Source organism: Microbulbifer harenosus (genome assembly GCF_005771435.1).
GTDB classification, from domain to species: domain Bacteria; phylum Pseudomonadota; class Gammaproteobacteria; order Pseudomonadales; family Cellvibrionaceae; genus Microbulbifer; species Microbulbifer harenosus.
This window is the reverse complement of record NZ_VANI01000009.1, coordinates 55,528-113,198: the sequence shown is the minus strand read 5'-3', so window position 1 is coordinate 113,198 and position 57,671 is coordinate 55,528. Positions and strand designations below refer to the sequence as shown.

Below are 57,671 nucleotides of genomic sequence, written 5' to 3'. Positions count from 1 at the left end.
AATCAGAGGCCGCAGTCGATGGCATCCAGCAACATATGGGTAATCAGGCCGATACCCAGCCAGCGCACAGGCTTCCACGGCAGGAATATCATGGCCCCGTAAAAAGAGATCGGAAACATGGTGTGTAATGGATGGAAATTGATACTGCAGCGATTGGGGTCATACATCGGGGAGGCCAGCAGATGATCCAGGTCCACCAGGTTTGCGGCCAACATAAACAGTGCGGCTTTTTTCCATTCATCGCGAAAGAAAAACCAGGCAATGGCCAGTGGTACAAGCAGATGTAAAACGATATGGAGATAACTGAACATCAGGTCGGCAACAACTCTTCGGCGGAAATGGAACCCAGGCCTTCTTCAATGTCCTGGCGAATGGCGGTGCGTACACGCAGCTCATCTTTCTGAGCGATAGCCCGGATCAGATCCTGATGGCGATCCGGCAATTCCTGCACACCGAAACGCTGGAACACCAGATGCTGCAGCGGTGCCGTCTGCAACCATAGGCTTTCGATCAGTGAGAGGATGATGTAGGGGCGACCGAGCCGGTACAGGGTGAAGTGAAATTCCAGATTGCCAGTGACGTATTCCTGAATGTCGTGTTTGGCCAGCGCTGCGGTGATCCGGTCATCCAGCGCGCGCAACGTCGCGATCTCGCTTTCCCCTACGAATGGCAGTGCCTGCGCCGCTGCCTGGCACTCCAGCGCAACGCGGGCTGCACAGATTTCATCCAGTTTTTCCCGGGTCAGGGTGGGCACGGTTACCCGGCGGGTGTCCGACAGTTCCAGCGCGCGCTCAGACGTCAGGCGACGCAGCGCCTCGCGCACCGGCATCGGGCTGCAGTTCAGCTGCTCCGCCAGACCGCGAATGGTAATCGCCCTGCCCGGCAGGAACTGGCCCCGCAGGATGGCATCGCGCACCTGGTAGTAAACACGCTCCTGGGTGGTGCGGAACTCTTCCTGCGGCTGGGTAAATTCGGCGTCTATCACTGGCGGGCCCGTCTTTCACAATTGAGTTAGTGGCGCCGCTCAAAATCGTAGTGAGCGCGCCGCCAGGCGTACGCGCATTAGACTTTGGGAGGCACTCAGGCAGATAGCGCCAACTTATGCAGCGCCTGATCACCACCGACTTCGATCAGTTCATCGGCAATGGCGCCAGTTTGCCACAATTCGTAAAAATCCTCTGCAACCTGTTTGCCCGCCTCGGTTACTGCGTTCCAGTAGCGCAGACGCTCCTCGGTAGAGAGCTTCACGAAGTCGTCCCTGTCCGGGATCTTGCCGTATGGCAACTTCGCGACCCAGCCCGGCGACGGCGCCACCAGGATCACATTCTGCATGGCGCCGCCGCGCACCCAGCGCCAGCGAAAACTCTTGTCGAACCAGCCGGGCACCAGATAGGGGAAAAAGTGCGGGTACAGCACCAGCCCGTCCGGGTGCTCGAAGCCGAGGTCAAAGTGATAGTCGGTGATACCCCCGTCCCGATAGTTGCCAACCGGTGCTCCAGCGGGGGTCGGCACTCCGGCCATAACCAGAGGAATGGAGCCGGATGCCAGCACCGCCGCACATACGTTTTCCGCATTGAGCGCGGTATTTACGGTATAGAGGTTGCGAAAATCCACACTGGGGCTGGCGCCGGAGTGGAACACCACCCGATCCCAGAAGGCGCGCAGGCTGCGACGACTGACGGCATTGGCCAGGGCGGACGCCAGCAACGCCGGCGCCAGCAACGCTTTCTTTTCACTGGCCAGCGGTCCGCGACCGCGCACGGTGACGAAATGGCTGCGCCACACCGGGTTGCCCGCCACCTCTTCAGCCCCGCGGCTGCCGAGGACATCCCGCAGTATCCGCTCGCCGGCGGCAGTGATCTCCGCCGGCGTCGGCCGAGCGCTGTCGTAGGTCTGGTTTACGTAGCCGTATTCCAGTGTTTCCAGCGCCGCCATGGGGCTGGAGGTGGCGTAACACATGTTGCGGAAACTGCCGATGGAGGAGCCGAGGGTCGCGATCGGCGCAGTTCGTTCACGAAAAAACTCACCGATCAACACCCGGTCGAGCTGGCTGATACACAGCCACTTGGGCCCCCCGGACGCGCCTACCAGGGTGGAAATACCATCCGGGCGCAACCCCTCATCTCTTACCCGGCGCGCCGCATTGGCACCCGCCAGGATCACACAGCTTCTCTGCTTCTTCACTATCGCCACTTCAGTCATTGCTTACTTGTGAAATCTGCTTACCAGCTTCCGGTGTTTTCCATGGAAGCCCAGGGTTCCTGCGGCTCCAGGGGGTCCCCTTTCTGCAACAACTCGATGGAAATATTGTCCGGCGAGCGCACAAACGCCATATAACCGTCCCGCGGCGGGCGATTGATGGTCACCCCCATATCCATCAGCCGCTGACAGGTTTCGTAGATATTGTCTACGCCATAGGCCAGGTGACCGAAGTTGCGGCCGCCTGTGTAGGTCTCCGGATCCCAGTTGTAGGTCAGTTCCAGGCAGGGGCGTTTTTCATCATTGGCGGAATCGGCATCCCCCGGGGCGGCAAGATAGATCAGTGAAAAGCGCCCTTTTTCGTGGTCCGTGCGGCTGACCTCGTACAGACCGAGCTTGTCACAATAAAACTCCAGAGATTCTTCGAGATCGGTGACTCGCACCATTGTGTGTAAATATTCCACTGCAACGTCTCCTTTGTGGGATTACAATCCCCGTACATCAACAAGATGGCTACTTTAGCCACCCGACAAAAAGTTACCAGCGCGAAATGTACCAAAAATACTATCGTCATTTTTTACAGGCTGCCCAAAAGGCGGCCCCGGCCACATGCGACCTGCCGGTTCTGCATATGGCGTGCCACTCTCACCACTATTGGCCCGACGTCACCCTGGAGGCCATCAACGCCTACTGGCAGGACGCGGCGCAGATGGCCGATAGCAAGTGGGAGAAGATTTTCGGTGAAAAGATCCCCGCCTTCCAGCGCGGTATCGCCGCGGCCCTGAACCTTCCGGCGCCGCAGCAGATTGCACTGGCACCCAACACCCACGAGCTGGTGTACCGGTTGATCAGCGCGCTCGATCTGAATAAGCCCCTGCGCATTCTCACCACCGATGGAGAATTTTACAGCTTCTCCCGCCAGCTGTTGCGCCTGGAAGAGCTCCCCAATGTGGATGTGGTGCGCATTGCCACCCGGCCATTCGCCACCCTGCCCCAGCGCTTCGAGCAGGAGCTGCAGAGTGGCAACTACCAATTGGCCTACGCCAGCCAGGTGTTTTTCGATTCCGGGGTCGCTTTCCCCAATTTGCTGGAACTAGCCGCACGCAAACCGGACGCCACCCAGATGGTGATCGACGGCTACCACGCGTTCTTTGCCCGCCCTACGGATCTCTCCGCCATTGCCGACAAGGTGTTCTACACCGCAGGCTCCTATAAATACTTCGGCGCGGGCGAAGGTATGTGTTTTATGACCATCCCCCGCGACTGCCAGCTGCGCCCGCTCAACACCGGCTGGTTTGCGGAAATGGCGGAACTGGAAAACCGCGCGGAGGGTGTGGGCTTTGGCAACAACTGGCTGCGCTTCGCCGGCGCCACCATGGACTACTCGCCGCTGTACAAGGCGCTGGCGGTGCTGGACCTGTACGAGCGCGAAGGCATCACCGTGGCGAGCATCCACAAATACGTACTGGGCAATCAGCGGCGCTTTCTCGCCGCCATGGACGCCGCCGATCATCCACTATTGAATCGCGGCAACCTCATCGCCCACGACCTGGAAAACGGCCACGGGCATTTTTTCACCTTCCGCTGCGGCAGTGCGGAAAACGCGGAAACACTGCAGGCGGAACTGCGGCAGAAAAATGTACTCTGCGATCGCCGCCAGCAATTACTGCGACTTGGATTTGCGCTCTACCACCCTGAAGAAGAAACTTTCGAACGTCTATTCACCTGATATTCATCTTTCCGGCGCAACAATACGCGTCGTCAACAAGTGTTACTGGCAATATTAAGGATTCGCCATGCAAAAGACTATGAAACTGTTTTCCGCTGGCCTGCTTGCAGGTCTCGCTATACTCGCCACCGGTTGTGGCAGCGATGCCGACAAGCGCCCTTCCGGCACGCTGATTTCCATCTCATCCCAGGCGGAAGCCAGCCGTGCACCGGACATCGCGAATATTTCTGCAGGCGTAATTACCGAAGCGAGCGAAAGCGACGCGGCGATGCAGGCTAACGCCGCGCAGATGGACAAACTGATGAAAGCCATCAAAAAGGCCGGTATCGACGACAAGGACATACAAACCAGCGGCATCAACCTCATGCCCCGCTACGACTATCAGCCCAATCGCGAGCGTCAGTTGCTGGGTTATCAAGCGCACAACAATGTAAATATTACGGTGCGCAAACTGGATGAGCTGAGCAAGGTAATCGACCTTCTCGCGGCGGAAGGTGCCAACCAGATTCACGGCCCCAGCTTCTCCATCGGTGAGCCGGAGCCCCTGCTGGCGGAAGCCCGCGAGAAAGCCCTGAAACAGGCCCAGGCGCGCGCAGAATCCTATGCGGATGCACTCGGCACCAAGGTACGCAGAATCGTGAGCATTTCTGAGGGCAGCCACGGTGGCATGCCGCGTCCGATGATGCGCGCGGAAATGGCTTCCGCCAAAGACAGCGCCGGCACACCGGTTGCGGTGGGTGAGACTTCGGTTTCGGTGAATCTGGAACTGGTGTTTGAGCTGACGAAATAAGATAGTGCCACGGCACCTGCTCACACTAAGCAGGTTCTGTGGCGGTACCGCTGCCGGTGCAGCGGTACCTTCGCGAGACGTCCAACTGTGTGATCAAGCATTTTTAATACTCTATTTTGGGCTCTGCTTACTGCAGATTAAATTTACTCCGGCTGTTTAAACACTTCCCCACCCTTCATCACAAACCGCACCCGCTCCAACGCGGTAATATCTTCCAGCGGATTGCCAACCACCCCGATCATATCCGCCCACTTACCCGGGGCGATGCTTCCGAGTTCGTCTTCCATTTTCAGCAACTGTGCCGCGTTCAGGGTGGCTGCGCGAATGGCATCAGCGGGGCTCATGCCACCACGCACCATTAGGGAAAATTCCTTCGCATTGTCCCCGTGGCGACTGACACCGGTATCGGTACCGAAGGCGATTTTCACTCCCTTTTTGTGCGCGCGCTGGAAGGTATCCTGGATCAGCGGACCAATGGTTGCCGCCTTGGTGCGCACCATATCCGGGAAGAATCCCTCCACCGTCGCCTTCTGGGTAACCCAATCGCCCGCCATCAGCGTCGGCACATACCAGGTGCCGTGCTCCAGCATCAGCGCCATGGTTTCCGCGTCCATGTAAGTGCCGTGCTCCACAGAATCCACACCTGCGCGGATCGCCCGCTCCATCCCCTCCTTGCCATGGGCGTGAACCGCCACGGTAAAACCGTAGTCTTTCGCCGTTGCAACAATAGCCTCCAGTTCATCCTGCATGAACTGTGGATTCTGGCCACTCTTGGCCACACTCAGCACGCCACCGGTGGCCGTGATCTTGATCAGGTCCGCACCATCCTTGTAGCGCTGCCGCACCGCTTCACGAGCGCTGGCCGTCCCATTGATCACACCCTCAGCCGGGCCTGGGCTGCCCATCAGATCCTGGCGGTAGCCGTTGGTGGGATCGGCGTGACCCCCGGTGGTAGCGATGGACTTCCCGGCGGTGTACACCCGCGGGCCAACAATCTCGCCGCGATTGATGGCGTTGCGCAAACTGATGGTGACGTTGGCCCTGTCTCCCAGGTCCCGCACGGTGGTAAAACCTGCCATCAACGTGCGTTCGGCGGTATTGACTGCGCGCAACGTATAATCCGCGGGGTTCCAGGTGAAAGTCTCAGTGTAGGTCCGCGGACCATACTCAAACGCGAGGTGGGTGTGCATATCCATCAATCCGGGCAACACGGTAAATGCGCGAAGGTCGATAACGCGCTCGCCACTGCGCCGGGTAAATCCGCGTTCCACGGATTCCACTCTGCCGTCCACAATATGTACCGTGCGTTGGTGTTGCAGTCGGCCGCGTTCGCTATCGAACAACCAGCCGGCCTGCACGGCAATGTTTTCCGCACAGGACAGGGAAGACCAGGCCAATAGAGTGATTGCCAGCAGATTGCTGAAACCGCGGGTTGCGGAGTGCGGTTTTGCGAAAGGAGTAAACATTGCGCCCCCGGGTCACTTCGACCCATTTTTATAGTGATTTTTGGTGTGTTACTCGTGACTTGCCGTTTAGCCACTACCACGGCGGGTCAATGTAGCGCACTTTCGCGTTATAAAAAAAGCCCGGCGTACTTGCCGCCGGGCTTCCATGGGACCTGATGTGTAAACGCAAATACCGCTATTCGCTGGATGGAATCACTTCCACTTGCCCGATACCCAGTGCCTCAACATCCTTCTGGATCTTGCTCAGGTCACCCACCACCATCCAGGTAAACTGATCCGGCGCAAGGTATTCCTTCGCCGCTGCCGCCACCTGTTCGACGGTCAGGGCGCTGACGCGCTGCGGATAGTCAGCGATATACTCCGGCGGCAATCCTTTTTCTACCTGCCAGGCAATAGTGGACAGCAGCTGCCCTTTGGTCTGGAACTGGGCACTCTGCTTGAGCACTTCGTCGTCCTGGTAATCCTTAAGTTCCTTTTCTTCAATAGGACGCGTACTCAGGTATGCCCTGAATTCCTTCAGCAACTCCTGTATGGCCTGTGCGGTCTTGTCGGTCTGAACAGGCGCAAACACGATATACGGACGCTGCCCCTCGGTATCCAGTGACACGGCGCGCGCGCCATAGGACCAGTGCTTGTCCTCCCGCAGGTTCATATTGATACGCGAGGTGAATTTTCCAGCAATGGCAGAGGCCATTGCATCGAAAGCTTCGGCGTCTTCAGGATTCCACTCGGGCATTACCAGTCCAGCCATGATGTAACTCTGCTGGGCGCCCGGGCGGTCAAGCAGGTAAATGCGCGGCTTGTCCGGCCTGGCGACTTGGGGAATAGCCAACTCCGGCAGCGGCTCCCTGGGTGCGCGCCAACTACCGAGTGTTTCGTTCAGAAGCTTCTTGAGCTCGTCTTTGGTGACATCGCCCACCACGGTAAGCTGGGCATTGTCCGGGCGCAGCCAGGTGTTATGGAAATTCACTAAATCTTCGCGGGCGATGGATTTTATCGCCTCCGGTGTTCCGGAACCGGTCAACGGCACACCGTAGGGATGCTCCTGGCCGAACAGTAGCGGCGGCAATTTGCGCATCGCCAGCCCCTGGGGCTGGGCCTCTTCCTGACGAATGGCATCCAACCAGTTGGATTTAACCCGAGCCAGATCTTCTTCAGGGAACAGCGGGCTGGAAATGACATCGCGGAACAGTTCCAGCGACGGCTGCAGCTGGGATTTCAACGCGCTGAGACTCAGCGTGTTGTAGTCGAGACCACTGCCGGCGCCGATACTCGCGCCCAGCTCTTCCTGGCGGGCGCTGAACGCGAGACTGTCGTAGTTGCCGGCGCCTTCGCTCAGCATACGGGCAGCCACAGAGGCAAGTCCCGGTCTATCGCCGTCTGTGGCCGCGCCACTGCGGAACTGGAGGCTCATGAGTACAACGGGTGTGTCGTGGCGCTCGGCCAGCACCACGTTCAGTCCGTTATCCAGAGTGAAGGTCTGCTGTTCCGGCAGTTCGAGCTCAACCGTCTTGTCCACCGCCGGCAGCTTACTGCGATCCACATCGGTCTCGACCGCAGCATATTTTTCTTTGGGGTTGATGATCAATGTGAAGTGCTGGGGTTTAAGCCACTGTTGCGCCACATTTTGCACATCGAGCGCGGATACACCTGCGTAATCATCGAGTCCATTCACAAATGCACCCGGGTCTCCATAATAAAACTCCGAACTGGCGAGAATATCCGACTTGCCACCGAAGCCGCCGATCTTTTCCAGCCCCTTGACCAGGCCTGCGAACTCACTTTGTTTGATTCGTCGCAGCTCATCGTCATTAACACCGCTGCGGGCGAATTCTCGCAGTTCCTTGTCGAGAAGCTTCTCCACCTTCTCCACCGACTGCCCGGGCTTCACATCAACCATGACAATAAGCTGGCCCGCCAGCTGGCGGCCGTAATAGAACGCGCTGACGCTGGTGGCCACTTTTTCCTCGCGCACAAGACGGCGATACAGCAGAGAGTTCTTGCGATTCGCCAACAGCGAAGTCAGCAGATCCAGCGCGTTTTCTTCATCGCTGCCAACCGCCGGAACATTCCACACTTTGTAAATGCGGGTCTGCGGCACCTGGTCAGTAATTTCAAGGCGCTTGTTGACTTGACTTGGCAGCTCCCAGTTTTTCAACTCCGGTGGCACGGAGGTGCTGGGGATACTGCCAAAGTACTGGCGGGCTTTTTTCATCGCCTCCTCGACCGTGATATCGCCAGTGATAACCAGGATCGCATTGGCAGGCTGGTAGTAATCCGAGAACCACTGTTTGACGTCTTCGAGGCTGGCATTATCCAGATCGTCCATGGAGCCGATGGTAGTCCATGAATAAGGGTGATCAGACGGAAAGGTATTGGCGGCAATCAGATCGAACGCCTGCCCATAGGGGGTGTTTTCCCCCTGGCGCTTTTCGTTCTTGACCACACCCCGCTGCTCATCGAGTTTTTCCTGACTGATGGCGCCCTTGAAATGCCCCATGCGGTCGGACTCCATCCACAGCGCCATATCCAGCGCGCCCTTGGGGACGGTTTCAAAATAATTGGTACGGTCGTTATTGGTGGTGCCGTTCATATCGGTGGCACCGGAGCGCTGGAAAGGCTCGAAGTATTCGCCAGGGAAATTTTCCGAACCGTTGAACATCAGGTGCTCAAACAGATGGGCAAACCCGGTTTTGCCGCGGGTCTCGTCCTTGGAACCTACCTTGTACCAGATATTGATCGCCACTACCGGCGCCTTGTGGTCCTCGTGCACGATAACGGTGAGCCCGTTGTCGAGCGTTTCCTTGTGGAATGGCAGTTCGATTTTCGGCGGCGCCACAAACGCCGCATTGCCACTGGCCGCAGCCTTGCTGCTCGCCGCCGCCTCCTTGTCGACGCTCAGCGCCTTGTGCACGCTTTCCTTCGCACCCGCTGTGTCCTGGTGCCGGTCGCAACCGACCACAGCGGTCAGAAGTACTATCGTAAGCAGGTGAGCGGGCCATGATGCGTGTCGCATGTTCATTGTCATTTATCCTGAATGCCTCGGTAAGTCCTGGAAAATGTGATCGACGTCGCGCAGAGACGGAAATATCTTCTCTGACTGAACAATTACCGAGGAGGTTCCCCGGGCGCGAATACCGGTGAATAGTGCAAGCGGATAAAAGTGTAGGCGAAAAAGCGGGCGCCGTAGCGCCCGAAGTTACTTCACAGAGGGACGATGACGTCGTCAGGGAGACGGGTGTAAATAGCAGTCAGAATGCGCGCTAACGCCACACTACGCGGCTGCGGAATCGGCTTTGTTGAGCGCGTCTTTATGGCCAAAACGCTCCTCGGCGATACGATCGGCCACATGCGCGGTGGTTTCACCGGATTCGTCGGCGCGCTGGAAAACTTCTCGCATGGTCGCGCCAATGGTCTCGATATGGGCTTTTACCTGCTCGGCGTTGTATTCGCCCTGCTCCTGACCAAGCTGCTGGTAGTAGACGTCAATGATGCCACCGGCGTTGATCACATAGTCCGGCGCATACAGAATGCCCTTCTCTTTCAGCACCTGCGCGTGGCGCTCTTCTGCCAGCTGGTTGTTGGCGGCGCCAGCGATGGCACCTACCCTCAAACGGCTGATGGTGTTGTCGTTGAGAATGGCACCCATTGCACAGGGAGCGAACAGGTCTACGTCCAGATCGAAGATTTCGTCGGCGCCCACAGCGGTCGCACCCAGCTCATCCACCGCACGGTCAATGTTGTCCTGGAAAATATCGGTGACGTAGATCTCAGCGCCAGCTTCTTTCAGTAGTTTGGCCAGGCGGAAACCTACATTGCCCACGCCCTGAATGGCGACCTTGAGGCCGGCCAGATCCGTGCGCCCCCAACGATGCGCAGCCGCGGCCTTGAGGCCCACAAAAACGCCATAAGCGGTGGACGGTGAGGGATCGCCGCCGTGTTCCTGACCGGCAATAACTCCGGAGACGAACTTGCTGCGCTCAGCAATGATCTGCATATCCGCCACGCTGGTGCCGGAATCTTCCGCCGTTATATAACGGCCGCCAAGCGTATTGAGGAAATCGCCCATGGCGCGCAGCAGTTCCGGCGTCTTCTGCTTGCGCGGATCACCGATAATCACGGACTTGCCGCCGCCCAGCTTCAGTCCGGCCATAGCGGACTTGTAGGTCATACCGCGCGAAAGGCGCAGCACGTCATTCAATGCTTCGGAATCATCGGCATAGGGCCACATGCGGCAGCCGCCGAGGGCCGGGCCCAGATTGGTGTTGTGGACCGCGATAATCGCTTTCAACCCGCTTTTGGCATCGTGGTAAAACGCCACTTCTTCGTGATTATCGTATGCGGGGTGGGAAAATATGCTCATTTCATTCCTCTCCGGAGGCCGGTTTTACAACGGCGCCAGACTCGACCGATTTTGTCGGCTCTGTCCGCAACCGCGCATTATTCTGGGTCCCTAAGAATATAGCCTCAGGCACCGTATGGGCATTGCGATCTTTGCGCATTTAGACCATTAGGTATCAACCTCATCCCCCACATCGACATTTTTTAGGATAAACCAACCTTGCGAAATAGCAGGCGTCCCGCAGTCACCTGGCCTGCAGGCATTGTGTCGCCTACTCAGCTGGCCTGTAATCGTCCGTCTGGTAGAATCCGCGCCCAACAAAACCTTGCTCTGCGCAGAGAACCCCCGAGAAACCACCAGAGAAGTCTCCATGCTGAACGCCGACGCCCTCAAGCAGCTGACACAGCTGAAAACCGAAATCCGCTCCTCCAAGGAATTTGCCGAGGGGCGAGTGCGAGGCAGCAGCGGCAAATTTGGGTTCATTGTTCTTGACGATGGCCGCGAGGCATTCCTGCCGCCGGCAGAGATGGACCGGGTTTTCCCCGGCGACCGGGTGCGCGTAAGCCTGACAGAAGAGGAGCAGGGAAAACTCACGGCCGAACTGGACCAACTGATCGAATCGAACCTCTCGTATTTGGTGGGCCAGTACATCCAGCGCGGGCAGGGCCATTTCATCCAGCCCAGCGAACAAGGCCTGTCACGCTGGATCTTTCTGCCACCCAAGGCCCGCGGCAAGGCACAGCCGGGTGAGTTCATCGCCTGCTCTATCGCCCGCCACCCTTTCAAGGACGGCAAGTCCCAGGCAAAGGTGGAGAGTGTGATCGGCAAGCCGGATATGGCCGGTATCGAGCATGCATTCATCGTCGCCCAGCACCGCCTGCCGAACCAGTTCAGTGAAGCCGCCCTCGCACAGGCCGCGTCCATTCCGGCAATACTGGAAACGCTGTGCGCAGAGCGCCAGGACCTTTCGGAACTGGGCTTTGTTACCATCGACGCCGAAACCACGCGGGATATGGACGACGCCCTCGCGGTCACTGCCGCCGAGAACGGCTGGAACCTACACATCGCTGTGGCTGACCCTTCGAGCCTGATTGAGCCCGGCTCGCCTCTCGACAAGGAAGCGCGCCAGCGCGCCAACAGCGTTTACCTGACCGGTGAAACCCTGCCGATGCTGCCAGCGAGCCTGTGCGAAAACAGCTTCTCACTGCTGGCGGGCGAGCTGCGTCCGGCACTGGTACTGCATATCGCGGTCGGTGCGGATGGTGCTCTGAATGGCTTTGAGTATGAATTTGCCGCCATCCGCTCCCGGCACAAACTGAGCTACAACCAGGTGGCGCGCTTCATTGAGGGCGACGACAACGCGGTACCCGCCGACCAATACCAGAGCCTGCGCCTGCTCGACAGCCTGAGCAAGGCCCGCGCCAGCTACCGCGCTGGCCACTCCCTGATGATGGAAGACCGTCCCGACTACGAGCTGGTATTGAACGAGCAGCGCAAGATTGAGCGCATCGAAAAGCAGGAGCGCACCGCCGCGCAACGGATGGTGGAAGAAGCCATGCTTGCGGCCAACATCTGCGCCGGTGAGAAGCTTGCGGAAATCGGTACCGGCTGTTTCTCCATTCACTTGGGCTTCCGCGACGAACGGATGGCCGAAATACGTGCGCTGTTAAAAGACGTGCTGCCGGCATATGCGGAGCAGGATCTGCACCAACTGGAGGTGTACCTGCAACTGGTTAAGGAGCTCGAAAGCAGCGAAGACGCGGAAATGAAAAATGTGCTCGCCGTGCTGAAGCGCATGCTGCGTCCCGGTGAGCTGTCCAACAAGGCAGCGCCGCACCTGGGGCTCGGCCTCGCGCATTACGCTACCGTCACCTCCCCTATCCGCAAGTTCAACGACCTGCACAACCACCGCGCTCTGCGTGCCGCCCAGGCCGGCGGCGAGCTTCCGTCACTCAACGACGAACAGGGCGAAGCTCTTCAACAGACTGTGGCCACTGGCCGACAGGCGGATCGCGCACTGCAACAATGGCTCTACTGCCAGTACCTGGAAAGCAAGGTGGGCGAAGAATTTACCGGTAAGATCACCCTGGTAAACGGGGCCGGTATCGGTGTACGCCTGGAAGAGAATGGCATCAACGGATTTGTTCGTTTCAATGGCAAAAAGAATCCGTTCGAGTTTGATGGCAAGCGCCTGCGGATTTCCCGCGGCGAAGAACGCTTCCAGCTGGACCAGGAAGTACCAGTCAAAGTGAGCGCGGTGGATACCGACAAGCGCCGGGTTGCCCTGGAGCTGGTGGTAAATACCCCGGAGGAACAGGCGGATTCCCTCCCGGCGCAGAGCAAAGACACAGCCAGCTGATCCCCGGTACCGTCTCCAATACTCAATTCCAGCCGCGGCGCCACAAGCGCCGCGGCCTTTTTCGGCCCACCCGGATTGCGGTCTATACCCCCGGGCCCAAATACAAGGAAATTCCATGGTAAGCATCGCCGCGCTCAACCCCACCCCTCTGTGGAAGCATTTCGCCAAACTGTGCGAAATCCCACGCCCATCCAAACACGAAGACAAGGTGGTGGCGTATATCGTCGAATTCGCCCAAAGCCGCGGCCTCGATGTGAAGCTGGATCAGATTGGCAACGTCATCATCAAGAAACCGGCTACCCCGGGAATGGAAGAGCGCAAAACGCTGGCCATGCAGAGCCATGTGGATATGGTGCCGCAGAAGAACGCCGACACCGAGCACGACTTCCTCACCGATTCCATTAAGCCTTATATCGATGGCGAATGGGTGACCGCAGAGGGCACCACCCTCGGCGCAGACAATGGCATTGGTGTAGCCGCGATCCTTGCCCTGCTGGAATCCACCGACATTCCGCACCCCGCGCTGGAAGCTCTTCTGACCATCGACGAGGAAGCGGGCATGACCGGTGCCAAGCATCTGCAGCCGGGCCACTTCGAAGCGGAACTGCTGCTGAACCTTGACACTGAAGATGAGGGAGAGCTCTACGTGGGCTGCGCCGGCGGTGTGGATGTAAATGTGTCCCTGCCCTACTCCGCGGAACCAACACCCGCTGGATACCAGGCATTCAAACTGAGCGTGCGCGGCCTGCGCGGCGGCCACTCCGGACTGGATATCGATAAGGGACGGGGCAATGCCAACAAGATCGCCAACCGTATGATCGACAGCGGCCTGACGCAAATTGCCGAGTTGCGTATCGCCAGCCTCGATGGCGGTAGCCTGCGCAATGCCATTCCGAGGGAATCGTTCAGTGTTATTGCCGTCCCGGCAGAAAAAGTCGCCCAACTGCAGGACGTCGTACAGGCGGTGGCGGCGGTCATCAAGGCGGAGCTGGACAACGAAGCCAAACTGGATATTACTCTGGAACAGTGTGATGTCCCGGCAACGGTCATGGACACGCAATCCCAACAAAAGCTGATCCGCGCCATCCGCTGCTGTCCCAATGGTGTGGAGCGCATGAGCACCGCACTTGAGGGCATCGCCGACACCTCCAACAACCTCGCCCGGATCGTTACCGAAACGGAAAATGGCAACAGCCGCGTGCGCATCCAGTGTCTGGTACGCAGCCTCTCCGACAGTGCACGCGATGAACACGGTCTCAACGTGGCCGCCGCCTTCCAGCTCGCCGGCGCCGAGGCCAGCCTCGACAACGCCTACCCGGGTTGGACACCAAATATGCAGTCCCCGCTACTGGCTCTGATGAAAGAGGTCTACCGCGGGATGGAAGGCCGGGAGCCGGACGTTAAAGTGATCCACGCCGGACTCGAATGCGGCCTGCTGGCCAAACCCTACCCCCATTGGGATATGGTCTCCTTCGGCCCCACCATCCGTCGTGCGCACTCACCGGAAGAACGGGTGCATATCCAGAGCGTGGCGAATTTCTGGGCCTATTTTATCAAGGTCGTTGCGGCCATTCCCCGCCGCTGATTCACCTTTGCTGTTTTTCCCCAAAAGGCCCGGCAGACTCACCGGGCCTTTTTGTAATTGGCGGGCAATCGGGTGAAAATGCGCGAAACCTGACAGGAACGTTGGAAATGACCCCTGCCGTCAATAGCGCCATCAAAGCAAAAATCACCTTCCAGCTCCACGAATATACCCACGATCCTGCAGCCGAATCCTACGGGCTGGAAGCCGCGGAGAAGCTCGGACTGCCTCCGGAGAGGGTTTTCAAAACACTGGTGGTCGCGCTGGATGGAAAGTCCCTCGCCGTGGCGATATTGCCAGTGGAATGCCAGCTCAATATGAAGCTGATAGCCCGGGCCGCCGGCGCAAAGAAAGCCGCCATGGCGGATAAAAACGAGGTAGTGCGTTCATCCGGCTATGTGCTCGGGGGCGTAAGCCCGCTGGGACAGAAAAAACTTCTACCGACCTTTCTGCACAACTCGGCGGAAACTGCGCCCACCATTTTCGTCAGCGCCGGTCGACGGGGGCTGGAAATTGAGTTGGCACCACAGGATCTGCTACGTCTCACCCGAGGCCAGTTTGCGCCGTTGGCAGTCTGAATTCGACGATACATAAATTTGCAAGGAGTGATCCATGGCCCACTACGAATGGCTGCTTTTTGACCTGGACGGCACACTGAGTGACCCGGCCGAGGGCTTCATCAACTCCATGAACCACGCGCTCGAATTCCACGATTTTACCCCACGCCCCGCCAGCGAGCTTACGCTCCACATTGGCCCGCCGCTGGAGCAGACCATGGCCCACCTGATAGGTAGCAGCGACGAGAAGCTTATCCGCGCTATGGTGGACAAGTACCGCGAGCGCTATGGTGAGAGCGGATATGCAGAGAACACACTCTACCCCGGCATCACCGAGATGCTGGAAAAACTGAGCCGCAACGACAGTATTCGCCTCGCGGTCTGCACCTCCAAGCGCGCGGATTTTGCCACGCGGATTCTTAAACAGTTCAACCTTCACCACTATTTCGAGTTTGTTAGCGGTGGCGATGTGGGAATTGCCAAATGGCAGCAACTGGAAAAGCTTTTAGCGGAGCGACGTATTACCTCCCGCACGCTTATGATCGGAGACCGCCACTTTGATTTGAGTGCGGCACATAAAAACAAGCTCCACGCCGCCGGAGTACTATGGGGGTATGGCTCGCGCTTAGAACTGCAGGAGCACAAGCCCACGTACCTATTCGAGCGGCCGGGCCAGATTGATGAAACTTTCACTTAAGAAGTGAATCACACAATCGTGTTGTACATCAGAAAATAAAAATCTGTATATGAAGGTATAACTATGAAATATGCTTCCTTTCTGTCCTGCGCTCTTGGCTCCTTGCTTCTCTCTGGTTGTGGCACTGTCACCACGCTTACAAGTACAGATCAGGAGATCGCGACGAATCTCAACAAGCAGAAATCCTCATGCATCAGTATGCCGCGGGTATACAGCGGCGTTGCTTACAATATGTGCAAACTGAACTCGAACGGCAGTTCCATTTACTTCACTCCACTGGTTGGGGTGTATCTGATCGACAGTGTCTTCTCCGCGGCCACCGATACCGTTGCTCTGCCCTACACCATTTACACACAAAGCCAGCAAGGCAATCTGGACATCTAGCAAACAGAGAACACGCGGCCGCCCCGGGCGAGATCGAATTGCCAGTCTCGATTTTGACTGGCTCCACTTCCGCATACATTGGATAATGCGCGGCCGCTTTGACGATCCCGATAAATCTGACAACAAACGGCCTGCTGTATGTGGTTTAAAAACCTGCGCGTCTACCGCCTCACCCGCGAATTCAACCTCTCCGCCGAACAGCTGAACGAGCTGCTCGAACCCACTACCTTCACGCCGTGTGGAAGCCAGGATATGGCCCGCTATGGCTGGGTGGCACCGCTTGGGCGCCACGGCAGCGAACTGGTACACGCCGCCAACGGCTATCTGATGGTATGTGCGAAGAAGCAGGAGAAAGTAATCCCCGCTGCCGTGGTGAATGAAAAAGTCGAGGAACTGGCACAGGCCATCGCCGACAAAGAGGCCCGCAGTGTGGGGCGCAAGGAGCGGCAGAATCTGAAAGACGAAGTGCTGTTGGAAATGCGCCCCAAGGCCTTCGCCCGCTCGCGCCTGCAATTTGCCTATATCGACCCCAAAGATGGCTGGATAGTTGTAAACGCCTCTTCCGCCAAGGCCGCAGAAGAGCTGCTGGAAAACCTGCGCGAAGCCATCAGCAGCCTGTCCGTGGTACCTCTTGCCGCAAAAAATATTCCCCAACAATCCATGACCCACTGGCTCTCCGCACCGGAAGCCCCAACCAATTTTGAATTCGGCAACGAGTGTGAGCTGCGCGACCCTCAGGAATCCGGCAGCGTAATCCGCTGCAAGAACCAGGACCTGTGCGCAGAGGAAATCCACAACCACCTGGTGGCCGGCATGCAGGTGCACAAACTCGGACTTGTCTGGCGCGATGGTGTAGAGCTGATGGTGGACGACCAGCTCGCGATCAAGCGCCTCAAATTCAGTGATGCGGTCACCGAGAAAGCCGACAACGTGGATGCCGACAGCGCCGCGCAACGGTTTGATATTGAATTTTCGGTGATGACCCTGGAAATTTCTGCGCTGCTGAAAGACCTGTTACAGGCCTTCGGTGGTGTGAATACCGACACCGCCAGCGTCGACGAGATTGTCGCCCGCGCAACCCAGAGTGAGCGCGACCGGCAACTGGCAGAGGAAGTCGAGGAAGTCTGACCGAGAAGTTTCCCCGCTATCAACGGACGTGGTTTCAGACCAATCCCAAACTAAGCTGGTGCGGGTCAGTAGCAGAGTAGTTTCGGGATTGGCCCATGAAACAGAATCGCCATAACACTGTCCGCACGATGACCGCGTCAACGCTGGTTGCCCTCGCCACGCTCGGTGGTATTTTTACCGGCACTGGCTGCGCCAGCCCGGATACACAGCACACCGCATCCGCAGCCTTAGGCCCTTATCAGACATTTGGTTTTGGCCCCATCACCGGCAGTAACGGCCGCGCCATATCCCTGGCACAGGATGAGGTTTCCCGGCAGCTGATGGCTCGCGGCCTGATGCCAAGCAGTAACCCCGACCTGTTGGTGAATGTGCAGGTGCGCGCAAATCCTGCGGTCCGCATGCCGGGAACCACATATCTCGGCCGGGCCCACGCCAACATCAACCACACCACTGACGGGCACCTCACCATCGACCTGAAGGATGTGCGCCAGAATCACCTGGTGTGGCGCGGGCATACTTCACACCCCATTACCAGGCAGGTGCTGGACAACCCGCAACGGTCCATGGACCGGGCGGTAGTGGAGGCATTCCGCAGTTTTCCTCCCCACACGCGTTGAGTGTTGTGTTGCCAATGAAAAATGGCCGCGTTTGCGGCCATTTCTACTAAGCGTTTTTCCCTTCAGACTTTCTTCACCGGCCGACCGGGCTCACCCCACAGTACGTGGTACTTTTCCTGCTCCGGCCGATCCACCCGCGAAAAGGTGTGTGCGCCAAAGAAATCCCGCTGCGCCTGCAGCAGGTTGGCGGGCAGGGATTCGCGGCGGAAAGCGTCGTAGTAGCTCAGCGCCGAAGACAGCGCCGGCACCGGAATACCGCCGAGAGAGGCATCGGCCACCGCACGGCGCCAGTTGCCCTGGTGATTGGCAATCTGCTCGATAAAAAATTCATCCAGCAGCAGGTTGGAGAGTTTCACATCCCGCTCATAGGCATCACTGATGGATTGCAGGAATACAGCGCGGATAATACAGCCGGCGCGCCAGATCCGTGCGATTTCAGCGAAATTCAGCTCCCAGCCCTGTTCGCGGGCCGCGAGTTTCATCAAATCGAAGCCCTGGGCATACACACAGATTTTTGCGCAATAGAGCGCATCGTGCAGCTGCGCGATGATTTCGTCGCGCTCGCCTTTCGCCACTGGCGCCACGTCCGGTCCCACCAGCTTTTTCGCCGCACGGGTGCGCAGCACCTTGCGAGTGGAGAGCGCGCGGGCGAAAACCGCTTCGGCAATACTCGGCGCCGGGCAACCCAGCTTCAGGGCGTCCACCGCGGTCCACAGACCGGTGCCTTTCTGGCCAGCGCGGTCGAGAATCATATCTACCAGAGGTTTGCCGGTGACGGAATCGGGGGTATCCAGCACTTCTGCACTGATATCGATCAGGTAGCTGTTGAGCACTCCCTTGTTCCACTCCCGGAAGACGGCAGCGATCTCCCCCGGGGTCATTTCCAGAGCACTGCGCATCACGTCGTACACCTCGCAGATCATCTGCATATCGGCGTACTCGATACCGTTGTGTACCATTTTTACGAAATGACCGGAACCGATAGGGCCGATGTAGGCCGCGCAGGGCTCGCCTTCGGTGACCGGATTGCCCGGTTCGAAGCGTTCAATGGGCTGGCCGCTGGCAGGGTCCACCTTGGCGGCAATGGCATGCCACACTGGCTCGATTCGCGCCCAGGCGTAGCGATCGCCACTTGGCATCAGCGATGGCCCAAAGCGGGCACCCACCTCACCACCGGAAACCGCAGTAGTGAAGAAAATCAGTTTGCCCTCATAGCGTTTGGCGCGCTTGACCGAGTCCGTCCACAGGCTATTGCCGGTATCGATCACGATATCGTCGGCTTGCAGCCCCGCGTCCAGCAGCTTATTGCACACGTCGTCTACCGGTGCCCCTGCGGGCACGGAAAGGACCACCAGATGCGGGGCTTTCACCCGTGCGAGCAGCTCTGTGTAGGAGTTGCAGACCTCCACCCGCGGCGGCTGGTCGCCGCGCTCCAGGGCGTCCTGCGCTTTCAGGGCTTCCAGGCGACTGTGATCCAGGTCAAACGCACACACACGGTATCCGTTGTCGACGAGATTGAGAATGAGGTTTTTCCCCATGACGCCCGCGCCAATAAAACCGATATCGCAGCGTGAATCCGACATGAATTTCTCCAGAATTTGGGTACAGCTTGAAGCGCGCGGAGTATAGCAATCGACAGCGCCGACCGGGAGCTGAAACTAGACAGTCACGGCAAATATGACCGGGGATTTCCCCTTGCGCCACGGTGCCATTACGCTCCCGGAACAACCCGTGTCCATCCACTTTCGGCCCAAGGCGACTGCCCGTGACCATACAAGTTGTACCGGCCAGTGAGTTTTCCGCCCCCAGGAACCGCGCGGTGATCATCCAGCTGCCAGCTCGGACCATTGTAGTCACTCTGGAGAAGCCCGAGTGGTTTGTGGAAACATTGAAGCCGCTCGCGGAGACTCAGATCAGTTGACCACTGCACATCCCTCATTCTCGGGAAATTTCCCGGCTTCCACTTCATGTTTGGCTGTGCGGGGCTGCTGCTCGGCACCCGCAACATGAGCGAGCCTAACCAGCTTGGGGCCGCGAATTTTGATGTCGGAATTATTGCAGGTACCAGAAGTATTAATCCGATTCTATCCACCCTGCTGCCGAGTAAAGATGACGGTAAGGTCTCGGTTTCGCGCACGCGCCTCGCGGGCATGAACGATCAACTGGAGATGCCGGTGACACACGTTTTCATGATGAAAAACCAGACCGTCATCGACCAAGTCATCCACTATCTCCGGCCCGGACAATTTCAGCGCGAAACCGGGCACACCACAGACGACTGATTCTCGCCCCCCGAAACTACACTGGTTGCCCGGTTCCAACAGTTTTTCAGGGCATCCAGTGCAGATATCACGATGGCTTCTACTTTTTCTATGGCTGCTGTTCCAGCCAAATGGGTCATTCGCCGCCGGAGCAGGCTCACCCGGCGCGGTCCAGCAGGAAAAAGTTGAGCTCCGCAACACCCCTCTCAAGCCCGGTGAGGCAACCTCATCACGCAGTCAGACCGCACATATCACCGCCAGAATCAATGGCCATCAGTCCATTGAATACCTGATCGATGCCAGAACCGGCCAATCGCTGGAGCTGGATATACAGAGTTCTAACAGCCAGGCCAGCTATCATGTCACTGCACCGGCAGCGCCGCGCGCATTGCACAAGGGACGCGGCCACCACTCGCACTTTATCGCCACTCTTCCCCGCGACGGTACCTACCGGGTATTGATTTACCTGATGCACAACGCCGCTCAGGATGGAGAGAGCGCGGACTTCGCGCTGAATATCCGGCTGCGCAACCCAGGTTAACTCCAATCCCATTATGCTGATCAAGATGCAGGAAAATGAACCGCGGAGTACTGAAACGGATAAGGAGCAAACCGTTTCCGCGGACTACAGCGCGGCAATTGACCAGGTCGACAGTTGGGTGGACGGCGCCATCCGGTTGCTGCCCAACTTCACCGTCGCATTGGTGGTATTGCTATTCGCCCTTTTAGTCGGAAGTGTTCTAAGTTTTCTGATCCGCCGGCAACTCAAACGCCGGTCCCGGGACAACCTTGGCGACGTACTCGGCAGCCTGGTCAAATGGTGCTTAGTACTGGTGGGATTCCTGCTCGCCGCGACCATTGTCATGCCAAGTCTCAAGCCTGGAGACCTCATTGCCGGGCTGGGTGTCGGTTCCGTCGCCATCGGTTTTGCCTTCAAAGACATCCTGCAAAACTGGCTGGCGGGCCTTTTGATTCTCGTGCGCCAGCCGTTTGCCATAGGTGACCAGATCAAAGTCGCCGAATTCGAGGGCACCGTGCACCGTATCGAAACCCGCGCGACGCTGATCGACACTTATGACGGCGAGCGAGTGGTCGTACCGAATAGCGACATTTATACCAATGCAATCGTCGTGAAAACGGCCCATACCAGACGTCGCAGTGAGTATGAAATCGGCATCGGCTACAGCGATGACATCGGTCAGGCCTGCGAAGTGATCCGCAATACCCTGGCAGACGTCGAAGGCGTCCTGCATGAACCGGCGCCGGAAGCCCTGCCCTGGGATTTGTCAGCCAGTTGGGTGTCCATCAGTATGCGCTGGTGGACAAACAGCGCAAAATCAGACGTGACCCACGTCCGTGCCCAGGTGATTCAGGCGGTGAAAGAAGCCTTGGATGAAGCAGGTATCGACATGCCATTCGAGACACAGGTCCACCTCTTCCACGATCAGACCGATGAATCCGATGGCGAGCGCGGAGTCCAGCGGGAGGGCTGGCCTGCGAACCGGGCGGAAAAACCGCCGCGTCCACGCTGGAAAGCCAGTGAGGAACAGAGGGCCGCTGGGCAGGGTACGTCTGGGCAGAGCAGGAATCGGGGATCCGGGAAATCCGCAGATGGAAATGAATGAACCCACCGGCCGGTGGGTTCTGTAACAGTCACACCCGAGCCGTCGCTCAGCCGATCTTGCGGATACCCACAGCTTCGCGGAGCTTCGCCAGGAACGGACGGGAATATTCGCGGGCCTTGTGCGCACCCTTTTCCAGTTCCACCTCGATCTGCGCCGGATTGGCCAACAGTTCGTTGTAGCGCTCGCGGGCCTCACCGATCTGGCCATTGATCAACTCGAACAACTGCTTCTTGGCCTCACCCCAGGCGATGCCCTCTTCGAAGGCCTTGCGCATTTCCGCGGTCTGCTCCGACGCGGCAAAGGCCTGCCAGATCTGGAACACGGTAGAGGTATCCGGGTCTTTCGGCTCCCCGGGCTCCAGCAGGTTGGTTTTGATCTTGTTAATGTGCTTTTTCAGCTGTTTTTCCGGCAGGAACAACGGGATGGTGTTGCCGTAACTTTTGCTCATCTTACGGCCATCAAGACCCTGTAATACCGAGACATTCTCATCCACCACCGCTTCCGGCAGCACAAAATGCTCGCCGTAGTGATGGTTGAAACGGGCTCCGATATCCCGTGCCATTTCAATATGCTGGATCTGGTCCTTGCCTACCGGCACCTTGTTGGCATTGAACATCAGGATGTCGGCGGCCATCAGGATCGGGTAGCTGTACAGGCCCATAGTGATGCCAAAATCGGAGTCCTGGCCATCGTCGCGGTTGCTGTCTACTGCCGCTTTGTAGGCATGGGCGCGATTCATCAACCCTTTGGCGGTCTGGCAAGTGAGCAGCCAGGTCAGTTCGGGGATCTCGGTAATATCCGACTGGCGGTAGAAGACTACGTTATCGGTATTCAGCCCCAACGCCAGCCAGGTGGCGGCGATCTCAAGGGTGGACTGATGCACCTGTTCCGGGTCCTGACATTTGATCAGCGCGTGGTAATCCGCCAGGAAATAGAAAGACTGATTGCTCTCCTCCTGACTGGCGGCAATGGCCGGGCGAATGGCGCCCACATAGTTGCCCAGGTGAGGGGTTCCGGTGGTGGTAATGCCGGTGAGTACGCGCTGCTTGCTCATAAATCCTTGCTGTTCCGTTCTTCTGAGTTGCTGTCGGAGAATGCACGGCGGAATGATACCTGTTTCCCGCACGAGGGGGTACGCTCAGTCCACGCGCGCGCCAGCCCCGGCACACTGCTCCAGCAGCTGGCGATATTCCCCTTGCAGGGCATTCCAGCTCAATCCGGAAACATCCGGCACACGTAGAGCAACACCGCGTTGAACAGCCAGAGCACATCGCTCCATCACATTGGCGAGATTTGCCGCGCTCAATGCGACATCTCCGCTATAGCGCCAGCCGCCCGATCCAAACCACTCGGGATAGGCGAGATTATCCGGCACCAGCGGTACACACCCTGCCGCCACGGCCTCCAGCACAGCAAGCCCCTGAAAGTCATGTCGGGCAGTGGAAATAACCGCATGGCTTTGCCTCAGAATATTGCGGTAGTCAGAGAGGCTCTCCCGATAACCCCATACCCCCTGCGCACCAAGGTCTTTCAGCAGCTGGTGTAGATGGGTGAATTCCACTGGCTGCCGCCGAAACTGTTGCCCCACCACATGCAAGGTAAAGGGAATCTGCAAGCCTCCGAAAAGCTGCACCGCAGCCAGCAATATGTCCGGCCCCTTGTCGTACTCCCAGCGATGATTCCACACAAAAGTTGGTCGAGACGGCTTCGTCTGTGGTATCTGATACGCCGCGACCTCCAGCGGCACCGGCAATACGCGGGATTTCCCGGCGATTTCCTCACAGATACCTTTCGGCACCTGGTCCGGCAACCTCAACAGCAGCGTTTCGGCGCCGTCAAGCAGGGTCCTGCGGTTGTATTCGGAATTGAACAGCAACAGGTCGCCGCAAAGGGCCGTGTATATATTCAGAAGCTGCGGCTCGACACTCGCCACCGCATCTTTGCTGCGCGGATAGTCAAACTGGTTTTCGTGAAAATAGACCGCCGTGGGCACACTGGCAAGGGATGGCACCAGCCCTCGCAGGGAGGCGAGATCGGTCATTGAGGTAGTGACGATCAGATCCCAGGGCTGCTGCAGCAATGCGCGGGCTTCACCCCGCCCCCAACTGAGGCTGTTGCCGCGCACCCGCCAGCTGAAATAACGCGGTGGCAGGGTGAGCACCGTCCATTGCCATTCGGGAATCGCGGCCACGAGGCCGCGCCGCCAGCGCTTGTGACTGTCGGCATCGTAGGCGGAAAGCAGGAGCACTTTCACGGTTGCCGGCCTGAGGCGCGTATCGCAGGTCAGCTGAAATCGCGGATATTCGTCAGGCGCGCAAACAGGCTCGAAGTATCCCAGCGGCTGCCGCCGAGCGCTTGCACTTCACTGTAAAATTGATCCACCAACGCAGTCACCGGCAGCAAAGCGCCGTTGCGCTTGGCCTCATCGAGCACAATACCGAGGTCTTTGCGCATCCAGTCCACCGCAAAGCCGTGTTCGTACTCTCCAGCGAGCATGGTCTTATAGCGGTTTTCCATCTGCCAGCTCTGGGCCGCCCCCTTGGAGATCACTTCCACCACTTGCGCGGCGTCAAGCCCCGCGGCGCGGGCAAAATGCAGCCCTTCGGAGAGCCCCTGCACCACCCCGGCGATACAGATCTGATTAACCATCTTGCACAGTTGCCCACTACCCACCGGACCCAGCAAGTTGACGGCGCGAGCATAGCACTTGAGCAACGGTTTGACCCGCTGATAGACGCTCTCGTCGCCGCCGACCATGATAGTGAGCGCGCCGTTTTCCGCACCTGCCTGCCCACCGGAAACCGGTGCATCCAGAAATCCAATACCCTGCGCTGCCGCCGCAGCGGCGAGTTCACGTGCGACATTGGCCGACGCCGTGGTGTGATCCACGAACACACTGTCCTGGTCCATTCCGAGAAAAGCCCCATCCGGTCCGGTGGTGACCTGGCGCAAGTCGTCGTCGTTACCTACGCAGGCAAACACAAACTCGGCGCCACGCGCCGCTTCCGCCGGCGTCGCGAAAGCTTCACCGCGATAGGCTTCCAGCCATTTGTCGGCGCGGCTTGTGGTGCGGTTATAGACCCGCACCCGATACCCGGCATTGGAAAGATAACCCGCCATGGGATATCCCATTACGCCAAGCCCAATAAATGCCACTGTGGTTGTCATAAATACACCTCATGTCAGGCAGGCCCGCTTGCACCGGCACGCGCCTGCGTCCGATTGTTATGGAACCAGCTATTGCGCCAGTATCAGCCAGATCAGGGCGCCACCCAGCAGCAGGCGATAAATGGCAAAAGGCGCCATACCGATACGATTGATGAATTGCAGGAAAAAGTGAATACAGAGGTAGGCACTGATACCGGAAAGAATCACGCCAAGAACAATACTGTCCCAAGGCACCGACTCACTTTCCAGCAACTCCAGGGTAAGCAACAGTGCGCTGAGTGCAATAACGGGAATCGACATCAAAAAAGAAAAACGCGAGGCCGCCTCGCGATTCATCCCCAGCATCAGTCCGGCCGTCATGGTAATTCCAGAACGCGACGTGCCGGGAATCAATGCCAATGCCTGCGCAGCGCCAATCATCAGCGCCTTTTTCCAGTTCAGTTTACGAAGATCGTCCCTGCGCTTGCCGTGCACATCCGACCACCACAACAGCAGGCCGAACAGGATGGTGGTGGCCGCAATGACGGCGGAGGAACGCAAATGGGTTTCGATGAAATCTTTAAAGGCAAGGCCGGCAACCCCGGCGGGAATGGTTGCCAGCACAATCAGCCATGCCAATCGCCCCTCATCCGTAAACTGCCCCGTTCTAAAGCCACCCAGCCCATCGCAGATCAGTTGCCAGACTTCCTTGCGAAAATACAGTAACACGGCCATCAGTGAGCCGAAATGCACTGCCACATCGAATGCCAGCCCCTGGTCCGGCCACCCGAGAACCTGATTGGGAAGTATCAGGTGCGCTGAACTCGAGATTGGCAGGAACTCGGTAATGCCCTGGATTAACGCCAGAATGACAATGTGAAAAATATCCATAAATTCCGCTACTACTTGTCGGTCGCCTGTTCCGAGACGCGCTGTGAACGATTCGTGATTTGCTGAAGCTGTTTAATAGACAACGTCAGCGCTGACGGATGCGCGCGCGCTTTTTCCACGTCACCTCATTGCGCAGGTATGCGGGCTCAAGCTCTTCCGCACTGACCTGAATTCCCCGCTGCCAGAGTTCTGCCGCCAGCACCGCGATATCCTGTGCATGGATGGCCGATTCAGTGGACACAGCCAGCGGCTTCAGTGCTGCCAGCGCCGGATATTCCCAACCTGGCCCCACGGCATACAACGAGCAATTCGTGGAAGCGGTGTCGGCCGTTAGGAATCCAGCCGACTTCAATGACGAGACCACCTGTTCGGGGGTGGAAACAGCGTCGGCGAGCAGCGCATTTGCACCCTCTCCCGGCGGGTACAGCCCCCAGTACACTTCTTGCATTCGCGCATCCAGCGCCGCCAGCACCGGAGCGTCACCCCAATCCGGGTGTGACCGCCGCGCCCCCCGCGAAAGTGCTGCCAGGCTGGATACCGGCACCACCGGCTTGTCTGCGGCAAAAGCGAGCCCCTGTACACAGCTGATGGCAATCCGAAGGCCGGTGAAGGAGCCGGGCCCCTGACTCACCGCCAGCGCATCCACCTGCGTCAGGCTACTCTGCCCCTCTGCCAATACCGCCTCCACCATGGGCAGCAGACGGCGGGTATGATCCCGCTCCGCCCGGAAAAACTGCTCACAAATACGCCCATCGGCGTACAGAGCGGCGGAACAGGCACCGGAAGTGGTATCAATGGCCAGGATTTTCAAGGAAAGCGCCCCGCACTGGTATCACACAGACGAACCCGGCCCCCGGGAAAGGGGGCCAGAAGATGGGGGCGAATTGTGGCACGACCAGCGGCAAACGCAAACCGCGTAACGTTGCGCCTGAAGGCCTAATTTACAGGCAGAGCGGAGAACTGCTGGCGAATATAGCAAAACCCCGGCACTTGGCCGGGGTTCTCGGATCGGAAAAAGCTCAGGCAGACTTTGGCGGGCGGCCGCGACGGCCGGGTGCCTTTTTGGCTGGGCGCCCGCGAGCCGCGGACTTTTTCGGAGTGGTTTTAACCGCTTTGGTGGCTGCCTTCTTGGCAGCGGCCTTCTTCCTGGCGGGAGTCTTTTTCACGGCCGTTTTCTTAGCCGGGGATTTTTTGGCCGGAGTTTTCTTGGCCGCCGCTTTCCGAACGGCCTTTTTCTTACTCGCAACCTTTTTTGCCTTCCTGGCTTCGGCCTTGACCTTGGCAGTAGCCTTTTTCTCCAGCGCTTTGGCTTTCGCCGCCGCTTTCTTCGCCGCAGACTTCACTTTGGCGGTGGCTTTCTTTTCCGCCGCTTTTACTTTTTTGGCATCGGCCTTGGCGCGGGCCTTCTTCCAGCGGCTGGTGAACGCTTTTACCGCCTTATCGAGTTCTTTGTCTGCCTTGGCCGAAAGCTTTTCGGCCATATCCGAGACGGCTTTCTTCGCGGATTCCTCAGCGTGACGCACGGCATCCATGGCACTGGCCTTGGCCAGGCCAAGCTTGGCCTCAGCAAGCTTGACGCGCTGCTCCCTCAGCTTGGCATTGGCTGATGTCAGCGACTGCTTTGCGGCAGCGGAATTGCTTTTTTGCGCGCGCGCACGGGCTTTACCCACCCTGTCCAGTTGCGCATCCAGCGCCTTGGCTGCGGCATCCACCGCTTTCTGAGCTTTGGTTACGACCGGTGAAGCATTTACCGGTGATGTGGTTGCTTTGGCCCTGGCAGCCGGCTTTGCTTTCGCAACGCGTTTTGCTTTGGCAGCTTTCTTTGCGACTCGTGCCATCCCTTGTCTCCTCTTTCTCTGTAAAAGAAGTCACTCTGAACACAGATATGTGCCGGCCAGCCATAGAAAATGACACGGCTGTATCAAAGTTAATAAAAAAAAAGGCGTTTGCAAGAAATTAAGCAAAAAAACAACCAAAATTATTAAAAAATTTCCATTTTTTATGGTTCAACGGTGTTCAGAGGGTAAATTTCACCGTTGGGAAGTTGGAAACCCAATAAATATTACTGGGAAAATCCTGCAGGCATTCTCTCCCGCACGATCGCTTCAATGGCTGCCAGGTGATCCTCTCGCGCATTCAACGCCGGAATATATCGGTATTCACTACCACCGGCATCAATAAAGTTAGCGCGATTCTCTACCGCGATTTCTTCCAGGGTTTCCAGGCAGTCTGCAGAAAACGCCGGACAGATCACATCCACACTCGCCACACCCGCCTGCCCCCACTCTACAAGGGTTCGATCGGTGTACGGCTGCAACCATTCCGCCTTGCCAAATCGGGACTGAAACGTAATCTCCCATTGATCCCGGGGCAGCGCCAGTGCCGCAGCCAGCCGCTCAGCGGTGCCGCAGCATTGCTGATAGTAGGGATCCCCCTTGCGGATATTGGCTTTGGGAATACCGTGAAACGACATCAACAGTTTTTCTGCCGCACCGTATTTCTCCCTATGTTCACGTACCGAGTTAGCCAGCGCCTCAATATAGAGGGGATGGCTCCAGTAATCATGTACGACGGAGATATCCGGGACATTGCGTGAGGCGCGGATGATTTTCGCCACTTGATCGTAAATAGCGCCAGTGGTTGTGGCGGAATATTGCGGATACAAGGGTAAAACGACGAACCTGCTGGCACCCTGCTTTTGCAACCTGGCAACCGTATCGGCAAGGCTCGGGGCACCGTACGTCATAGCGTAAGCCACCAAACTGTTCTGCCCACCACTTTCCTGCGCACCCTCTCCCGGGAACCGGGGCTCTGCCGTGGCATCAAGACGCTGCTGCAGAAGCTCGACCTGACGCTGGGTATAAAAGGTAATGGGAGACCCCGTCACTGCTTCGCCATCGAGACCGCGATTCCAGATTTCCCTGTAGGCGGGAGCAATCCGCGCGGGTCTCAGTGGCAGCACAAACAGATTAAGGATCAACTGCCAGACTGGCCGGGGGATTTCCACTACCCGGGGATCAGAAAGGAAGTCCCGCAGAAACTGCCGTACCGCACGGGGTGTGGGTTCGGCGGGGGTACCAAGGTTCATCAGAATGATCGCGTGAGCCATGATCGTAAACACTCCAATGGGGTCAGCAGGCGGTCCCGGTTCTGCTCTAGAGAGGATAGGTCGTCTCTGCAGCGGGATTCCGCGCCTAATACGGGCCGCAGTATTCCAGAGTCCGGCGCAAAAGTATTTAGCCGTGCTGCAAACGGTCATATAGACAGGGGCAATGACAGGTCGCATCAATAAATGAAAAAGGCTCCAACAGGAGCCCTTTTCTATTTCTATCACTGCCGGCCGTTAGCGGCGACGGCTTCAGCTCAGTGCAGTGATTACTTTTTCGCGAATCTGATCCATGGAGCCAACCCCTTCTACTTTGCTGTACTTCGGGGCGGTCTCTGGCGCGCGCTGGCCCAGCTCACGATAGAAGCCTACCAACGGTTCGGTCTGCTCGTGGTAAACCGCAAGGCGCTTGCGCACGGTGTCTTCGCTGTCGTCACCACGCTGAACCAGTGCTTCGCCGGTCACATCGTCCACACCTTCGTTTTTGGGTGGGTTGTACACCAGGTGGTAGACGCGACCGGAACCTTCATGCACCCGGCGGCCGGAAAGACGCTTGACGATCTCCTCGTCATCTACAGCGATCTCCAGAACATGGTCGATAGCGACATCCGCATCCAGCAGTGCCTGAGCCTGGGGAATGGTGCGCGGGAAGCCATCGAACAGGAAGCCATTGGCGCAGTCCGCCTGGGCAATACGCTCTTTGACCAGCGCGATGATCAATTCATCACTTACCAGTTTGCCCGCAGCCATCACATCCTTGGCTTGCAGCCCCAAAGGAGTACCCGCCTTGACCGCAGCACGCAGCATGTCTCCGGTAGAAATCTGAGGAATTCCAAACTTCTCGGTGATGAACTGGGCCTGGGTGCCCTTTCCGGCGCCCGGTGCGCCCAGAAGTATGATTCGCATAATCAGATAATCTCCAGATCATACCGGGGGGCATTTTTACCCCCAGTGATAAAAAGAGCGCTACCTTACACTTTGCCCCAAGGCAGAACAAGTCCGTAAGTGGTCAGGCCGAATTCGGTAATTTTTTTACAGAAATCCAGTTTTTTTGGGGTCAATCCTTGCGGATTACACCCTGTTCGGTGCATGCGTACCACCGCCGGATTCAGGGGGTCATTGCATTTTTCGCCCTTTCCCAGAGCTGGTCCAACTCCTCGAGGGAGACATCCGAAGGCCGCTGATTGCGCTCCGCGAGCACCGTTTCCACGGCGCCGAAGCGCTGTTCGAATTTGCGATTGCACTGGCGCAATGCGGTTTCCGGATCGACACTCAGGTGCCGCGCGACATTGACACAGGAAAACAGAAGATCGCCCAGTTCTTCGCGGGCGTGTGCAGTGTCTCCGGAGGCGATGGCTTCGCGCAGCTCCCGCAACTCTTCCTCTACTTTTTCCAATACACCGTCGATTGCGGGCCAATCGAATCCCACCTGAGCCGCACGCTTTTGCAATTTCAGCGCGCGGGTCAGCGCCGGCAGGCCAGCAGCCACCCCGCCGAGTGTACCGGATTCACCCTTGGATTCGCGCTCCGCCGCTTTTATCGTTTCCCAGTTGGCCTTGACCTGCTGCTCGTCGATTGCCACGTTTTGATTGTCGCCGTAGAGGTCTCCCGAGGGAAACACATGGGGATGCCGGCGTACCAGTTTCCGCACCAGTGTGTCGACGATTCCGGGAAAATCAAAGTGCTGCCGCTCGCATCCCAGTTGAGCATAAAAGATCACCTGAAACAGCAGATCACCAAGCTCTTCCCGCAAATGCGCAAAATCTTCCCGTTCAATGGCTTCCGCCACCTCATAAGCCTCCTCAATTGTGGAAGGCACAATGGAGGCAAAGGTCTGCTTCAGGTCCCACGGACAACCGCTTTCCGGGTCGCGCAGCCGCGACATCAAGTATTGCAGGTCTTCTACGCTATAGCGCTGTTTCATCGGTTTCACCCGTTCGCTGTCCCCTGGCATGCCGCGTTCACCGGATTCAATGCAAAATCCGCCGCTTGGCGGATGCCACGTTGGGAAGTTGGTTGATGCGGTGCAACACGTGGCTCAGTTCTTCGAAATTGTGAATTTCCGCGGTAATCACCATATCCACCGTGTGCTTGTGCTTGTTCGAGCGGGTCTGCATGGCGGTGATATTGACCCGCTGACTGTCGAGCATGGTAGTGATATCCCGCAGCAGGCCGTGTCGATCGTAAGCCTCCACCATGATTTCCACAGAATAGACCTCGGTGGGTTTTTCGGCCCAACTGACCTGCAGGATACGCTCGGGTTCATCGGACTGCATGCGCAACATGTTCGCGCAGTCCTTGCGATGAATGGACACCCCGCGCCCGAGAGTGATGTAACCCATAATGTCGTCCCCCGGTACCGGATTACAGCAGCGGGCGATATGCGTCAGCAGATTGCCGACGCCGTCGATATAGACATCGGTCTGCCCTTCCCGGGCCACTGGCGCGGTAAGCGAGAGCACCGGTTCGCCCTGATCAACTTTCACCATGCGCTGGGCGGTATTCAGAACCTGACCCACGCCGATATCGCCGGCACCGACCGCGGCATACAGGTCGTCCAGGGAGTGCATGTTGAGTTTTTTCGCAAGCTTTTCGAAGTCGAAATCCGCAAGCGCCAGCTGTTTGAACTCGCTGTCGAGAATGGTGCGGCCCTCGGCCACATTCTGGTCCCGCGCCTGCATCTTGAACCAGTGGATGACTTTTGCCCGCGCGCGCGAGGTATTGATGTACCCCATGCTGCGGGAAATCCAGTCGCGGCTCGGCGCCTCCCGTTTGCCGGTGAGGATTTCCACCTGATTGGCCGTCTGCAGTTCATGGTTCAACGGTACAATACGGCCATCCACCTTTGCGCCACGACAACGGTGGCCGATTTCAGTGTGGATCTTGTAGGCGAAGTCCAGGGGCGTCGCCCCTTTGGGCAGATCCACCACGTGGCCATCGGGCGTGAACACATAGATACGGGTGTCCACATCGCTCGCCTGCAGATCCTCCTGCAGGGGGTTGCCGCCCACCTCTTCGTGCCAGTCGAGCACCTGGCGCAGCCACGCGATTTTCTGTTCATAGCCGTCCTGCCCGTCGAGCTGGCCGGATTTCTTATCGGTGCCCTTGTAGCGCCAGTGCGCGCATACCCCATACTCCGCCTCTTCGTGCATGGCGAAGGTGCGGATCTGTACTTCGAGCACCTTGCGGTCGGGACCGATCACTGCGGTGTGCAGCGAGCGATAGCCGTTGTCTTTGGGCGAGGCGATGTAATCGTCGAATTCATTGGGGATGTTGCGCCACAGGTTGTGCACGATACCCAGCACGGCATAGCAGTCCCGCACCGTGGGCACCAGGATGCGCACCGCACGGATGTCATAGACCTGCGAAAAGCCGATATTCTTGCGCCGCATCTTCCGCCAGATACTGTAGATGTGCTTGGCCCGGCCAAACACCTCCCCTTCGATATCCGCTTTCGCCAGTTCGCTGCGCAACAGTTGCAGCACATTGTCGATATAGTCCTGCCGCGCCAGACGCTTTTCATCCAGCAAGCGGGCGATCTGCATATAGTCGTCGGGTTCGAGGTAGCGGAAGGACAGATCCTCCAGCTCCCACTTGATGTGACCAATACCCAGGCGATGTGCCAGCGGTGCGTAGACGTCCGCCACTTCTCTCGCCACGCGGCGACGCTTGGCTTCGGGCGCGTTCTTGGCAGCGCGAATGGCACAGGTGCGCTCCGCCAGCTTGATCAGTGCCACGCGCACATCGTCCACCAGTGCCACCAACATGCGGCGGATATTTTCCGAATGCTCCTCTACCGCACCACTCTGGTTTTCGACCCCGGTATCGGCACTGCGGCTGCGAATAACCGCCATCTGCAGCACACCGCGGATCAGTTTGGCGATGGTCTCCCCCATCTCCTCTTCTACGACCTTGAGAGGCAGGCGCTTTTCCCGCACCGCGCGATAGAGCATGGCGGCACACAGGGCTTCGCCGTCAATCTGCAGGTCTGCGAGGATTTCGACCATTTCCAGGCCGGTGAGAAAACTGCTGGCACCCTCGGCCCAGATGTTTTCCGCATCGATGGCTTTCTGCTCCGCCTGCTCGCTCATTTCAATAGCATTGCGAAGTGTGACCAAGCTGCCACCGTCCAGTTTCGCAAGCGCCTGAATGTGACGCAGCCAAGTCTCCCGATCCAGGGTGCCGTCGGCCAGTCGCGGATATTTTTTTCTGACTTGTACCAATGTATTAACTCGCGGTCAGAACAATAGGATGGGTACGATCGCCACTATGCCCTGTATCAGGGCTGCTCTGCGTTGAACAGCCCGGACGACAGGTAGCGGTCTCCACGGTCACAGATGATCGCGACGATGGTGGCATTCTCCACTTCGGCGGAGATTCTCAGCGCACCCGCGACAGCACCTCCGGAGGAGACGCCGCAGAAAATCCCCTCTTCCCGCGCCAGCCTCCGGGTCATCGCCTCGGCTTCCCGTTGACTGATGTCCATCACCCGGTCGACCTCCTCTGGGACAAAAATTTTCGGCAGATATGCCAGAGGCCAGCGACGGATGCCGGGAATGGCCGAGCCCTCGGTGGGCTGCAGGCCGATAATCTGGATGCCCGGATTCTGCTGTTTCAGGTAGCGGCCGCATCCCATGATGGTGCCAGTGGTACCCATTGAAGAGACAAAATGGGTAATTTCGCCCCCGGTTTGACGCCAGATTTCGGGGCCGGTTGTTTCGATATGCGCCGTTGGGTTGTCGCTATTGGAGAACTGATCCAGTACCAATCCTTTGCCCTCTGCTTGCATTTGCAGTGCCAGATCCCGCGCGCCCTCCATGCCCTGCTCGGCGGTGACCAGTATCAGCTCGGCGCCGTAGGCGGTCATGGAGGCCTTGCGCTCTTCAGTGGCGCTGGCCGGCATGATCAGGATCAGACGATAGCCCTTGATGGCCGCGGCCATGGCCAAAGCGATGCCGGTATTGCCGCTGGTGGCCTCGATCAGGGTGTCGCCGGGGCGGATCTGGCCGCGGGCTTCCGCGCGGCTGATCATCGACAGGGCCGGACGGTCCTTCACCGAGCCCGCGGGGTTGTTGCCCTCGAGTTTGAGCAGGATGGTATTGGAGGTATCCCCCTGCAGTCGCTGCAAACGCACCAGGGGCGTGTTGCCTATGCAGTCGGCAATCGTCGGGTATTCCATAGTCAACTTCTGATCCATCGGCATATGCGGGCGCACATTCTACCCCCGCACCGCCGCTGCTGCGAATGCGCCTTGCCGGCTGCCAGCACAATTGCCGCCCGATGTCGCGAAATTGGGGTGGCATCTGCGGGCAGCAGGGGTAGAATCGGACAAAAATAACACAGTATTTTCACTGCCGTGGCCCCCGCTTCAAAGTCCCAAGCTACGCCTGAGGCGGTCGCCCATATCGGATCAATAATGGAACAAAACCCGCAACCCGGTCGCAGACACACGCGTGCCAGCCCGCGACGCACTCATGGCCGGCGCTTTTCCCTGCGCGCCATTCTGTTCCGTTACACCATGGCACCGGCACTGATCCTGTCGCTGCTGCTGGCACTGCTGTTTACCCTGCAGCAGATGCAGGACCGCCGCGACCTACTGCTCAGTCACGGTCGCGCCAGTGCCGAACAGCTGGTAGAGCTGATTCACCTGAGCGAGGGCCACCCGTTCGAGGAGCGCATTCAGTGGCTCGACAAAGGCCTGATGGCGTTGATGCTCGAGCGGGACATGATTCGCTCCGTACAGCTCTACCGCGCCGACCGCAACGAAGCGGGAGAGGAAAAATTCACCCTGCTCTCCAGCGTGGGGCCGCGCCCCCGCACCAGTTTCAGCGCCGACCAGCTGCGCGGCAAGCAAGCGCACGTGTACGAAGACCTGAACAGCCTGCAGGTGTTGCACCCGCTGCGCGGAGAAGACACCAACTGCTGGCTGACCATTGAGCTGCACCGCCCCTACTTTCTCGTCGGCACGTATCAGGTGGCGCTGGTCGGCCTCATCGGGCTGATCATCTGCACCCTGATCGCGCTGGTATGGGCAGTGGCACTCGCCGAGCGCGCCTCCAGAAGTCTCGAGCGCATCAAGGAAACCCTCCGCGCGGTGGGCCAGGGCAAGTTTGCCACCCGCGCGGCCGGCTCCCGCAACCTGGAACTTTCGCAACTGTCAGAAGAGATCAACCTGATGGCGGAAAATCTGGCGGAGTACCAGCGGGATTATCAGGACGGGCTACATCAGTCCATGGAGGACCTGCGCCAGTCGCTGGACGCCATGGAGGAACAGAACATTGAGCTGGAACTCGCGCGCAAGAAAGCATTGGAAAGCAGCCGGATCAAATCCACCTTTCTCGCCAATACCAGTCATGAAATCCGCACCCCACTGAACGGTATCATCGGTTTTACCAACCTCCTGCTGAAGACAGAGGTGGACCAGTTGCAGCAGGACTATCTGCAGACCATCCTGCGCTCTTCCGAGAGCCTGCTCACTACTATCAACGACATTCTGGATTTCTCCCGCATCGAATCCGGCAATCTGGTGCTGGACCACAGCCCTATGAACCTCGGGCAGGTGCTGGAAGAAACCTTGCAGATCCTCGCGCCCTTCGGTTACGAGCACAATCTGGAGCTGGTGCCATTCGTCGACCCGCAGCTCCCACCGTCGCAGATCGGCGACCCGCTGCGCATCAAACAGATTCTCACCAATCTGGTCAGCACCGCCATCCGCTGCTCGGAGAACGGCAGCATACCCGTGCGGATAGCCGTACAGAGTGGCAAGGAATCCGAACTGATGGTGCAAATCAGCATCGTTGACAACGGTGCCCGCTGCGATGAACAGGGGCGTCGCGAGCTGCGACAACTACTCAATTCCAGTCCGCTACAACAGCAGGTGACGAACAACGGCATGGGGCTCAGTACCGCCCGCAGCCTGGTGCAATCCATGGGCGGCGAACTCGGAATGGAGAGTAACGAGCAGGGTGGCAGCAGTTACTGGGTACAGCTGCCGCTGACCATAGACCGCAATCGCGCGGCAATCACCCGCGAGCAGTTCCCCGGTTGCCGGGTTCTGTTGGTCGACCCCAACCCCATGACGCGCCAGCAGATATACCAGCAACTCAGCCACTGGCAGGCCGAGGCGCAGGAACACTGCGACGGCCAGAACCTGGTGCCAGCGATTGAGCAAATGTGGCGACACGATGCCCTGCCGGATGCGCTGATTATCGACACGGCCATCGCCGCGGGCAATTTCGACGATTTCATTGCCACCGCTCAGCAGCTGGTGGACACCTATCAGTGTCGGGTGGTGGTCCAGGGTTCGCCGGTGGATCTGCGTCGCTGCTATGACGCGCTGCGCACCCGGGTATTGGCATTTCTCGGCAAACCGGTCAGTCGTGAGGGGCTGCTGAGAGCGCTCAAACGGGTAGTGCCACACCAGGCCCAGTCGCGACCACAAACCGGCGCATTTCCGGCGCTCCCGTGGCCATCGGCACCGCGGGTACTGGCGGTGGATGATCACGAGGCCAATCGCCTGCTGATGAGTGAGTTGTTGCGCGCACAGAATATCGAAGCGGTAGTCGCGGCGAGTGGGGCAGAAGCCCTGGCGCTGTGGCGGGAGCAGCACTTCGACATGATTTTCATGGATATTCAGATGCCCGGCATGGACGGCATCGCCACCACACGTAAGATCCGCGAGGAGGAGTCGGGCCGCCGCACACCCGTGATTGCCCTCACCGCCCATGTCGGCACCGAGGAAAAATCGCGGTTGCTAAGCGCCGGGCTCGACGACTACCTCAGCAAACCGGTGAGTGAAGTCCAGCTCACCCACACCGTAAAGCGCTGGATGGAAGTAAACGGGTCCGGCGAGGATATCGCCATCCCCCCTCTGGTCGCACCGCGCTTGGTAGATATCGGCGAGAGCCTGAATCTGGCCAATCAAGACCCAGGCCTCGCCCGCGACCTGCTGCGCATGCTGCTGAAAGGGCTGCATGAAGACGAACCGGAACTGACCCGGTTATTTGCCGAAAAAGACCACAAAGGCCTCTTTGAGCGGGTACACCGCCTCCACGGCGGGTGTTGTTACTGCGGCGTGTTGCGCTTGAGATCGGCCACCGGACAGCTGCAGGAAATGCTGCGCCCGGTCCAGGATCAGGCTCTGGTAGACACCGGTGAATTCGAAGGCGCCTATGAGCAGGTGCGACGGGAAATTCGCAGCCTGCGCGAATGGGCCACAGAACAGGATTTGGACGCGCTGTTCGGACTGGAAAGCGTCGGTGCGAAGGGCAGTAACGGTCGAGTGATTCGTGAGGGAGAGAACTCCCACTGAACGCCGGATCGCCCGACTATGACGCGCCGTACACCTGTCGGAATAATTCACGGCTCTTTAACGGTCGGCTCCCGAGTAGTGGGTCCAGGATCAGCCGACACAGACGCTTGGCTGCAACCAGCACTTCGGCCCGGTGCTCCAGCGTGCCAGCACCCTCCTCTACTCCATTTTCGTCGCCGGCAAACAGCCACGCACTGAGAATCAACAAGTGCGCACCGGAAAAGTCGTTGCCGCGCGGCACTGCGCCCGCAGGAAGATGGACTGGAGCAAACCCCTCTTCCATCGTCAAACGGTAGATCGACTCCGCGCGTATCGGCCCGTTGTCCAGAGGGCTGAAATCCAGCTCGGGGCAGCTACCCAGCGCCTGCAGCAGATGCAATTCAAAACATCGCAGGGGCCACTCCAGCACAGCGCCCTGCTCCCCTCGCTCTTCTCCTGTCAGGCGCGCCAATTGCGTCAGCAGTCGCTGGTAGGCGGAAAACACCAAGGGATGTGACTCCCCCTCGGGCAGTAAGCGCACCAGCAGCTCGTTCGCGTAGAGGCCGGCGTAAACTGCGCGCCCCTTTAACCACAGCGGCTGGCCGGCGCTTTCAACAGGACCGAGGGTTTTCAGATCGTGGCGTCCCAAAAGGGTCACCAGTAGGGGGGCGAATGGCTGCAGGGCGCGCTGGCGCCGCTGTTTGTCGCGGCGCGCGCCCTTGGCAATACAGGCAATGCGTCCATAGTCCGGGGTCAGCAACTCCAGGATCAGGCTCGTATCCCGGAACGGCCGCGAATGCAGGATGTAGGCCGGTTGCGGGGGCAGCTGCTGCACGGAGAGCGGGAACGGTTACTGCTTATCGATATAACCGAGACTGCGCAACGCGCGCTCGTCATCGGACCAGCCGGACTTGACCTTGACCCACAGATTCAGCATCACCTTGCTGTCGAATAGCTTCTCCATATCCAGCCGCGCCGCCTGGCCGATCTGCTTGATGCGCTCACCCTTGGTGCCGATGAGGATACGCTTCTGGCCGTCGCGCTCTACCAGAATGGCCGCACTGATGTGCAGGACATTGCCCTGCTGCGCAAATTCTTCCACTTCCACGGTAACGGCATAGGGGATTTCCGCCCCCAACTGCCGCATGACCTTCTCGCGTACGATTTCCGCGGCGAGGAAGCGCGAACTGCGGTCGGTGATCTGATCTTCCTCGAAGAAGTGCTCGCCCTCCGGCAGTCGCTCGGCAATGACCTTTTCCAAAGACTCCAGATTGGTTGAGCGCAGTGCGGACAGCGGTACAATCTCCGCCTTGGGAAAACGCTCAGACAGTGCCTGCAACTGCGGCAGCAGATCGCTCTTGTCTTCCAGCTGATCCACCTTGTTAATCGCGATGATCAACGGGCACTTGAGGCCCTGCAACTTCTGCGCCACCAACTCGTCCCCCTCGGTCCAGCGCGCGCGCTCCACCACAAATACCACCACATCCACATCTCTGGTGGAACTGATGGCCGCCCGGTTCATGTAGCGATTGATCGCCTTTTCTTCCCCCGCGTGCAGCCCGGGAGTATCCACGAAGATAATCTGGTTCGGGCCTTCGGTCTTGATCCCGAGCATATTGTGACGAGTGGTCTGCGGTTTGCGCGAGGTGATGCAGATCTTCTGCCCCAGAATATGGTTCAGCAAGGTCGACTTGCCGACGTTAGGCCGGCCGATAATAGCCACATAGCCACAGCGGGTCGGCGAGGAATTCAGCGGGGCGGCGGGTGAAGGGGTTGGCGGGATGGTTGTGTCGCTCAAGAAAGGTCTCCGGACGGCCGACACCCGTATAGAGGGTCGGCCAGGCAAATAAATTGGGCATTGGCTGTTGACGCAGATTATAGAGTCAGTCCTGCCCGGTCAGTCGAGTATAGGCTTCGGTGGCGGCAGCTTTCTCCGCCGCGCGCCGGTTGCTGGCAGTGCCACGCACCGGCACTTTGAGGCCCGCCACCCGGCACTCCACCACAAATTCCTGGGAGTGTTCTTCACCCCCGACATCTACCACCGTGTATTCCGGCAGTGGTTTCTGGCGGGCCTGCAGCCACTCCTGGAGGCGGGTTTTCGGATCTTTGGCAGTTTCCAGCGACAGGTTCTCAAGCCGCGGTGTGAACCATGCCAGTACACGTGCCCGCGCAGCCTCAAGGCCGGCGTCCAGATAAATAGCGCCGATTATCGCTTCCACGGCATCCGCCAGTATCGAGGCCCGGCGGTGGCCGCCGCTTTTCATTTCGCCCTCGCCGAGACGCAGGCACTCGCCGAGTTCCAGCTCCCGTGCGACTTCAGCCAGCGTCTCCCCACTCACCAGCTGTGCGCGCAGGCGGCTCATCTGGCCCTCGCGGCCATCGGGGAATTTTTCAAACAGCGCTGCGCTGATGGTAAATCCGAGGATGGAGTCGCCAAGGAATTCCAGCCGCTCGTTGTTACGGCTGCCGTGGGAGCGATGGGTGAGAGCGAGGGAGAGCAATTCCGCCCGGGCAAATTGATAGCCCAGGCGGCTGCAGAGTCGCTGAAGCAAGAGGTCTGTCACGTATGTCTGTCGTCTTTCACTATGAGCGCCCACCGTGCGTTGAGCGCGCCCGGGGGGCACTCAGTCTTCGCGACGGCGGAACTGCTCGATGTCTACTAAAGGTTCACAGCACAATTCCGGCTTGGCAGTATTGAGCTGCTTGTCGAACTTCATCACCACATCCACATTGTGGAACAGTGGTTGGCGCAGTTCGTAGTTGATGCTGACGAGAGTACTGTCGGCACCGCGAATAATCTTCACCGCCTGGGTGGGCTCACCGCGCACGTTGTTGATGGTGAAATACCGGTCCAGCTCGCGCTTGATTTCGGTATTGCTCATCTCGCGGATACCGGAGTTTTGCGACAGAGAATGCAGCCCCTCCTCCACGAAATGCGCGTCGATATAGGCCGGCCCCAGTTTGGATACAACGGTCAGGCCAAAGCCAAACACCGCAATCACCAACAGCCAACCCCAGTAACTCATACCCCGTTGCGCCCGCAACAGACGCCCCCCCGAAAGGTGTTGTATCGCCATCTTCTGCTACCGTTTTATCATTCTAATAAACGACGGTCATCCCTGGTTTCAGCGCTTGGCTGGGTTCATCGAGTCCTATTCGATGCCAACTATTCGATGCCTCCTACCCGGTCAAAACTGGGCAGGCTGAGTAGTTTGTCCCAATGCATCCAGATTGCAAAGGCCTTGCCGACAATGTCTTTCTCCGGCACAAAGCCCCATCTGCGGCTATCGAGACTGTTGTCACGATTGTCACCCATCATGAAATAGTGGCCTTCGGGCACGGTAATGGTCGGGATATTGCCGAACTCACCCGGGACAACATTCTTGGCCATCAGGTGGCGCTCGCCGTCAATCTCCTCCCACAGAAATTCTCTCTGCGGGTTTCCGGGCGACGGCGCCTGGATAAGCTCCTGCGGAGCGGGCTTGCCGTTGATGTACAACTGATTGTTCACCACACGGATCTTGTCGCCGGGCAGGCCGATCACCCGCTTGATGTAGTAGGTTTCATTGGCGTGCGGGGGGAAAAATACCATGACGTCGCCGCGTTTTGGCTCACCGATATCCAGCACCTTGGTGCGGGAGACCGGCAGACGCAGGCCGTAGGCAAACTTGTTCACCAGAATGAAGTCGCCCACTTCCAGAGTGGGGTCCATGGACGCGGAAGGAATCTGGAAAGGCTCCACCAGGAAAGAGCGCAACACGAATACGATGGCCAGCACCGGGAAGAACGATTTGGCATACTCCACCAATACCGGCTCCGCTGGCGGCTGCCCCTTGCCCGCGAGCGCTTTGCGCCCACGCGCCAGAAACAGTGCATCGAACAGCCAGATTGCCCCTGTTGCCACAACCAGCAACAGCAAAATAAGGGGGAAATTGATATCCATTCAAGTGTCTCTTTTTCTGACTGGTTCTTGTTATTCAGCGGCGCAGGGAAGAGCCGCCTGGCCTATCAGCCGTCGACCTTCAGCACCGCGAGGAAGGCGTCCTGGGGCACCTCCACCCGGCCGAGCTGCTTCATGCGGCGCTTACCGGCCTTCTGCTTCTCAAGCAGCTTTTTCTTACGGGTGACGTCGCCACCGTAGCACTTGGCGGTTACGTTTTTGCGCAGTGCCTTCACCGTGGTGCGGGCGATGACCGAACCACCGATGGCGGCCTGGATCGCCACATCAAACATCTGCCGCGGAATCAGGTCTTTCATTTTTTCCGCGATGGCACGGCCGCGGCTCTGCGCGTTGTCGCGATGCAGGATCACCGCCAGCGCGTCGACCCGATCGCCGTTGATGAGGATATCAAGACGCACCAGTTTTGCCGGGTCAAAGCGCACAAAGCTGTAATCCAGCGAGGCAAAACCGCGGCTCACGGACTTGAGGCGATCGAAGAAGTCCATCACCACTTCACTCATGGGCAGCTCGTAGCGCAGGGACACCTGACCACCCACGTACTGCATGTCTTTCTGGATGCCGCGCTTTTCGATACATAGCGTAATCACGTTGCCCAGGTAGTCCTGGGGCACCAGGATATTTGCCTCGGCGATGGGCTCGCGCATTTCTTCAATGGAGCCAATTTCCGGCAGGCGCGATGGGTTGTCCACGTAGACGATAGAGCCGTCGTTCATCAGAACTTCGTAGACCACCGTAGGCGCGGTGGTGATCAGGTCGAGATCGTATTCCCGCTCCAGACGCTCCTGGATGATCTCCATATGCAGCATGCCGAGGAAGCCACAGCGGAAACCGAATCCAAGCGCATCGGAAGACTCGGGTTCGTAAAACAGGGAGGCGTCGTTCAGCGACAGCTTGTCCAGCGCATCGCGGAAAGCTTCGTAGTCATCGGAACTGACCGGGAACAGACCGGCATACACCTGCGGTTTGACCTTTTTGAAGCCGGGCAGCATCGCCACATCTTCAGCACCTTTGGCGTGGGTCAGAGTATCGCCCACCGGCGCACCGTGAATGTCCTTGATACCGGCCACTACAAAGCCCACCTCGCCGGCGCGGAGTACACCGGTTTCCTTGCGCTTGGGAGTGAAGACACCGACGCTGTCCACCACATGCGGGCGACCGATAGACTTGGTGACGATTTTTTCTTTGGCCTTGAGGGTACCCTGCTTCACCCGTACCAGCGACACTACGCCTAGATAGGAGTCGAACCAGGAATCGATGATCAGCGCCTGCAGCGGCGCATCCACATCGCCCTCTGGCGGCGGCACCAGACGCACCAGATCCTCCAGCACATCCTCAATGCCCAGGCCGGATTTGGCGCTGCAGCGGGTGGCGTTGGTAGCGTCGATACCGATAATGTCTTCAATTTCCTGCGCAACGCGCTCAGGTTCCGCCTGCGGCAGATCCATTTTGTTCAGCACCGGAATGACTTCCAGCCCCTGCTCAATCGCGGTATAGCAGTTGGCCACGGACTGGGCTTCTACACCCTGGGCGGCATCCACCACCAGCAGCGCACCTTCACAGGCTGCCAGTGAACGGGACACCTCGTAGGAAAAATCCACGTGTCCGGGGGTGTCGATAAAGTTCAGCTGATAGGTTTTGCCGTCGCGCGCGGTGTAGTCCAGCGTCACGCTCTGGGCCTTGATGGTAATACCCCGCTCCCGCTCGATATCCATGCTGTCGAGTACCTGGGCGGCCATCTCGCGGTCACTCAGACCGCCGCAAACCTGGATAAAACGGTCTGCGAGGGTGGATTTCCCGTGGTCGATGTGCGCGATGATGGAGAAATTGCGGATATGGGAGAGATCAGTGGCCACTGCGAGGACAAAACCTTTTAAAAATCAGTGAGTTAATAGGCGGACCGGGCCGCGCTGTGGGCGCAAGTCTAACAGGTTGCGGGAAAAGTGCATCCAGTCAGCGCTATACCCCCGGGTATTGGGGGCCAAGGACCGCCGGCGGGCTCCCGGGATGCGGCGTGGCAACCGCTGGAGCCCGTCGGTCACAGTTCAACTCACTCTCAGTCCTCGTCGATCTGGATGGTACGGAAGGTAGGCTGACCGCCGCGGAAGAAGCGGATCGGCAGCAGCTCGCCCTTAGGAAGCTTCTTGACGATTTTCTCGTAGTCATCGAGAGATTCCACCTGATCGAATCCCAGCTGGGCGATGATATCGCCACTGCGCAGACCGGCATTGGCACCCGCCTTACTGGGCACCACCTGTTTTACCTGCACACCGGATTCAACGCCCAGGCGCTGTTTGAGACTGTCGGGGATATCATCGACCACCAGACCCAGTCGACCGCCCACATCGCTGGCCGCGGGGGCACTGCTCGCCTGTTGCTGACCGTCGTCATCCCCGGGCAGAGCACCTACGCGCACATTGAGTTTGCGCTCCTTGCCCTCGCGCATCAGCAACACCGGCACTTCGGCACCCGGGCGGGTCTGGCCGACCACGTGCGGCAAGTCGCCGGGCATCAGAATCTGCTGGCCGTCAAAGCGCATGATGATATCACCCACCTCAATACCGGCCTGCGCCGCGGGAGACCCAGCTTCCAGCTGCCCCACCAGCGCACCCGCCGGCTTGCTCAGCCCCATGGCAATAGCCAGCTTGCGGTCGACATCCTGGATACCCACGCCGAGCCAGCCGCGGTCCACGCGCCCTTTTTCCCTCAACTGCGCCACCACGTCCTGGGCGAGGCTCGCCGGAATGGCAAACGACAGACCGATGGAACCGCCGCTCCGGGTGTAGATCTGGGAATTGATCCCCACCACTTCACCATTCAAATTGAACAGCGGGCCGCCCGAGTTGCCCGGATTGATGGCCACGTCAGTCTGGATGAACGGCACATAATTCTCGCGGCTTTCGTTGGGAATACTGCGCCCCATCGCGCTCACGATTCCCGCGCTGGCGGAGTAATCGAGGCCGAACGGTGAACCGATGGCGACTACCCATTCACCAACTTTCATTTTCTCCGAGTCGCCCCAGCGCACAGTGGGCAAATCCGAGGCTTCCACTTTCAACAGTGCCAGGTCGGACCGGGGGTCGGTACCGATCACCTTGGCTTCAAACTCGCGGCGGTCGGTAAGGGTGACCAGCACTTCATCCGCACCGTCCACCACATGATTGTTGGTCACCACGTAGCCATCAGAGGAAATAATGAAGCCAGACCCCATGCTTGCCACCGGCCGCTGCTGGCGCTCGCGGGGCTCCAACAGGTGGCGGAAGATATCCGGAATTTCCTGCTGGTATTGGGGCGGAACGGAGTTTCGCGCAACACGACTGCGCTCTACCGTGTTGATTTTCACCACTGCGGGAGAGTTCTGCTCGACTAGATCGGTCAGCTCAGGAAACCCGCGTGCGTAAACCGCCGTTGAAACAAAAAGACAAAGCACAAGCAAAAACTGCGTGCAGCGTGCAATCATATTTGCCACCTGTGATAAACCATTCTATTAATATGCCAAAAAGTGTGTTCCAAATTGCGCGCAGTGTAACTATCAATCAGCGTTACCATCGCGCGCGTCTCACCAAAATCCGGGCTGGCACGGAAAACCGCATGCGCCCACCAGCGAGAGACAATCAGTTAGTCGAAAAATTCGCGGAAAAGTTCTCACAATCCAGTGTAAAACAGTGTTAAGGACTTAAAGGCGCCACGGCAGATGACACAACTTCAGCAATCAGCCAGATCCGGGAACGGCAAATCGAACAGTGACCACGGTCCTGCGCTACGCCCCCGTACCGAGCGGGGGCTGTTTGCGCATCGGCGGCTGCAGTATGGCCTGTCCGCCCTTGGCGCACCGCTGCTCTACTTTCCCGCGGAAGTTCAAGACCAGCATACCGGTATGGTGATGGCCGGTACGCACGGCGACGAAGTGGCTGCGGTGGTCACCCTTTCCTGCGCGCTGCGCTCCCTGGGCACGGGGCAGTTGCGTCACCATGTGATCTTGGCGGTCAACCCTGACGGATGCCAACTGGGTACCCGCTCCAATGCCAACGGCGTTGATCTCAACCGGAACTTCGTCACCGCTAACTGGAAGTCAGACGGCACCATCTATCGCTGGAACAGCGCAGCCGATGAGCGCGATGTCTATCTGTCCACCGGCACCCAGGCCGGTTCCGAGCCGGAAACCGACGCCTTGTGCCGCCTGGTGCACGACCTCAAACCGGTATGGCTGGTATCCATTCACGAGCCACTCGCCTGCGTGGATGACCCCCAGCAGAGCCCGCTGGGCCACTGGCTGGCGGAGCGCATGGAGCTGCCGCTGGTCACGGATCTCGGCTACAAAACGCCGGGCTCGTTCGGCACCTGGTGCGAAGAACAGCAATACCCATGTATCACCCTGGAATATCCGCCGATCTCCGCTGATGCCGCGAGCGAGGAATATCTGGCCGCCATGATTGAACTGCTCTGCTACACCCCCTGACGTTGACATGCCCGGAGCACCCAAGGGTTTCTCGTGTCAGGTCCAGTAGACCCGACCACCCTCAAAGCGCAGCGGCTCCACGTCTTGCGCCAGCCAGGTCGGACCGTCCAGGTCCACAAACCGCGCAAACTGCCCCAGCGGCCAGGCCGCCCTGACTGCGCGGGACGTGCACAACATGCACCCCAGCATCACCTCAAAACCCTGCGCTGCTGCAGCCTCCGCCAATGCCTGCGCCTCGCAGAGGCCACCGGTTTTGTCCAGCTTGATATTCAGCATGTCATAGCGGCCGGCCAGGTGCGGCAGGTCGGCGCGGGTGTGGCAACTCTCATCGGCACAAATCGGCAGAGGGTGGGGGAAGTCAGCCAGCAACGCATCTTCACCAGCGGGCAGCGGCTGCTCCAGCATCGCCACTCCATGCTCGGCAAGGGCCTGGCAAAGCGCCGGCAGGCCCTCCCCGTCCCAAGCTTCGTTGGCATCGATCACCAATTGGCAATCCGGCGCAGCCGCCCGCACCGCAGCCACTCGCTCCAACACCAGCTGGCGGTCCAGCTTGAGCTTGAGCACGGTCACCCCGCGTCTGGCGGCAGCGCGCGCTGCCTCACTCATGGAGTCGGGATCGGCAATCACCAGCGTCTGCACCGTCGGCAGCCAGTCAGGGCCTGAGTGAGCCGCACCGGATTTTCGCCACTCCCAGTCCGCCAGCGCACAATCAAGCGCATTGCGGGCGGCGCCGGCGGGGAGGGCCTGCTGCAGCTGCTCGCGGGTAAGCCCCCGGCGCAAGGCCGGCAGTACGGAGGAAATTTCTGCGAGCACCGACTCCACGCTCTCCCCGTAGCGGGGATACGGCGTGCACTCACCAACACCGGTAACCCCATCGGCGGAGACCTCAACCACCACGACGCGAGCTTCGGTCCGCGCACCGCGGGAAATCACGAACGCCGTTTTCAGTGGCCAGCTTTCCGCATAACAATGTACGTCGAAATCGCTATGCACGTCGAAATTGGCACGCGTCTCTCTCATCTGAACGCTCCCGGATAAAATTCGCTTACCGCAAGGTGAGCCGCCACGAGTCCACCACTCAGTGTAGAGAGATATTCGGGGGCAATAGAAAAAAAGAGGAACCGGCAGACTCAGCGGACTTCGGCAACAGGAATGCTGGAACAGGAATATTCCCGCTCCAGTCGCAAGAATTGAGGTGTTAGCGCTGGGTTTGCGCGATTGATATGACTGTAGAGGCGAATAGCCAACGCGCCCAGCGCCAGCCCCGCCAGAGCACCCAGAATGGCCCAGATTTCGGCACCGAGGGACTGCCCGATCACGGCTCCCAACACCAGAGCAACCAGTGGTAGCAGGTAGACGATCAATGCGCTGCTGGCGAGGGTGTTCTCAGCAATTCCAATCACCACCGTGTCATGCAACCGGATGTCCATGAGCGCCTGTGGCAAGACCTCGACACGCACCTGGGATGCGCGACGCCAGAAATCTCCCAGTAAACCGGTGCCGCATCCGGATTTGGCGGCACAGCTGTGGCAACTGCTGCGCTGCACGGTTTCCACCCAGATACCGGTTTCGTCAAGGGCTAAGACCCTGCCGCGCTCTTCAATCATCGCCTTGAAACCACCCCTGCCCGACATCCCGTGTCACGGTTGATTTTTTACCGATTTCGCAACCAGCTGCGCGGTATTGTCGGGAATTTCCCCCACCACCGTCACCGTATAGTGTTCGTCGTTGACCTCGATATGATCCATGTAGGCCACAGTGGCTCCGCGCACTGCGCGCCCGCGATAATTCATGCCCGGCCCGAGCTGCTGCACGAATACCGTAAACGCATTCAGGCCGTCACTGAATACCTGCATCTCGCCATCAGGCAATTCTCGTGCCGCTACCGCCTTGAAACCATTTGGCACCCATCCCAGCTGCCAGCGGCTCACCAGGGTGCCGCAGTGACCGGTGCTATCTCTTTCCCGCGCGGAGTCAGAGTGTGGCTGCAACTCACTGTCGGCCACCGGCGCCAATTCAAGTTCGACAAACTGAAAACGCTCCAACACCCGACCGGCCGGTGCCACCAGCAGGGACTTCAGCGGCAGGCCGGTTTCGCGGTCCACGCTCACCACCATTCCGAAACGATGCATGTCGCGTGGACGCGCTTCCAGCACCACGGTTTCGCGGTCGGCGATACGCTCTTCTCCACGCAGCAGAAACTGATAGTTGTCCTGCACATTTTGCAGTCCCAAATTGCTCCAGAGACCGGCGCGGGACAGCGGGCTGCCGTCGCGGCGACACTGGGCATCGTGCCCGCGACTCACCATTTCCCGGGGTGCCCCCGTCAGGAAGCGGATTCGCTCCACCGGCTCGCCATTGCGAATACCGTGTACCACCTCCAGGGTTTCCATTACCCCCACGTGTTCAAAGGTCACGAGGCCGCGGTATTCCAGATTGGTTACCGCGTTGGAAAGCTTACCCAGCAACGCCTGGATCTCGGCGCCCCCAGCCTGCGGATCAGTGACGGCTTCAGGAGGTACTGCTTGCCCGGCGCCTTGCACAAGGGCCGTATCGCTGGCGGCAGGCGCGGACTTCTCGGCGCGTGAAACATCCAGACCCTGAGCATTTGCCAGTGGTAACGCCGGACCAGTGACCAGTAAAAAAGCCAACAGGGAACTGTTGGCTTTCAGGGCAGTGACAGGAATTTTTTTTGCCATGATCAATCTTTATTCAAAGTAGACGTGCGCTGGCAACCTAACGGGATAGCGGCGCGGCAAGCGGCAGCCGCCCGCGCACTGCTATCACCTCACCGTTACTCCGGCGGGCGTTCACCATAGGCGGCACGAGCGAAGGGCACCATGCCCTGGCTCCCCACGCGGGCAGCCTGTTCAGAATGCTCCATCATCACCCGGTTAAGGTGGCGCATCAATTCGGGGGACGGGACAGCCTGCATTTGGGCAGACGCGCCCATACCGACTCTTTGCTCAGGAACCAACTGAGGATTGGTGCTCACCGAGCGGGTATTCAGCGAAGGGACCAGAAAACCACTGGGCTGCGGCACCGACTGCACCGGTTGCTGCGCCGGGCGCTCTACCTCGGCCACCAGCTCACCACCGGTCTGTGGGGCCTGCATCTGCTGCACCCCGAGTACCGCGGCGAATGCCACCGTTGCCGCCACCGCCCCGCGAGACAGCGGGCGCCACCAACGGCTTTGGGCAGCTCCTGAATCGTTGGCCGCCTGCGGCTCCGCGATTGCCGCCAATGGCGGCTCGTCGGCGATAGCCGCAGAAATACTCGCCGCAAGGCCGAGATTTACCGGCGCAACCTTTTCGCCACGCAGAACACTGGCGGCGAGCTGATAACGGGACCAGCGCTGGCCCTGTTCGCCACCATAGGCATCCGCTTCTCGGAGCAGGCGCTGAATTTCCAGCTCGCTGGCCTCGCCATCCATCAACGCGGAAAGCGATTCATTCAAACGCTGCTGATGATTCCCGTGAGACATACGGGGCAACCCTCTTTCAGTGCAATCCAATGGGCGTTGTAACCGCCCTGTCTGTTGGTATCTGAGACCGGTGTCCACCAGAAAAGTTTTACTCGCAGGCAAATTTTGTGTGAATTCCACGAAAAAACTGCCTGTCGTACCGGTCATCGCTACTGGCTAGACCGGGAAACTCTCTAACACCCTCTGGATAAAACAATTCTGACTATGTGCCGATCAAATAATAGACGCAAACCCCGGCAGAATGACATGCGACCGGGGCCGCCTCATCCGCGCCCACCGACCGGTTCCGGCTCACCGGCCATGGCCGCCTGTACCGCGCGGTCAATGGACTCGCGCGCGCGGAAAATCCGCGAGCGTACCGTACCCACCGGGCAACCCATGACCTCTGCGATTTCCTCGTAACTCAACCCCTCCAGCTCCCGCAGGGTAACCGCGGAGCGCAGGTCTTCCGGGAGTTCGCGAATCGCGCGGTGCACAGTAGCCTCCAGCTGATCGCGGAACAGCTGGTTTTCCGGGGTATCGTTATCCCGCAACATCTCGGCGCCGGAGTAAAACTCGGCGTCTTCGAGATCCACATCGAAGGATGGCGGACGGCGGCTGCGGGAAACCAGGTAATTCTTGGCGGTATTGATGGCAATGCGGTACATCCAGGTATAGAAGGCGCTCTCCCCACGGAAATTCGCCAGCGCCCGGTAGGCCTTGATAAAGGCCTCCTGCACCACGTCGTTGACCTCGGCGTGATCATTGATATAACGGCTAACCACCGCCGCGATCTTGTGCTGATACTTGAGTACAAGCAGATCAAAGGCACGCTTGTCCCCTTTCTGAACCCGCTCGACCAGCTGTTGATCACTCGGCGACGCCTGATGACCTGTCATCCCCTACTCCCAACCACGGTCCCGACGCACAATGGCCCGGACCACAGGATTATTCTGTTGTGTCGAAGACAACCCGTTTTGGTCATAAGTTCCTGACAAATCGGCAATTTTTGAAGATAGCGTATACTACGCGCCCTCCGACTCGAATAAAACTCCAGGGCGCCTCTAACAATCCTAGCGAGCAGACGCCGTCAGGCGCACGCGCAGTAGATTTTAAAGGCGCCTTCTACCAGCAAAGAGGCGATGTCAACCTTGAACAACTACGACGTTCTCGTTATCGGCAGCGGCGCCGCGGGGCTCACCCTGGCCCTGCACCTTGCCGCCCGCCACCGCGTGGCGCTGCTTTCCAAACAGCGGCTGCAGGATGGTTCCACCTGGTTTGCCCAGGGCGGTATCGCCGGCGTGCTGGACGAGACCGACTCGGTGGATGCACACATTGCCGATACATTAGATGCCGGGGCCGGACTCTGCCACCCGGACGCCGTGCGATTCACCGTGGAAAACAGCAGCGATGCCATTCACTGGCTGATCAACCAGGGAGTGGACTTTACCCGCGAACAGGCGGGCGACTACCACCTCACCAAAGAAGGCGGTCACAGCCACCGCCGCATCATCCACAGCGCCGATGCCACCGGCCGCGCGGTGCACAGCACCCTCATTGAGCGCGCGCGCAACACCCCGAATATCGACTGCTTTGAGCACCACATCGCCCTCGACCTGATTCGCCAGCCCGACGCGGCCACCGGCCGCTTCCGCTGCGCCGGCTGCTATGTCTACAACAAGGACACCGAAGAGGTAGAGGTATTCCAGGGGCGTGCAGTGATTCTCGCCACCGGCGGTGCCGCCAAGGCCTATCTCTACACCAGCAACCCGGACGGCGCCAGCGGTGACGGCATCGCCATGGCCTGGCGCGCCGGTTGCCGGGTGGCCAACATGGAGTTCAACCAGTTCCACCCCACCTGCCTGTATCACCCGAAAGCCAAATCCATGCTGATTACCGAGGCGCTGCGAGGCGAAGGGGCACAGCTCAAGCTGCCGAACGGTGAGCGCTTCATGCAACGCTTCGACAAGCGCGGCGAGCTGGCACCGCGCGACATCGTCGCCCGCGCCATCGACCACGAGATGAAGCGACTTGGTGCCGACTGCGTGTATCTGGACATTTCCCACAAGGACGAAAAATTCGTCCGTGAGCATTTTCCCACGGTGTACAAGAACTGCCTCCAGTACGGGATCGACATCACCAAGGAAGCCATCCCCGTGGTACCGGCCGCCCACTACACCTGCGGCGGCGTAATGGTGGACCAGTACGGGCGCACCGACCTGGACCAGCTGTACGCCATCGGCGAAACCACCTTCACCGGCCTGCACGGCGCCAACCGCCTGGCCAGCAACTCACTGCTGGAATGCGTGGTCTATGCCCGTTCCGCCGCCATGCACATCGACAGCACCCTGGACAAGATTAACCCGCCGCGGCCGGCACTGGCGTGGGATGCCTCGCGGGTAACAGATTCCGATGAAGACGTGGTTATCTCCCACAACTGGGACGAGCTGCGCCGGTTTATGTGGGACTATGTGGGCATCGTGCGCACCCGCAAACGCCTGCTGCGGGCGGAGCACAGGGTGCGGCTGCTGCAGCAGGAAATCCTGGAGTTCTACGCCAACTACCGGATCACCAGTGACCTGATTGAACTGCGCAATCTGGCGGTGGTATCAGAACTGATCATCCGCTCCGCGCTGGATCGCCGCGAGAGCCGTGGTCTGCACTACTCACTCGACTACCCGGGGCTCAGGGAACTGGCGATGGATACTATCCTGGTGCCCGAAAATTACGCCAACCAGCGACAGTTTATCGATGTGGACTGAACTGGCGGGAATTCAGCGGCAAATTATCGAGAATAACGCAACGCTACCAGCAGCCGGCGCCAGTCGTCGGCACTGGCCGCGTCACTGCTGAGCACAAGCCGCAGCCTGCGCCCCTCAAGATCACGGCCGTTGATCACAATCAGCCAGCGCCACAGAGTCAGTTCTCCGCAGAATTGGAACTCCCGCTTGGCACCGCCCGTCGTCTGCCAGTACCAGCGTTTCTCCGCGGTCGACAGTCTCCCCACCGAGCGATCAAGGCGGCGCCACTCCCGCCAGACGAAAACGCCGATCAGGAGCAGCGCGCCCCCCACCGCCAACCACGGCAATCGGGACACGACGAGCAGAAACACGGTTTGCGCGGTTATCAGCCACAGCAGGCACTGCAACCGAAGGGAGGATGAGAAATCACAGGCGAGTCGTGCGCTGCGTTCACTGCGGGCGCCCGCGAAGGCACTGCGCAACGGCGCAGGCACCTCGCAGGCGGGAGATACCGTGGAGTCAGTCCTGTAGACCGGTGTTGTCACGGATAATCTGCACTATTTTCAACAGCTCAGGATCTTGAGGATCTTCCCGGCGCATGAACCACGCGAACAGATCCTGATCCTGCTCGTCCAGCAGGCGGATATAGCGCTGCTTGTCTTCCTCGGAAAGTGTTTCGTAGACGTTATCCAGAAACGGCAGCAGCACCAGATCCAGCTCCAACATGCCGCGACGGCTGGCCCAAAACAGGCGGTTGCGATCCATACTTCTTTTCTCAATAGCCGGTTGCAAAGTGCGCGCAGTATAGCGGTAGTTGAAATCCCGCCGCAAAACCCCAGATACTGCACCACTTCAACAAGCGGTCGACGAAGGCGAATTCAGCATGGATCAACAGCAATGGCAGGAATTTCTCAGCAGCCAGGGCGCACAATGGAATGACGGCGCGGCGGATTTTTCCCCGGCAGAAAACGGCAGCTCAGGTGCCGAACTGCGACTGATCGACCTTAGCCCCATGGGCGCCATTGCCATCAACGGGCCCGATAGCCAGAAATTCCTTCAGGGCCAGCTCACCTGTGACCTGGTGAAACTACCGGACGAACACCTTACCCTCGGCAGCCATTGCAACCCCAAGGGCCGCATGATCAGTGCATTTCACGCCCTGAAAATTTCCCAGACTGAGTTCGTCCTGCTGCTGCCGCGGGACCTGGTGACCACGGCACTCACTGCCCTGAAAAAATACGCCGTATTTTTCAAAACCCAGCTGGAAGATGTCAGCGACAGCCAGCACTGGCTCGCCCTCTGCGGACGCGATGCCGGCGCCGCCGCCAGCCAGCTCCTGAACCTGTCCCACGATAGCAGCTCCGACCTGATACCCGGCCAGCTGCGCAGTTTTGACCACAACGGCCACCGCGCACTAGCGGCGTGCCTCGGCGAGCGCAATGTGGTGATCCAGCTGCCACTGGAGCAGACTGCCGATCTGTGGCAGAAGCTCGCCGGCAGCGGCCCCGTGCCCTCCAGCTACTGTCGCTGGCAGTATCAACTGATCGAAGCCGGCGTGCCGCAGGTTTACCAGAGCAGTAGCGAAATGTTCATTCCGCAGATGGTGAACCTGCAGGTATTGGGCGGCGTGAGCTTCAAGAAAGGCTGTTACACCGGACAGGAAGTGGTTGCGCGCATGCAGTACCTGGGCGCCGCCAAACGTCGCATGTACCGCGCGCGCATCGACGGCGGTGAACTGCCACAGCCCGCAGCGGAAATCTTCACCCCCGCCGGCGGTTCCAGTGTCGGCAATATTGTGCAGGCCAGCCGCGCGGGCGATGACGTCGAACTGCTGGCAGTGCTGACCAAAAGCAAGGTGGCGGATGGCGAGAGCCTGCAACTGGCCGACGGCCGCGTGCTGGAACTGCTCGAACTCCCCTACGACGCCGACGCCGATCCCTTAGCCTGAACTGCGCTAATTCCTCCTGTAGGAGCCTGCTTGCAGGCGAACCTTGCTTGACACAGAGCGTTCGCCTGCAAGCAGGCTCCTACAAGACAGTTCAGATCTCCACCGCTACTCGGCGCAAGGCATCCGCGGAAGGCAGCGCCCAGTCGATGGGCGCTTCGCCGCGCTGTTGCAGATAGGTGTTCGCCTGCGAAAACGGCCGGGTGCCAAAGAATCCCCGGTGCGCCGACAGCGGCGATGGATGCGGCCCGCGCAGCACCAGATGCTTGCGGCGGTCGATAAAACTTCCCTTCTTCTGCGCGTAACTGCCCCACAGCACAAACACCAGCCCTTCCCGCTGCTCCGCCAACGCGTGCACCGCGGCGTCGGTAAACTGCTCCCAGCCGCGCCCCTGATGGGCCCCCGCCTTGCTCTCCTCTACTGTGAGGGTGGCATTCAACAACAGCACACCCTGCTCCGCCCAGGGCTGCAGGCAACCGTGATTCGGCGGCACGATGCCGAGGTCTGAATGCAATTCCTTGTAGATGTTCTGCAGCGACGGCGGAATGCGCACGCCGGGCATCACGGAAAAACACAGGCCGTGGGCCTGGCCGGCGCCGTGGTATGGGTCCTGCCCGAGAATAACCACCTTGACCTGATCAAACGGGGTGGAATTGAAGGCATTGAAGATCTGACCACCGGGTGGAAAGATTTTTTTGCCCGCCTGTTTCTCCTGCTGCAGGAATTGACGCAGCTCGGCCATGTAGTGCTTGCTGAACTCGGGCTTTAGCACCGAGAGCCAGCTGGGGTGGATTTTTATCTTGTCGGAAACCTGCATATTTTTTCCAAAAGTAACCTGGTTCGCTTGCAAACAAGCTCCTACAGAATCGAGTGAATCTGTTCGCGCAACGCCGGCACCACTTCCTTTTCGAACCAGGGGCGGCGCTTCAGCCACAGGGTATTTCTCGGGCTCGGATGCGGCAGCGGAAACAATCCGTGTGGCAGCGCATCGGCGAAGTGGTAAACGTTTTCGCTAATGCTCCCATACCAATGAGGCAGGTAGTAGCGCTGGGCATACTGGCCAATCAGCAATGTGAGCTGGATATTTGGCAACTCCGCCAACAGGCGCGCATGCCATGTTGGCGCGCATTCCGGGCGCGGCGGCAGATCACCGCCCTTACCACGCCCCGGATAGCAGAAACCCATGGGTATGATCGCAACGCGGGACGGGTCATAGAAGGTTTCCCGGTCAATCTGTAGCCACTCGCGCAGGCGGTCGCCGGAGGGATCGTTCCAGGGAATCCCGGTAGCATGCACTCGGGTACCGGGTGCCTGGCCGACAATCAGCAATCTCGCACTGCGGGCCGCACTCAGAACCGGGTGCGGACCGAGCGGCAGGTGGGCCTCGCACAGACGGCAAGCGCGCACCTCTTTCAATAGTCGATCCAGCTTGGTGACCGCCAAATTCTGTTACCGTTTTTCCATAGGCAGTTCGGGGAAAGCCAGGTGCAACAACAACCCACGGGAATCTTCCGGCGCCGCGACGCGACCGGCACCGTTGTTATCCAGCACCACAAAAATACCCTGCGCGCTCACCGCAAGCCCCTCCCCTTTTCCGAAACTGGTCTCCCGGTAGACATATGCCGGTCCTTCTTCGATGCCCCGATAGTGGATGCACCACTGGGCTTTCAGGTTGTCGAAATTGCGACGGCATACGGCAAACGCGTTGCGCTCAAGTGTAAACAGCGCGCCGTCGTACACCGCAAGCCCGGCGATATCCTCCGAGCGACCGCGAAAATCGAGCCCGTCGACAGCGGGTATGGCGCGAAAGTCCCACCCCACCTTATCGCCAGCACTCAGCTTTAGCAGCCCGCGGGCGTCCCGTTCCAGTGCGACCCAGAAGTCGTCGCCGGCCTTGACCAGACCTTCACTCTCGCCATTGAACTGCTGCAAAAAACCGCGCGCCTTGGCCGCTTCCGACCAGCGCACCGGTAGCCACTCACCCCGGCGCTCGTCCTGATTGAGCAGGCTGATGCGATTGTATCGCTCGCTCAACAGATAGATCCCAGCTTCATCGCAGGTGATCCCCTCAAAGTCCATGCTGAGCGGCACGCTTACATGATGCATGATGCGGGCTTTCAACAGCACCGGCTGATCATCCGGCAACGGCGGCCGGGCGAAATCTGCTTTGGTTTCGAGTGCTACCGCGTTGCGGCCGGATTCGGGAGCGAGGCGAAAAATACGCTCCGACACCTTGTCGGCCACCGCCAACAATTCGCCATCGCAGAAACTCAGACCGGAAATATCCAGCCCCTCACTGCCGTCGACCCACCAGGCATCCACCAGCCCCGCCGGCAACACCGGAACCGCAGAACGCGTCTCAATCTCCGCAACAGGTGAAGCTACCGCGGGCAGACTCAAAAGCCCGGCCACAGCAGCAACAAATAACGGTTTCGAAAGATACTTCAAAAAAGGAATCCCCCGTTATGAGGAGACCACCTCAATCGCGGAAGTTCTCAAACTGCAACGGCTGCTCCAGTTCTTTGCTCCGCAGCATGGCAATCACCTGCTGCAGGTCGTCGCGCTTCTTGCCGGTAACCCGTACGGCGTCGCCCTGGATAGCGGCCTGCACCTTGAGCTTTTCCTCCTTGATGATCTTGACGATCTTTTTTGACAGCTCTTTGTCGAGACCATTTTTCAGCTTGATCTCCTGTTTCACCTGCTTGCCGGACTGCACCGGGTCGCCCACATCCATCACCAGCGGGTCGATGCTGCACTTGATCAGCGCCTGGCGCACCAGGTCTTCCATCTGGCCGATTTGCATGTCGGAATCGGCGCGCAATGTCAGCACGAACTCATTGCGCTCGACCTCAGCATCCACACCCTTAAAGTCATAGCGGGTGGTGATGGTGCGGTTGACCTGGTCCACCGCATTGGTCAGCTGGTGCTTATCTACCTCGGAAACAATGTCGAATGACGGCATAGTAAGACTCCTTGATCTCGCCCGCGCCTCTGGCGGGCCGTAAAAATTTGCGGGCACCTGTAAAAATCGTAGCGAGCAGGTGGCTGGCGGCAGACGCCAGGCGCACGCGCGTAGATTTTTTGAGACGCCCTTATTTCCAGCGCTCTGGCAGGACTTCAATATTGCTATCGCTGCTCGCGAACCACAGGTGCCCGTCCTGGATAGTGACGGACAAATCCATGGTGCGCTCCGCCATCGCCGCCAGTTGCGCACAACTTTCCGCAGGCAGATAAAAAATGTCCAGATTGTCGAATCGCGCCGTGGCGGACGCCATCTTCTGCCACCACACCGACGCGGTGCGTTGACCGTAGGCGTAGATCACTACCCTGCGCGCGCGCCCGCACGCCTTGCGAATTCGGTCCTCCGCCGGTACGCCCACCTCAATCCACGTTTCTATTTCTCCACTCAGACTGTGCTGCCACAGGTCCGGCTCGTCATCACTGGAGAGGCCGCGGGTAAACTCGAGCTGCTCACTGGCATTGTGCGCAAAAGCCAGCAGCCGGATCATCATCCGCTCATCGGTCTCCGACGGGTGGCGCGCCAACGTCAGCAGGTGTTCCGCATAATAATCCCGGTCCATATCCGCTATCTGAATGCGGGCTTTGAATACAGTTGCTTTTAATGCCATTACTGCTCTCTACAATTCCAACCGGGAACAACTTGCGTGATAGCACCGGATTGAAGACTATTATTGTCAGGTTCGACACCGACATGGATGGAAAGGAATGAACACCACACTTACCGGTTCCGCCCCCCGGCCCGTCAGATCCAAGAGCTACGGCAACCGCATTTGGCAAGTGCTGCTGCTCGCTCTCACGGCCTACGGCCTGAGCGGCTGCGGTATCAACAACATTCCCAGCTACGACGAGAACGTAAAAGCCACCTGGGCCCAAGTGCAGAACCAATACCAGCGCCGCGCCGACCTGATCCCCAA

At 58.9% G+C, this 57,671-nt stretch carries 57 protein-coding genes (1 of these 57 running past the window's edge); 19 read left to right on the top strand and 38 right to left on the bottom strand.

Features of this window, described 5'->3' with window-relative positions; all coding sequences use genetic code 11:
* Positions 1–2: 2 nt before the first annotated feature.
* The 4 genes from FDY93_RS08530 to FDY93_RS08515 all read right to left on the bottom strand — a co-directional run bounded on the left by FDY93_RS08530 (position 3) and on the right by FDY93_RS08515 (position 2,663).
* Positions 3–311: a DUF6122 family protein gene (locus tag FDY93_RS08530; protein ID WP_138235320.1), complete on the bottom strand. Its 309-nt coding sequence runs from the start codon at positions 309–311 to the stop codon at positions 3–5.
* Positions 311–985, bottom strand: a complete 675-nt coding sequence (locus tag FDY93_RS08525) for a GntR family transcriptional regulator (protein ID WP_138235319.1) — start codon at positions 983–985, stop codon at positions 311–313. Before FDY93_RS08525 ends, FDY93_RS08530 begins: the two co-directional genes overlap by 1 nt.
* A 95-nt stretch (positions 986–1,080) precedes the next feature.
* Positions 1,081–2,184: a hypothetical protein gene (locus FDY93_RS08520; RefSeq protein WP_246068516.1), complete on the bottom strand. Its 1,104-nt coding sequence runs from the start codon at positions 2,182–2,184 to the stop codon at positions 1,081–1,083.
* A 38-nt stretch (positions 2,185–2,222) separates the two neighbouring features.
* A complete protein-coding gene (locus FDY93_RS08515) occupies positions 2,223–2,663 on the bottom strand; it encodes a VOC family protein (RefSeq protein ID WP_138235317.1) in 441 nt (146 codons plus the stop codon).
* A gap of 167 nt (positions 2,664–2,830) precedes the next feature.
* On the opposite strand from FDY93_RS08515, the gene FDY93_RS08510 reads away from it, so the two are divergent.
* The gene (locus FDY93_RS08510) at positions 2,831–3,928 is read left to right on the top strand and encodes a hypothetical protein (RefSeq protein WP_246068515.1); all 1,098 of its coding nucleotides are present in this window, start codon (positions 2,831–2,833) and stop codon (positions 3,926–3,928) included.
* 67 nt (positions 3,929–3,995) lie between these two features.
* Entirely contained in the window at positions 3,996–4,718 is a 723-nt protein-coding gene (locus FDY93_RS08505) for an SIMPL domain-containing protein (protein ID WP_138235315.1), read from the top strand.
* A gap of 143 nt (positions 4,719–4,861) precedes the next feature.
* Here the strand turns inward: FDY93_RS08505 and FDY93_RS08500 are convergent, their stop codons facing one another.
* From FDY93_RS08500 to FDY93_RS08490, 3 genes are all read right to left on the bottom strand, one after another.
* Positions 4,862–6,184, bottom strand: coding sequence for a metal-dependent hydrolase family protein (locus FDY93_RS08500; protein ID WP_138235314.1), 1,323 nt, complete (start codon positions 6,182–6,184; stop codon positions 4,862–4,864).
* Positions 6,185–6,359: 175 nt separating this feature from the next.
* On the bottom strand, positions 6,360–9,206 hold the full coding sequence (locus tag FDY93_RS08495; RefSeq protein ID WP_138235313.1) for a M16 family metallopeptidase: 2,847 nt from the start codon (positions 9,204–9,206) through the stop codon (positions 6,360–6,362).
* Between the two features lie 252 nt (positions 9,207–9,458).
* Positions 9,459–10,547, bottom strand: coding sequence for a Glu/Leu/Phe/Val dehydrogenase dimerization domain-containing protein (locus tag FDY93_RS08490; RefSeq protein ID WP_138235312.1), 1,089 nt, complete (start codon positions 10,545–10,547; stop codon positions 9,459–9,461).
* Positions 10,548–10,896: 349 nt separating this feature from the next.
* Between FDY93_RS08490 and FDY93_RS08485 the strand changes: the two genes are divergently transcribed.
* The 7 genes from FDY93_RS08485 to FDY93_RS08455 all read left to right on the top strand — a co-directional run bounded on the left by FDY93_RS08485 (position 10,897) and on the right by FDY93_RS08455 (position 17,850).
* A complete protein-coding gene (locus FDY93_RS08485; RefSeq protein ID WP_138235311.1) occupies positions 10,897–12,885 on the top strand; it encodes a VacB/RNase II family 3'-5' exoribonuclease in 1,989 nt (662 codons plus the stop codon).
* 115 nt (positions 12,886–13,000) lie between these two features.
* Positions 13,001–14,470: an aminoacyl-histidine dipeptidase gene (locus tag FDY93_RS08480; protein WP_138235310.1), complete on the top strand. Its 1,470-nt coding sequence runs from the start codon at positions 13,001–13,003 to the stop codon at positions 14,468–14,470.
* Positions 14,471–14,577: 107 nt separating this feature from the next.
* Positions 14,578–15,045, top strand: coding sequence for a Cys-tRNA(Pro) deacylase (gene ybaK / locus FDY93_RS08475; RefSeq protein ID WP_138235309.1), 468 nt, complete (start codon positions 14,578–14,580; stop codon positions 15,043–15,045).
* Between the two features lie 34 nt (positions 15,046–15,079).
* On the top strand, positions 15,080–15,721 hold the full coding sequence (locus tag FDY93_RS08470; protein WP_138235308.1) for an HAD hydrolase-like protein: 642 nt from the start codon (positions 15,080–15,082) through the stop codon (positions 15,719–15,721).
* Between the two features lie 63 nt (positions 15,722–15,784).
* Entirely contained in the window at positions 15,785–16,105 is a 321-nt protein-coding gene (locus FDY93_RS08465) for a YceK/YidQ family lipoprotein (protein ID WP_138235307.1), read from the top strand.
* 138 nt (positions 16,106–16,243) lie between these two features.
* Positions 16,244–17,233 (top strand): recombination-associated protein RdgC, encoded by a 990-nt coding sequence (gene rdgC, locus FDY93_RS08460; RefSeq protein ID WP_138235306.1) that lies wholly within the window; start codon positions 16,244–16,246, stop codon positions 17,231–17,233.
* A gap of 95 nt (positions 17,234–17,328) precedes the next feature.
* Entirely contained in the window at positions 17,329–17,850 is a 522-nt protein-coding gene (locus FDY93_RS08455) for a DUF4136 domain-containing protein (protein WP_138235305.1), read from the top strand.
* A 62-nt stretch (positions 17,851–17,912) separates the two neighbouring features.
* On the opposite strand, the gene gndA is transcribed toward FDY93_RS08455, so the two are convergent.
* Entirely contained in the window at positions 17,913–19,433 is a 1,521-nt protein-coding gene (gndA, locus tag FDY93_RS08450; RefSeq protein ID WP_138235304.1) for an NADP-dependent phosphogluconate dehydrogenase, read from the bottom strand.
* Between the two features lie 182 nt (positions 19,434–19,615).
* Here gndA and FDY93_RS19455 point away from each other — a divergent pair, with 182 nt between their 5' ends.
* Genes FDY93_RS19455 through FDY93_RS08435 form a run of 4 tightly spaced genes read left to right on the top strand, consistent with a single transcriptional unit; the run spans position 19,616 to position 21,736 of the window.
* A complete protein-coding gene (locus FDY93_RS19455) occupies positions 19,616–19,771 on the top strand; it encodes a hypothetical protein (RefSeq protein ID WP_171018939.1) in 156 nt (51 codons plus the stop codon).
* A gap of 46 nt (positions 19,772–19,817) precedes the next feature.
* On the top strand, positions 19,818–20,132 hold the full coding sequence (locus tag FDY93_RS08445) for a hypothetical protein (protein WP_181954060.1): 315 nt from the start codon (positions 19,818–19,820) through the stop codon (positions 20,130–20,132).
* Positions 20,133–20,190: 58 nt separating this feature from the next.
* On the top strand, positions 20,191–20,652 hold the full coding sequence (locus FDY93_RS08440) for a hypothetical protein (RefSeq protein ID WP_138235303.1): 462 nt from the start codon (positions 20,191–20,193) through the stop codon (positions 20,650–20,652).
* A gap of 13 nt (positions 20,653–20,665) precedes the next feature.
* On the top strand, positions 20,666–21,736 hold the full coding sequence (locus FDY93_RS08435) for a mechanosensitive ion channel family protein (protein ID WP_246068514.1): 1,071 nt from the start codon (positions 20,666–20,668) through the stop codon (positions 21,734–21,736).
* Between the two features lie 46 nt (positions 21,737–21,782).
* Here FDY93_RS08435 and FDY93_RS08430 read toward each other — a convergent pair whose 3' ends face one another.
* From FDY93_RS08430 to cysM, 11 genes are all read right to left on the bottom strand, one after another.
* Positions 21,783–22,790 (bottom strand): tryptophan--tRNA ligase, encoded by a 1,008-nt coding sequence (locus FDY93_RS08430; protein WP_138235302.1) that lies wholly within the window; start codon positions 22,788–22,790, stop codon positions 21,783–21,785.
* Positions 22,791–22,874: 84 nt separating this feature from the next.
* A complete protein-coding gene (locus FDY93_RS08425; protein WP_171018938.1) occupies positions 22,875–23,990 on the bottom strand; it encodes a tRNA-queuosine alpha-mannosyltransferase domain-containing protein in 1,116 nt (371 codons plus the stop codon).
* Positions 23,991–24,019: 29 nt separating this feature from the next.
* Positions 24,020–24,904, bottom strand: a complete 885-nt coding sequence (locus tag FDY93_RS08420; RefSeq protein WP_138235301.1) for an NAD(P)-dependent oxidoreductase — start codon at positions 24,902–24,904, stop codon at positions 24,020–24,022.
* Positions 24,905–24,973: 69 nt separating this feature from the next.
* Complete coding sequence (locus tag FDY93_RS08415; protein WP_138235300.1) at positions 24,974–25,774, bottom strand: undecaprenyl-diphosphate phosphatase; 801 nt, start codon at positions 25,772–25,774, stop codon at positions 24,974–24,976.
* Between the two features lie 85 nt (positions 25,775–25,859).
* A complete protein-coding gene (gene tsaB, locus FDY93_RS08410; RefSeq protein WP_138235299.1) occupies positions 25,860–26,585 on the bottom strand; it encodes a tRNA (adenosine(37)-N6)-threonylcarbamoyltransferase complex dimerization subunit type 1 TsaB in 726 nt (241 codons plus the stop codon).
* Positions 26,586–26,793: 208 nt separating this feature from the next.
* On the bottom strand, positions 26,794–27,612 hold the full coding sequence (locus FDY93_RS08405; RefSeq protein WP_138235298.1) for a hypothetical protein: 819 nt from the start codon (positions 27,610–27,612) through the stop codon (positions 26,794–26,796).
* A 224-nt stretch (positions 27,613–27,836) separates the two neighbouring features.
* A complete protein-coding gene (hemH, locus tag FDY93_RS08400) occupies positions 27,837–28,883 on the bottom strand; it encodes a ferrochelatase (protein WP_138235297.1) in 1,047 nt (348 codons plus the stop codon).
* Positions 28,884–29,132: 249 nt separating this feature from the next.
* Positions 29,133–29,786 carry an adenylate kinase gene (gene adk, locus FDY93_RS08395; protein ID WP_138235296.1) on the bottom strand — a complete coding sequence of 218 codons (654 nt, stop codon included), beginning with the start codon at positions 29,784–29,786 and terminating at the stop codon, positions 29,133–29,135.
* Positions 29,787–29,988: 202 nt separating this feature from the next.
* Entirely contained in the window at positions 29,989–30,804 is an 816-nt protein-coding gene (gene mazG / locus FDY93_RS08390) for a nucleoside triphosphate pyrophosphohydrolase (RefSeq protein WP_138235295.1), read from the bottom strand.
* Positions 30,805–30,850: 46 nt separating this feature from the next.
* Positions 30,851–33,103, bottom strand: a complete 2,253-nt coding sequence (relA, locus tag FDY93_RS08385) for a GTP diphosphokinase (protein WP_138235294.1) — start codon at positions 33,101–33,103, stop codon at positions 30,851–30,853.
* 56 nt (positions 33,104–33,159) lie between these two features.
* Positions 33,160–34,059 carry a cysteine synthase CysM gene (cysM, locus tag FDY93_RS08380; protein ID WP_181954062.1) on the bottom strand — a complete coding sequence of 300 codons (900 nt, stop codon included), beginning with the start codon at positions 34,057–34,059 and terminating at the stop codon, positions 33,160–33,162.
* A gap of 237 nt (positions 34,060–34,296) precedes the next feature.
* On the opposite strand from cysM, the gene FDY93_RS08375 reads away from it, so the two are divergent.
* Entirely contained in the window at positions 34,297–37,191 is a 2,895-nt protein-coding gene (locus FDY93_RS08375) for a response regulator (protein WP_246068513.1), read from the top strand.
* Positions 37,192–37,207: 16 nt separating this feature from the next.
* Here the strand turns inward: FDY93_RS08375 and recO are convergent, their stop codons facing one another.
* The 7 genes from recO to FDY93_RS08340 all read right to left on the bottom strand — a co-directional run bounded on the left by recO (position 37,208) and on the right by FDY93_RS08340 (position 44,588).
* The gene (gene recO, locus FDY93_RS08370; protein ID WP_246068512.1) at positions 37,208–38,005 is read right to left on the bottom strand and encodes a DNA repair protein RecO; all 798 of its coding nucleotides are present in this window, start codon (positions 38,003–38,005) and stop codon (positions 37,208–37,210) included.
* A 15-nt stretch (positions 38,006–38,020) separates the two neighbouring features.
* Entirely contained in the window at positions 38,021–38,968 is a 948-nt protein-coding gene (gene era / locus FDY93_RS08365) for a GTPase Era (RefSeq protein WP_371808084.1), read from the bottom strand.
* 85 nt (positions 38,969–39,053) lie between these two features.
* Positions 39,054–39,734, bottom strand: a complete 681-nt coding sequence (rnc, locus tag FDY93_RS08360; RefSeq protein ID WP_138235293.1) for a ribonuclease III — start codon at positions 39,732–39,734, stop codon at positions 39,054–39,056.
* A gap of 60 nt (positions 39,735–39,794) precedes the next feature.
* Positions 39,795–40,247 carry a DUF4845 domain-containing protein gene (locus FDY93_RS08355; protein ID WP_138235292.1) on the bottom strand — a complete coding sequence of 151 codons (453 nt, stop codon included), beginning with the start codon at positions 40,245–40,247 and terminating at the stop codon, positions 39,795–39,797.
* Between the two features lie 89 nt (positions 40,248–40,336).
* Positions 40,337–41,113, bottom strand: a complete 777-nt coding sequence (gene lepB, locus FDY93_RS08350; RefSeq protein ID WP_138235291.1) for a signal peptidase I — start codon at positions 41,111–41,113, stop codon at positions 40,337–40,339.
* Positions 41,114–41,178: 65 nt separating this feature from the next.
* Positions 41,179–42,984 carry a translation elongation factor 4 gene (gene lepA, locus FDY93_RS08345; RefSeq protein ID WP_138235290.1) on the bottom strand — a complete coding sequence of 602 codons (1,806 nt, stop codon included), beginning with the start codon at positions 42,982–42,984 and terminating at the stop codon, positions 41,179–41,181.
* 200 nt (positions 42,985–43,184) lie between these two features.
* Entirely contained in the window at positions 43,185–44,588 is a 1,404-nt protein-coding gene (locus FDY93_RS08340; protein WP_138235289.1) for a DegQ family serine endoprotease, read from the bottom strand.
* Here FDY93_RS08340 and FDY93_RS19450 point away from each other — a divergent pair.
* Positions 44,522–44,800, top strand: a complete 279-nt coding sequence (locus tag FDY93_RS19450; RefSeq protein ID WP_166214644.1) for a hypothetical protein — start codon at positions 44,522–44,524, stop codon at positions 44,798–44,800. The genes FDY93_RS08340 and FDY93_RS19450 overlap by 67 nt on opposite strands.
* 22 nt (positions 44,801–44,822) lie before the next feature.
* On the top strand, positions 44,823–45,587 hold the full coding sequence (gene mpaA, locus FDY93_RS08335) for a murein tripeptide amidase MpaA (protein ID WP_138235288.1): 765 nt from the start codon (positions 44,823–44,825) through the stop codon (positions 45,585–45,587).
* Between the two features lie 36 nt (positions 45,588–45,623).
* On the opposite strand, the gene ycjG is transcribed toward mpaA, so the two are convergent.
* The 5 genes from ycjG to rpoE all read right to left on the bottom strand — a co-directional run bounded on the left by ycjG (position 45,624) and on the right by rpoE (position 49,949).
* A complete protein-coding gene (gene ycjG / locus FDY93_RS08330; protein ID WP_138235287.1) occupies positions 45,624–46,607 on the bottom strand; it encodes an L-Ala-D/L-Glu epimerase in 984 nt (327 codons plus the stop codon).
* 110 nt (positions 46,608–46,717) lie between these two features.
* Positions 46,718–47,221, bottom strand: coding sequence for a SoxR reducing system RseC family protein (locus FDY93_RS08325; protein WP_246068511.1), 504 nt, complete (start codon positions 47,219–47,221; stop codon positions 46,718–46,720).
* Positions 47,222–47,227: 6 nt separating this feature from the next.
* Positions 47,228–48,286, bottom strand: coding sequence for a MucB/RseB C-terminal domain-containing protein (locus FDY93_RS08320; protein ID WP_138235286.1), 1,059 nt, complete (start codon positions 48,284–48,286; stop codon positions 47,228–47,230).
* A 95-nt stretch (positions 48,287–48,381) separates the two neighbouring features.
* Positions 48,382–49,071, bottom strand: a complete 690-nt coding sequence (locus FDY93_RS08315) for a sigma-E factor negative regulatory protein (RefSeq protein ID WP_138235285.1) — start codon at positions 49,069–49,071, stop codon at positions 48,382–48,384.
* A 263-nt stretch (positions 49,072–49,334) separates the two neighbouring features.
* A complete protein-coding gene (rpoE, locus tag FDY93_RS08310) occupies positions 49,335–49,949 on the bottom strand; it encodes an RNA polymerase sigma factor RpoE (protein WP_138235284.1) in 615 nt (204 codons plus the stop codon).
* 243 nt (positions 49,950–50,192) lie between these two features.
* Between rpoE and nadB the strand changes: the two genes are divergently transcribed.
* A complete protein-coding gene (gene nadB / locus FDY93_RS08305; protein ID WP_138235283.1) occupies positions 50,193–51,812 on the top strand; it encodes an L-aspartate oxidase in 1,620 nt (539 codons plus the stop codon).
* A 23-nt stretch (positions 51,813–51,835) separates the two neighbouring features.
* Here nadB and FDY93_RS08300 read toward each other — a convergent pair whose 3' ends face one another.
* Positions 51,836–52,273 (bottom strand): protein YgfX, encoded by a 438-nt coding sequence (locus FDY93_RS08300; RefSeq protein WP_138235282.1) that lies wholly within the window; start codon positions 52,271–52,273, stop codon positions 51,836–51,838.
* Positions 52,274–52,310: 37 nt separating this feature from the next.
* Positions 52,311–52,556: an FAD assembly factor SdhE gene (locus FDY93_RS08295; protein WP_138235281.1), complete on the bottom strand. Its 246-nt coding sequence runs from the start codon at positions 52,554–52,556 to the stop codon at positions 52,311–52,313.
* A gap of 118 nt (positions 52,557–52,674) precedes the next feature.
* Between FDY93_RS08295 and ygfZ the strand changes: the two genes are divergently transcribed.
* Positions 52,675–53,739, top strand: a complete 1,065-nt coding sequence (ygfZ, locus tag FDY93_RS08290; RefSeq protein ID WP_138235280.1) for a CAF17-like 4Fe-4S cluster assembly/insertion protein YgfZ — start codon at positions 52,675–52,677, stop codon at positions 53,737–53,739.
* A gap of 91 nt (positions 53,740–53,830) precedes the next feature.
* On the opposite strand, the gene ung is transcribed toward ygfZ, so the two are convergent.
* From ung to FDY93_RS08265, 5 genes are all read right to left on the bottom strand, one after another.
* Positions 53,831–54,553 (bottom strand): uracil-DNA glycosylase, encoded by a 723-nt coding sequence (ung, locus tag FDY93_RS08285; protein ID WP_138235279.1) that lies wholly within the window; start codon positions 54,551–54,553, stop codon positions 53,831–53,833.
* Between the two features lie 41 nt (positions 54,554–54,594).
* The gene (locus FDY93_RS08280) at positions 54,595–55,179 is read right to left on the bottom strand and encodes a uracil-DNA glycosylase family protein (RefSeq protein WP_138235278.1); all 585 of its coding nucleotides are present in this window, start codon (positions 55,177–55,179) and stop codon (positions 54,595–54,597) included.
* A gap of 6 nt (positions 55,180–55,185) precedes the next feature.
* Entirely contained in the window at positions 55,186–56,184 is a 999-nt protein-coding gene (locus FDY93_RS08275) for a hypothetical protein (protein WP_246068510.1), read from the bottom strand.
* A 31-nt stretch (positions 56,185–56,215) separates the two neighbouring features.
* A complete protein-coding gene (locus FDY93_RS08270) occupies positions 56,216–56,698 on the bottom strand; it encodes a YajQ family cyclic di-GMP-binding protein (protein WP_138235277.1) in 483 nt (160 codons plus the stop codon).
* A gap of 130 nt (positions 56,699–56,828) precedes the next feature.
* Positions 56,829–57,365, bottom strand: a complete 537-nt coding sequence (locus FDY93_RS08265; RefSeq protein WP_138235276.1) for a YaeQ family protein — start codon at positions 57,363–57,365, stop codon at positions 56,829–56,831.
* Positions 57,366–57,462: 97 nt separating this feature from the next.
* Here FDY93_RS08265 and FDY93_RS08260 point away from each other — a divergent pair, with 97 nt between their 5' ends.
* Positions 57,463–57,671 carry the beginning of a LemA family protein gene (locus FDY93_RS08260; protein ID WP_171018937.1) on the top strand. The gene runs 439 nt beyond the window's last position, so the window shows 209 of its 648 coding nt (coding positions 1–209); its start codon is at positions 57,463–57,465; the stop codon falls past the right edge of the window.

Excerpts from the sequence above, each read along its gene's own strand:
- ung (WP_138235279.1), bottom strand. The coding sequence starts at position 54,553 with ATGCAGGTTTCCGACAAGATAAAAATCCACCCCAGCTGGCTCTCGGTG.
- FDY93_RS08405 (WP_138235298.1), bottom strand. The coding sequence starts at position 27,612 with ATGGCACGAGTCGCAAAGAAAGCTGCCAAAGCAAAACGCGTTGCGAAA.
- rpoE (WP_138235284.1), bottom strand. The coding sequence starts at position 49,949 with ATGACAGGTCATCAGGCGTCGCCGAGTGATCAACAGCTGGTCGAGCGG.
- hemH (WP_138235297.1), bottom strand. The coding sequence starts at position 28,883 with ATGGCTCACGCGATCATTCTGATGAACCTTGGTACCCCCGCCGAACCC.
- FDY93_RS08470 (WP_138235308.1), top strand. The coding sequence starts at position 15,080 with ATGGCCCACTACGAATGGCTGCTTTTTGACCTGGACGGCACACTGAGT.
- FDY93_RS08530 (WP_138235320.1), bottom strand. The coding sequence starts at position 311 with ATGTTCAGTTATCTCCATATCGTTTTACATCTGCTTGTACCACTGGCC.
- mpaA (WP_138235288.1), top strand. The coding sequence starts at position 44,823 with ATGACACAACTTCAGCAATCAGCCAGATCCGGGAACGGCAAATCGAAC.
- FDY93_RS08465 (WP_138235307.1), top strand. The coding sequence starts at position 15,785 with ATGAAATATGCTTCCTTTCTGTCCTGCGCTCTTGGCTCCTTGCTTCTC.
- FDY93_RS08495 (WP_138235313.1), bottom strand. The coding sequence starts at position 9,206 with ATGAACATGCGACACGCATCATGGCCCGCTCACCTGCTTACGATAGTA.
- FDY93_RS08295 (WP_138235281.1), bottom strand. The coding sequence starts at position 52,556 with ATGGATCGCAACCGCCTGTTTTGGGCCAGCCGTCGCGGCATGTTGGAG.
- FDY93_RS08265 (WP_138235276.1), bottom strand. The coding sequence starts at position 57,365 with ATGGCATTAAAAGCAACTGTATTCAAAGCCCGCATTCAGATAGCGGAT.
- rdgC (WP_138235306.1), top strand. The coding sequence starts at position 16,244 with ATGTGGTTTAAAAACCTGCGCGTCTACCGCCTCACCCGCGAATTCAAC.
- FDY93_RS08435 (WP_246068514.1), top strand. The coding sequence starts at position 20,666 with ATGCTGATCAAGATGCAGGAAAATGAACCGCGGAGTACTGAAACGGAT.
- ycjG (WP_138235287.1), bottom strand. The coding sequence starts at position 46,607 with ATGAGAGAGACGCGTGCCAATTTCGACGTGCATAGCGATTTCGACGTA.
- FDY93_RS08490 (WP_138235312.1), bottom strand. The coding sequence starts at position 10,547 with ATGAGCATATTTTCCCACCCCGCATACGATAATCACGAAGAAGTGGCG.
- FDY93_RS08485 (WP_138235311.1), top strand. The coding sequence starts at position 10,897 with ATGCTGAACGCCGACGCCCTCAAGCAGCTGACACAGCTGAAAACCGAA.
- ybaK (WP_138235309.1), top strand. The coding sequence starts at position 14,578 with ATGACCCCTGCCGTCAATAGCGCCATCAAAGCAAAAATCACCTTCCAG.
- FDY93_RS08355 (WP_138235292.1), bottom strand. The coding sequence starts at position 40,247 with ATGGCGATACAACACCTTTCGGGGGGGCGTCTGTTGCGGGCGCAACGG.
- FDY93_RS08455 (WP_138235305.1), top strand. The coding sequence starts at position 17,329 with ATGAAACAGAATCGCCATAACACTGTCCGCACGATGACCGCGTCAACG.
- FDY93_RS08430 (WP_138235302.1), bottom strand. The coding sequence starts at position 22,790 with ATGAGCAAGCAGCGCGTACTCACCGGCATTACCACCACCGGAACCCCT.
- nadB (WP_138235283.1), top strand. The coding sequence starts at position 50,193 with ATGTCAACCTTGAACAACTACGACGTTCTCGTTATCGGCAGCGGCGCC.
- FDY93_RS08505 (WP_138235315.1), top strand. The coding sequence starts at position 3,996 with ATGCAAAAGACTATGAAACTGTTTTCCGCTGGCCTGCTTGCAGGTCTC.
- FDY93_RS08420 (WP_138235301.1), bottom strand. The coding sequence starts at position 24,904 with ATGACAACCACAGTGGCATTTATTGGGCTTGGCGTAATGGGATATCCC.
- mazG (WP_138235295.1), bottom strand. The coding sequence starts at position 30,804 with ATGAAACAGCGCTATAGCGTAGAAGACCTGCAATACTTGATGTCGCGG.
- FDY93_RS08325 (WP_246068511.1), bottom strand. The coding sequence starts at position 47,221 with ATGTCGGGCAGGGGTGGTTTCAAGGCGATGATTGAAGAGCGCGGCAGG.
- FDY93_RS08375 (WP_246068513.1), top strand. The coding sequence starts at position 34,297 with ATGGAACAAAACCCGCAACCCGGTCGCAGACACACGCGTGCCAGCCCG.
- FDY93_RS08320 (WP_138235286.1), bottom strand. The coding sequence starts at position 48,286 with ATGGCAAAAAAAATTCCTGTCACTGCCCTGAAAGCCAACAGTTCCCTG.
- FDY93_RS08510 (WP_246068515.1), top strand. The coding sequence starts at position 2,831 with ATGGCGTGCCACTCTCACCACTATTGGCCCGACGTCACCCTGGAGGCC.
- FDY93_RS08500 (WP_138235314.1), bottom strand. The coding sequence starts at position 6,184 with ATGTTTACTCCTTTCGCAAAACCGCACTCCGCAACCCGCGGTTTCAGC.
- gndA (WP_138235304.1), bottom strand. The coding sequence starts at position 19,433 with ATGTCGGATTCACGCTGCGATATCGGTTTTATTGGCGCGGGCGTCATG.
- FDY93_RS08480 (WP_138235310.1), top strand. The coding sequence starts at position 13,001 with ATGGTAAGCATCGCCGCGCTCAACCCCACCCCTCTGTGGAAGCATTTC.
- FDY93_RS08315 (WP_138235285.1), bottom strand. The coding sequence starts at position 49,071 with ATGTCTCACGGGAATCATCAGCAGCGTTTGAATGAATCGCTTTCCGCG.
- FDY93_RS08340 (WP_138235289.1), bottom strand. The coding sequence starts at position 44,588 with ATGATTGCACGCTGCACGCAGTTTTTGCTTGTGCTTTGTCTTTTTGTT.
- cysM (WP_181954062.1), bottom strand. The coding sequence starts at position 34,059 with ATGGAATACCCGACGATTGCCGACTGCATAGGCAACACGCCCCTGGTG.
- FDY93_RS08445 (WP_181954060.1), top strand. The coding sequence starts at position 19,818 with ATGTTTGGCTGTGCGGGGCTGCTGCTCGGCACCCGCAACATGAGCGAG.
- lepB (WP_138235291.1), bottom strand. The coding sequence starts at position 41,113 with ATGGATATCAATTTCCCCCTTATTTTGCTGTTGCTGGTTGTGGCAACA.
- ygfZ (WP_138235280.1), top strand. The coding sequence starts at position 52,675 with ATGGATCAACAGCAATGGCAGGAATTTCTCAGCAGCCAGGGCGCACAA.
- FDY93_RS08415 (WP_138235300.1), bottom strand. The coding sequence starts at position 25,774 with ATGGATATTTTTCACATTGTCATTCTGGCGTTAATCCAGGGCATTACC.
- adk (WP_138235296.1), bottom strand. The coding sequence starts at position 29,786 with ATGCGAATCATACTTCTGGGCGCACCGGGCGCCGGAAAGGGCACCCAG.
- FDY93_RS08270 (WP_138235277.1), bottom strand. The coding sequence starts at position 56,698 with ATGCCGTCATTCGACATTGTTTCCGAGGTAGATAAGCACCAGCTGACC.